The sequence below is a fragment of the Streptomyces sp. NPDC048473 genome (assembly GCF_043200155.1).
In the GTDB taxonomy this organism is placed as follows: Bacteria; Actinomycetota; Actinomycetes; order Streptomycetales; family Streptomycetaceae; genus Streptomyces.
The window spans coordinates 370,326-427,996 of record NZ_JBICXE010000003.1; the positions used below are offsets into that span (position 1 = coordinate 370,326).

39 protein-coding genes and 1 other RNA gene (2 of these 40 cut by a window edge) are annotated in these 57,671 nt (G+C 70.8%); 14 read left to right on the forward strand and 26 right to left on the reverse strand.

Translation table 11 applies throughout. The features are described 5' to 3' along the window. The 7 genes from ACGFU7_RS08125 to ACGFU7_RS08155 all read right to left on the reverse strand — a co-directional run. Window positions 1-372, reverse strand: the 5' portion of a protein-coding gene (locus ACGFU7_RS08125) for a GNAT family N-acetyltransferase (RefSeq protein WP_393693461.1). 195 nt of this gene lie to the left of the window's left edge; only the first 372 of its 567 coding nucleotides appear in the window; the start codon lies at window positions 370-372; the stop codon falls past the left edge of the window. A 19-nt stretch (window positions 373-391) separates the two neighbouring features. Continuing rightward, the gene (locus tag ACGFU7_RS08130) at window positions 392-769 is read right to left on the reverse strand and encodes a DUF4259 domain-containing protein (protein ID WP_393693463.1); all 378 of its coding nucleotides are present in this window, start codon (window positions 767-769) and stop codon (window positions 392-394) included. A 39-nt stretch (window positions 770-808) separates the two neighbouring features. Beyond that, window positions 809-1,957, reverse strand: coding sequence for a uroporphyrinogen-III synthase (locus ACGFU7_RS08135; protein WP_393693465.1), 1,149 nt, complete (start codon window positions 1,955-1,957; stop codon window positions 809-811). Window positions 1,958-2,170: 213 nt separating this feature from the next. After that, a complete protein-coding gene (locus tag ACGFU7_RS08140) occupies window positions 2,171-3,412 on the reverse strand; it encodes an acyltransferase (RefSeq protein ID WP_393693467.1) in 1,242 nt (413 codons plus the stop codon). Next, a complete protein-coding gene (locus ACGFU7_RS08145) occupies window positions 3,409-5,535 on the reverse strand; it encodes a bifunctional polysaccharide deacetylase/glycosyltransferase family 2 protein (RefSeq protein ID WP_393693584.1) in 2,127 nt (708 codons plus the stop codon). Before ACGFU7_RS08145 ends, ACGFU7_RS08140 begins: the two co-directional genes overlap by 4 nt. Before the next feature lie 66 nt (window positions 5,536-5,601). Next, window positions 5,602-6,285, reverse strand: coding sequence for a hypothetical protein (locus ACGFU7_RS08150; RefSeq protein WP_393693469.1), 684 nt, complete (start codon window positions 6,283-6,285; stop codon window positions 5,602-5,604). Between the two features lie 138 nt (window positions 6,286-6,423). Further along, the gene (locus ACGFU7_RS08155) at window positions 6,424-7,425 is read right to left on the reverse strand and encodes a LysR family transcriptional regulator (protein WP_393693471.1); all 1,002 of its coding nucleotides are present in this window, start codon (window positions 7,423-7,425) and stop codon (window positions 6,424-6,426) included. A gap of 84 nt (window positions 7,426-7,509) precedes the next feature. On the opposite strand from ACGFU7_RS08155, the gene ACGFU7_RS08160 reads away from it, so the two are divergent. Then, window positions 7,510-8,769 carry an MFS transporter gene (locus tag ACGFU7_RS08160; protein ID WP_393693473.1) on the forward strand — a complete coding sequence of 420 codons (1,260 nt, stop codon included), beginning with the start codon at window positions 7,510-7,512 and terminating at the stop codon, window positions 8,767-8,769. Between the two features lie 81 nt (window positions 8,770-8,850). Here the strand turns inward: ACGFU7_RS08160 and ssrA are convergent. The 5 genes from ssrA to ftsE all read right to left on the reverse strand — a co-directional run bounded on the left by ssrA (window position 8,851) and on the right by ftsE (window position 12,769). Further along, window positions 8,851-9,238: a transfer-messenger RNA gene (gene ssrA, locus ACGFU7_RS08165) on the reverse strand. Between the two features lie 131 nt (window positions 9,239-9,369). Next, entirely contained in the window at window positions 9,370-9,858 is a 489-nt protein-coding gene (gene smpB, locus ACGFU7_RS08170) for an SsrA-binding protein SmpB (protein ID WP_393693475.1), read from the reverse strand. 18 nt (window positions 9,859-9,876) lie between these two features. Continuing rightward, the gene (locus ACGFU7_RS08175) at window positions 9,877-11,064 is read right to left on the reverse strand and encodes a S41 family peptidase (RefSeq protein ID WP_393693477.1); all 1,188 of its coding nucleotides are present in this window, start codon (window positions 11,062-11,064) and stop codon (window positions 9,877-9,879) included. Between the two features lie 67 nt (window positions 11,065-11,131). Then, complete coding sequence (ftsX, locus tag ACGFU7_RS08180; RefSeq protein ID WP_393693479.1) at window positions 11,132-12,049, reverse strand: permease-like cell division protein FtsX; 918 nt, start codon at window positions 12,047-12,049, stop codon at window positions 11,132-11,134. Between the two features lie 30 nt (window positions 12,050-12,079). Next, entirely contained in the window at window positions 12,080-12,769 is a 690-nt protein-coding gene (gene ftsE, locus ACGFU7_RS08185) for a cell division ATP-binding protein FtsE (protein WP_024489199.1), read from the reverse strand. A 269-nt stretch (window positions 12,770-13,038) separates the two neighbouring features. Between ftsE and ACGFU7_RS08190 the strand changes: the two genes are divergently transcribed. Next, a complete protein-coding gene (locus ACGFU7_RS08190; RefSeq protein WP_266361154.1) occupies window positions 13,039-13,239 on the forward strand; it encodes a hypothetical protein in 201 nt (66 codons plus the stop codon). Between the two features lie 122 nt (window positions 13,240-13,361). Here ACGFU7_RS08190 and ACGFU7_RS08195 read toward each other — a convergent pair whose 3' ends face one another. The 4 genes from ACGFU7_RS08195 to ACGFU7_RS08210 form a co-directional block, all read right to left on the reverse strand. Continuing rightward, window positions 13,362-14,243 (reverse strand): hypothetical protein, encoded by an 882-nt coding sequence (locus tag ACGFU7_RS08195; RefSeq protein ID WP_393693481.1) that lies wholly within the window; start codon window positions 14,241-14,243, stop codon window positions 13,362-13,364. A 404-nt stretch (window positions 14,244-14,647) separates the two neighbouring features. After that, complete coding sequence (gene prfB / locus ACGFU7_RS08200; protein ID WP_393693483.1) at window positions 14,648-15,754, reverse strand: peptide chain release factor 2; 1,107 nt, start codon at window positions 15,752-15,754, stop codon at window positions 14,648-14,650. 172 nt (window positions 15,755-15,926) lie between these two features. Continuing rightward, a complete protein-coding gene (locus ACGFU7_RS08205; protein WP_393693485.1) occupies window positions 15,927-17,165 on the reverse strand; it encodes a serine/threonine-protein kinase in 1,239 nt (412 codons plus the stop codon). 181 nt (window positions 17,166-17,346) lie between these two features. Continuing rightward, a complete protein-coding gene (locus ACGFU7_RS08210) occupies window positions 17,347-18,993 on the reverse strand; it encodes a serine/threonine-protein kinase (protein ID WP_393693487.1) in 1,647 nt (548 codons plus the stop codon). A 522-nt stretch (window positions 18,994-19,515) separates the two neighbouring features. Here ACGFU7_RS08210 and ACGFU7_RS08215 point away from each other — a divergent pair. The 6 genes from ACGFU7_RS08215 to ACGFU7_RS08240 all read left to right on the forward strand — a co-directional run bounded on the left by ACGFU7_RS08215 (window position 19,516) and on the right by ACGFU7_RS08240 (window position 31,813). Then, complete coding sequence (locus ACGFU7_RS08215) at window positions 19,516-23,148, forward strand: FtsK/SpoIIIE domain-containing protein (protein WP_393693489.1); 3,633 nt, start codon at window positions 19,516-19,518, stop codon at window positions 23,146-23,148. A 141-nt stretch (window positions 23,149-23,289) separates the two neighbouring features. Continuing rightward, window positions 23,290-24,654 carry an ABC transporter substrate-binding protein gene (locus ACGFU7_RS08220; protein WP_393693491.1) on the forward strand — a complete coding sequence of 455 codons (1,365 nt, stop codon included), beginning with the start codon at window positions 23,290-23,292 and terminating at the stop codon, window positions 24,652-24,654. A 4-nt stretch (window positions 24,655-24,658) separates the two neighbouring features. Continuing rightward, on the forward strand, window positions 24,659-26,077 hold the full coding sequence (locus ACGFU7_RS08225) for a carbohydrate ABC transporter permease (protein ID WP_393693493.1): 1,419 nt from the start codon (window positions 24,659-24,661) through the stop codon (window positions 26,075-26,077). A 100-nt stretch (window positions 26,078-26,177) separates the two neighbouring features. Then, the gene (locus tag ACGFU7_RS08230; protein ID WP_393693495.1) at window positions 26,178-27,089 is read left to right on the forward strand and encodes a carbohydrate ABC transporter permease; all 912 of its coding nucleotides are present in this window, start codon (window positions 26,178-26,180) and stop codon (window positions 27,087-27,089) included. A gap of 163 nt (window positions 27,090-27,252) precedes the next feature. Further along, window positions 27,253-29,565 carry a CDP-glycerol glycerophosphotransferase family protein gene (locus ACGFU7_RS08235; protein ID WP_393693497.1) on the forward strand — a complete coding sequence of 771 codons (2,313 nt, stop codon included), beginning with the start codon at window positions 27,253-27,255 and terminating at the stop codon, window positions 29,563-29,565. Between the two features lie 43 nt (window positions 29,566-29,608). Further along, window positions 29,609-31,813, forward strand: coding sequence for a CDP-glycerol glycerophosphotransferase family protein (locus ACGFU7_RS08240; RefSeq protein WP_393693499.1), 2,205 nt, complete (start codon window positions 29,609-29,611; stop codon window positions 31,811-31,813). A gap of 6 nt (window positions 31,814-31,819) precedes the next feature. Here ACGFU7_RS08240 and ACGFU7_RS08245 read toward each other — a convergent pair whose 3' ends face one another. The 5 genes from ACGFU7_RS08245 to ACGFU7_RS08265 form a co-directional block, all read right to left on the reverse strand. After that, the gene (locus ACGFU7_RS08245; RefSeq protein WP_351202160.1) at window positions 31,820-32,194 is read right to left on the reverse strand and encodes a hypothetical protein; all 375 of its coding nucleotides are present in this window, start codon (window positions 32,192-32,194) and stop codon (window positions 31,820-31,822) included. 70 nt (window positions 32,195-32,264) lie between these two features. Beyond that, a complete protein-coding gene (locus ACGFU7_RS08250; RefSeq protein WP_393693501.1) occupies window positions 32,265-33,779 on the reverse strand; it encodes a methyltransferase domain-containing protein in 1,515 nt (504 codons plus the stop codon). 47 nt (window positions 33,780-33,826) lie between these two features. Continuing rightward, entirely contained in the window at window positions 33,827-35,017 is a 1,191-nt protein-coding gene (locus ACGFU7_RS08255; RefSeq protein ID WP_393693503.1) for a hypothetical protein, read from the reverse strand. A 263-nt stretch (window positions 35,018-35,280) separates the two neighbouring features. Then, the gene (locus ACGFU7_RS08260; RefSeq protein ID WP_393693505.1) at window positions 35,281-38,856 is read right to left on the reverse strand and encodes a CDP-glycerol glycerophosphotransferase family protein; all 3,576 of its coding nucleotides are present in this window, start codon (window positions 38,854-38,856) and stop codon (window positions 35,281-35,283) included. Between the two features lie 114 nt (window positions 38,857-38,970). Beyond that, complete coding sequence (locus tag ACGFU7_RS08265) at window positions 38,971-41,397, reverse strand: CDP-glycerol glycerophosphotransferase family protein (protein ID WP_393693507.1); 2,427 nt, start codon at window positions 41,395-41,397, stop codon at window positions 38,971-38,973. A gap of 101 nt (window positions 41,398-41,498) precedes the next feature. On the opposite strand from ACGFU7_RS08265, the gene ACGFU7_RS08270 reads away from it, so the two are divergent. After that, window positions 41,499-45,047: a CDP-glycerol glycerophosphotransferase family protein gene (locus ACGFU7_RS08270; protein ID WP_393693509.1), complete on the forward strand. Its 3,549-nt coding sequence runs from the start codon at window positions 41,499-41,501 to the stop codon at window positions 45,045-45,047. 8 nt (window positions 45,048-45,055) lie between these two features. On the opposite strand, the gene ACGFU7_RS08275 is transcribed toward ACGFU7_RS08270, so the two are convergent. Continuing rightward, complete coding sequence (locus tag ACGFU7_RS08275) at window positions 45,056-45,661, reverse strand: TetR/AcrR family transcriptional regulator (protein WP_393693511.1); 606 nt, start codon at window positions 45,659-45,661, stop codon at window positions 45,056-45,058. A gap of 128 nt (window positions 45,662-45,789) precedes the next feature. On the opposite strand from ACGFU7_RS08275, the gene ACGFU7_RS08280 reads away from it, so the two are divergent. The 3 genes from ACGFU7_RS08280 (at window position 45,790) to ACGFU7_RS08290 (ending at window position 48,142) form a co-directional block, all read left to right on the forward strand. Beyond that, window positions 45,790-46,731 (forward strand): ABC transporter permease, encoded by a 942-nt coding sequence (locus tag ACGFU7_RS08280; protein ID WP_393693513.1) that lies wholly within the window; start codon window positions 45,790-45,792, stop codon window positions 46,729-46,731. Continuing rightward, entirely contained in the window at window positions 46,724-47,512 is a 789-nt protein-coding gene (locus ACGFU7_RS08285) for an ABC transporter ATP-binding protein (RefSeq protein ID WP_393693515.1), read from the forward strand. The genes ACGFU7_RS08280 and ACGFU7_RS08285 overlap by 8 nt, the downstream gene beginning before the upstream one ends. A gap of 369 nt (window positions 47,513-47,881) precedes the next feature. Beyond that, the gene (locus tag ACGFU7_RS08290) at window positions 47,882-48,142 is read left to right on the forward strand and encodes a hypothetical protein (protein ID WP_393693517.1); all 261 of its coding nucleotides are present in this window, start codon (window positions 47,882-47,884) and stop codon (window positions 48,140-48,142) included. A gap of 181 nt (window positions 48,143-48,323) precedes the next feature. Here the strand turns inward: ACGFU7_RS08290 and ACGFU7_RS08295 are convergent, their stop codons facing one another. Further along, window positions 48,324-53,351, reverse strand: coding sequence for an NAD-glutamate dehydrogenase (locus ACGFU7_RS08295; protein ID WP_393693519.1), 5,028 nt, complete (start codon window positions 53,349-53,351; stop codon window positions 48,324-48,326). Between the two features lie 390 nt (window positions 53,352-53,741). Here ACGFU7_RS08295 and ACGFU7_RS08300 point away from each other — a divergent pair, with 390 nt between their 5' ends. Beyond that, window positions 53,742-54,311, forward strand: coding sequence for a DJ-1/PfpI family protein (locus ACGFU7_RS08300; protein ID WP_393693521.1), 570 nt, complete (start codon window positions 53,742-53,744; stop codon window positions 54,309-54,311). Window positions 54,312-54,373: 62 nt separating this feature from the next. On the opposite strand, the gene ACGFU7_RS08305 is transcribed toward ACGFU7_RS08300, so the two are convergent. Together ACGFU7_RS08305 and ACGFU7_RS08310 are read right to left on the reverse strand one after the other, a co-directional pair. Next, window positions 54,374-55,045 carry an HAD family hydrolase gene (locus ACGFU7_RS08305; RefSeq protein ID WP_393693523.1) on the reverse strand — a complete coding sequence of 224 codons (672 nt, stop codon included), beginning with the start codon at window positions 55,043-55,045 and terminating at the stop codon, window positions 54,374-54,376. 99 nt (window positions 55,046-55,144) lie between these two features. Next, window positions 55,145-55,651: a DUF6912 family protein gene (locus ACGFU7_RS08310; RefSeq protein ID WP_093893997.1), complete on the reverse strand. Its 507-nt coding sequence runs from the start codon at window positions 55,649-55,651 to the stop codon at window positions 55,145-55,147. Window positions 55,652-55,942: 291 nt separating this feature from the next. Here ACGFU7_RS08310 and ACGFU7_RS08315 point away from each other — a divergent pair, with 291 nt between their 5' ends. Beyond that, complete coding sequence (locus tag ACGFU7_RS08315; RefSeq protein ID WP_393693525.1) at window positions 55,943-56,371, forward strand: Rv3235 family protein; 429 nt, start codon at window positions 55,943-55,945, stop codon at window positions 56,369-56,371. 693 nt (window positions 56,372-57,064) lie between these two features. On the opposite strand, the gene secA is transcribed toward ACGFU7_RS08315, so the two are convergent. Beyond that, a protein-coding gene (gene secA / locus ACGFU7_RS08320) for a preprotein translocase subunit SecA (RefSeq protein ID WP_393693527.1) crosses the window boundary here: on the reverse strand, window positions 57,065-57,671 show its 3' portion. The gene runs 2,213 nt beyond the window's last position; 607 of the gene's 2,820 nt are visible here — the last part of the coding sequence; its start codon lies beyond the right edge, outside the window; it ends in the stop codon at window positions 57,065-57,067.

A 57,671-nucleotide genomic window follows, 5' to 3' on the forward strand; every position in this document is an offset into this window, starting at 1 on the left:
CACCTCGCAGACCCGTTCCACGGCGGCCGTGGCCAGGCCGCGGCCCGCGTACTCGACATCGACCCAGTAACCGAGAACCCCGCTGCGGAACGGCCCGAGCACAATGCCGTTGAGGTTGAACGCGCCCACCACACGATCCTGTTCATCGGCGAGCACCCACGGCATCACCCGCCCCTCGTCGCGGTCCGCGAGCATTCCGGCCAGGCGTTCCTGCTGCCCCTGCTCGGTGTAGAAGGTGTCGGGCCGCACCGGCTCCCAGGGCTGCATGTACGCGCGGCTGCGGGTCAGCGCCACGGCGAGGGAAGCGGCGTCGGCCGGGGTGACGGGACGCAGTCGTACCTCCGCGTCGAGCCGGTGGATGTCGTTGATCATCCCAACACGCTATCCGGCCTCAGTTCGCCGCGCGCTCCCCCGCCAGGCCCGTCAGGCGGTCGAAGGTCCGGGTCAGCTCCGCCCGTCTTTCCTCCTTGTACGCCGGCTCGGGCTCCAGACCGTCGATGGTCCGCTCCCACACGTCCATGAACGTCTTCTTCCAGCCCTCGACCACCACCGCCTCCGGCACGGCCGCACCGACGTAATGCTGCTCCGCGATCAGGCACAGCAGCTCGACGTTGCACGGCACGGCGACGCCCCAGTACTCGTCGGGCTCCAGGCCGACCGGGTCGTCGGCCATCGCCTCCGTGATCTCCGAGACAAGGCGCTCGGTGATGCCCGACAGGTGATCAGCGGCCGTGTCGCTGTCGAAGTTCCCACTGCCCCAGGTACCCATAAAGGCCCCTCCCACTGGTCGTTGCGTACCTGCCCAGTCTTAGCAAGCCGGACTGACATCGGGGCTGTCCGCCGCCGGGTCCAGCGCCAGCCGGTAGCCGCGTTTGACGACCGTCTGGATGAGGCGGGGCGCGCCCAGTGCCGTACGCAGCCTCGCCATGGCCGTCTCCACCGCGTGTTCGTCGGTGCCGCTGCCGGGCAGTGCGCGCAGCAGGTCGGCGCGGGCCACCACCCAGCCCGGCCTGCGGGCCAGGGCGTGCAGCAGGGCCATTCCGGCGGGCGGCACCGGGCGCAGTTCGCCGTCGACGATCACCGCATGACCGCGGATCTCCACCCGGTGCCCGGCGACCGGCAACGCACGGGCCCTGGCGGGGAGTTCGTCGCACAGCAGCTGGACGAGCGGGGCGAGCCGGAAGCGCTCCGGCTGGACGGTGTCGATCCCGCGGGCCTGCAGCGGCAGGGCGGTGACCGGTCCGACGCAGGCCACGAGGACATCGTCCCGCAGGGCGCTCAGGAGCTCCGGGATCAGCCCGCGCTTCTCGGCCCGGCCGAGCAGCGAGGCGGCGGCCGGGGCACTGGTGAAGGTGAGGGCGTCCAGGCCCCGGGCCAGGGTGATGTCGAGCAGCCGGTCGAGCGGGGCGATGTCCTCGGGGTCAACCCAGCGGTAGACGGGTACGGCGACGACCTCGGCGCCCGCGGCGCGGAGCGACTCGATGAAGCCGGAGAGGGGCTCACCATGCAGTTGGAGGGCGATACGGCGGCCCTCCACGCCCTCGCCCAGGAGCCGGTCCAGTGCCTCGGCCATGGACTCGGAGGCGGGTGACCACGCCTCGGTGAGCCCGGCGGCCCGGATGGCGCCCTTGACCTTGGGGCCGCGGGCCAGCAGCTCGGCGCCGCGCAGGGTCTCCAGCAGCCGGTCGCCGAGGCCCCAGCCGTCGGCGGCCTCGATCCAGCCCCGGAAGCCGACGGCGGTGGTGGCGACGACCACGTCGGGGGCGGAGTCGATGATTCCCCGGGTCGCTGCGAGGAGTTCGCTGTCGTCGGCGAGCGGCACGATCCGCAGGGCGGGCGCGTGCAGGACGGCGGCGCCCCGTCGCCCCAGCAGTGCGCCGAACTCCTCCGCGCGCCGTGCGGCGGTGACCCCGACAGTGAAGCCCACGAGGGGCCCGTGCTGTTCGTCCTCGTGCATGTGCCTCTACCCGGCTCTCGTCCCGCTGCTGCCCGATGATGCCGAGGGGCGAGCCTGCCAACGATCCGTGACAGGGCTGGTTCACCCATATTTCCCACCCGTTACGTCACATGACATCGAATGGCCATGGTCACGTCCCGGTACGGCTGAGCTGCGGCTTCACGGGCACGGGCAGGGCGGGGTCCGGTCCGGCGAAGGTATACCGTTCCCCGGTCACCGGGACCGCTGCCGCGCTCCGTTCGGCCAGAGCCTCGGTGCGCGCTTCGCCGCGACATCCTCGACCCAGCCGATCGCCGGGATCGTCAGCGCCAGCAGCGGCCAGACGAGGAGCAGCATCAGCGCCGTGTACGAGGCGTCGATGTACGTACCGAAGCGGTCGCCGAAGTACGGGACGTTCCACAGCTGGTCGATGACCGGCCCGGTGGCCATGATCAGCAGGTTGTGCCAGAGGTAGATCGTCACGGCACGGTTGTTGGCGAGGGTGATCAGCCCGTCCCACCGGGCCGTCCTGCCGGGCAGTTGCCGCCAGGACGGCGCGTAGTGGAGCAGGATCACGCAGAAGCCGAACGACCAGGTCGCCTGGGCGAGCGGGATCTCGTCGAGGTTCCAGCCCTCCTCGGTGAGGTGCCCCGAGGCCCACCACAGCCCGAACGCCATGACGATCGCGGCGAGCGAGACCGTCAGATAGCGCGGGACCTTCTTCAGGAGGCCGTCGTGGTGGGCGAAGCCGAGGATCCAGCAGGAGCCGAACACCGCGAAGTCGACGAGTCCTTCACCGGTCTCGCCGGGAACGGTGACCAGTCCGGTGCCGATCACGGCGGTGAGCCCGATCGGGGCGAGCAGCGTCGGCCAGGGCATCCGGCGGAAGGCCTTCAGCAGGAGCGGCGAGGCGAGCACGAACCACAGGTAGGCGCGGATGTACCAGAGCGGGCCCACGGCCTGGTCGGCCCAGGACCCCTCCAGGAGACCGCTCGGCGACCCGTTCTCCCAGGGGTACGGAGGGGCGCCGACGGGGAGGAGGTAGCAGCCCAGCTTGATGAACCACCAGATGCCCTCCTCCTTCACGGGTTTCCAGCCGAGCAGGAACATCACCGGGACGACGGCCGCGGCGAACGCCCACATCGGCGGCAGCAGCCTGCGGAGCCGGCCGCGGATGACGTCCCGTGCCGGACGGGCCAGCGAGCGCGCCATCAGCGAGCCGGCCAGGGCGAACATGACGCCCATGGAGGGGAACAGAACGGTCAGCCAGGCCCAGCCGAAGACATGGAAGACGACGACGCGTACGAGAGCGACTGCGCGCAGCAGGTCGAGATAGCGGTCCCGGCCGCCCGGCAACGCGCCGGCCGGTGTCGCGGCCTCCGCCACGGGTGGCGGGGACTGCACCGGCAACGGCACCGTCTGCTGGACACCGGCCGGCTGCGAAGGATCCGCGTAGAGGTGGCTCGGGTGACTCATGCGACGGGCCTCCGGTCGTTGCTCTGCCGCCGCCGGCCCGGCGCGGCGCCGGGCGCCTCCACGACGCCGGTACGGCGCAGCTTCTGCCAGCGCAGCCGCCCGCCGGTGAGCGCCGTGATCCAGGACTGGAGCAGCACCACGTACATGAGCTGCCGGTAGAGGATCTGCTGGAGGGGCAGCGAGATCAGATGCGTCATGCGTTCCCGGTCGAGCCGGAAGGCGTACGCGGCGCAGATGCCCTGCACCGCGAGGACACCGAGCCAGGCGAGGACGGTCTTCTGGGTGGGGCCGAACACGAGTCCGTACAGCAGGAAGACGTCGATGAGCGGGGCGAGCAGCGGGGCGACGACCATGAACAGGGCGACGAAGGGCAGTCCGACGCGTCCGAAGCGGCCGGACGGGCCGCGTTCGACGACGGCGCGGCGGTGCTTCCAGATGGCCTGCATGGTGCCGTACGACCACCGGTAGCGCTGCGACCACAGCTGCTGCACGGTCTCCGGGGCCTCGGTCCAGGCGCGGGCGTTCTCCGCGTAGACGACCTGCCAGCCGTCGCGGTGCAGGGCCATGGTGACGTCGGTGTCCTCGGCGAGGGTGTCCTCGCTCATGCCGCCGATCCGGTCCAGTGCTTCCCGGCGGAAGGCGCCGACCGCACCGGGGATGGTGGGCATGCAGCCCAGGATGTCGTACATCCTGCGGTCCAGGTTGAAGCCCATCACGTACTCGATGTGCTGCCAGGCGCCGATCAGCGAGTCGCGGTTGCCGACCTTGGCGTTCCCGGCGACGGCGCCGACGTGCGGGTCGGCGAAGGGCTGGACCAGTTCGCGGACGGTGGCGGGTTCGAAGACGGTGTCGCCGTCCATCATCACGACGATGTCGTGACGGGCGTGCGCGATGCCGTTGTTGAGGGCGGCGGGCTTTCCGGCGTTGCGCTGGCGGATGACGCGCACCTGGGACAGCCGCATGGTCTCGACGATGCCGGCGGTGCCGTCCGTGGAGCCGTCGTCGATGACGATGATCTCGACGGGGTGGTCGCTCGCCACCAGGGAACGCACGGTGTTGGCGATGCATTCGCGTTCGTTGTACGCGGGCACGAGCACCGAGACCGGGCGGGTCAGCGCGGGCCCCCAGCTGAAGTCCCTCCGGCGGACCTTGCGGGCATGCAGGAAGGACAGCAGCAGCATCAGTGCGAAGCGGACGAGGACGAGTACGCCGATCACCGCGAGCCCGGCCACCAGGACGCCGGTGACGTTCTCCGAGAGGTCCACGGCGTAGACGAACGCCTTGCCCTTCCAGAGCGCGAATCCGGTGACCGGGGTGTGCGCGCTGGGGGCGCCGAGGGCGGTGGTGAGGTTGGTGAACTCGTAGCCCCGTTGCTGCATCCGCGGCAGGAACTCACCGAGGGCGGCGACGGTCTGGGACCTGTTCCCGCCGGAGTCGTGCATCAGGATGACCGCGCCCTTGCCGCCCCTGGGAGTGGCGCGCTCGATGATCGCGGGGACGCCGGGGCGCTTCCAGTCCTCGCTGTCGGTGTTGTTGACGACGGTGAGATAGCCGCGGCTGCCGACGTACCGGGTGACGGGCCAGGACTTGTTGTCCATGGCGTCGGCGAACGAGGAGTACGGCGGCCGGAACAGGGACGTACGGATACCGGCCGCGCCCGCCAGCGCCAGCTGGTTCTGGGTGAGTTCCCAGTCGATGCGGGAGTGGGACTGGTAGGAAAGGTCGGGGTGGTCGAAGGTGTGCAGCCCGACCTCGTGCCCCTCGTCGACCATGCGCTGTACGAGTTGTGGGTAGCGCGAGGCCATGGTTCCGGTGACGAAGAAGACGCCGTGCGCGTGGTACTTCTTCAGCTCGTCGAGCACCTTCGGGGTCCACACCGGGTCGGGTCCGTCGTCGAAGGTCAGGACGATGCGGTGGTCGGGGATGCGCAGCGACCTGGCGGGCCCGGTGGTGCTCCGGGCGTCGATGACCGGGCCGCCGTCGAGGATCTCCCCGGGCACCCGGTCGGTGGCCGCCGGGGGCTGGATCCGGTGGTCGGCGAGGATTTCGCTGTGCACATAGCCGCGCAGCATCAACATGGCGAGCAGGGCAACGAGGAGCAGTGACGGCAGCAGGTAGCGCATGGGGAATCTGCGCCGCCCGCTCTGCTTCCTGACGTTGCGCCTGCCCAGCGGGGCAGGGGAGGTCATTTACTCGGTGCCTTCTCGCTCTTGCACAGGAGGTTCCGGGGACTGGGCCGGCGGCGTCGTGCTGTCCGCGGGCGGAGTCGAGGTGTCGGCGGACGGCGTCGTGGTGTCGACGGGCGGTACGGGGGCCGAGGTCGCCGGATCGGGCTTCCTGCCGCCGCCGGTGTCCTCGTGCGCCTTGGCCGGTACGACGGGTGCGGACGCCGGGGCGTCCTTGCCGGGGCGGGCCGAGGCACTGGCGGCTACGCTGCCCGAGGGCGTCGCGGCGCCGCCGGGCGTCGGGCCGGTGGTGGCGCGGCCGGGCGTGCTGCCGGGCGGGAGCACCGCACCGGCGCTGCCCGTCGGCGCGGGCGGCGCCTGGACCACGTCGGCGTTCTTGTGCCCTTCCTCGCCGGAGAGCGGCAGCCAGGGCGCGCTCGAACTGCCGCCGAGCACGGCGACGGCCAGCGTCACCGCATAACAGGCACAGGCCGCGGCCAGGACCCAGCCCAGACGCCTGAACGTCTTGCTGCGCCGGCCGCTCTCGTCGACGAACACGGGGCCGTCCGAGCCTTCCGGTGCGCTCGGCTGCGCGGTCAGCTCGGAGAGCTGCCGGCCCAGGCCGTCGAGCTGGACCGTGACTTCGTTCGGCTCGTGTGTGTGCCCCGAACGGGCACCTTCACGCCAGGTTTCCACAGGTGTACGCACTTCCCCCACTCAAGGATCGGGTGCGCACGACTGTCCGATTATGTGCTTCCGGACCGGGCCCCCACCCTGTCCGCACCCCCACCACATTGCACCCGGGCGATGAATGTAGCGCACGCCAACCGCACTTCTGTCCCCCGATCAGGTGGATTTCAACATGAGCGATGCATCGATCTCGGGCAGCCAGCTTCCACCGGCCCGCGCCATCCAGCCCTCCTCAGAACCCAGTTGAGCTGCGGCTTTGCGCAGCGCGTCGAGGCCGGGGTGGCGCAGCCCCTTGCGCCAGACCAGCAGGAGCGGGGAGAGCGGTACGGGCCGGACCAGCGGACGCACCACGGTGCCCGGCACCGGAGGGAAGTCGACGATGCACAGAACCGGGTACCGCGACTTCGCCATGACCCGCTGAAATTCGGCCACACCGATCGCAAGGGGAACGGGTGGCGCCAGCTCGATGCCCCACTCCGCGAAGAGCAGCCGGGCGAGGTCCGTCCACTCCTCGGTGCGCGGATTCCCGGCGCCCGCGTAGACGGTCTCACCGGTCAGGTCGTCCAGTGCGACGACCTCGTGCGCGGCGAGGGGGTGATCGGCGGGGAGCAGAACGGCCATCGGCTCGTACCGCACCGGCTGTACACCGAGCCGTGCCCGCACCGTGGGGTCGAGTCCGGCGGCGCGGCCGAAGGAGACATCGAGCCGCCCGGCGAGGATCTCGCCCGCGGCCCAGGTGAGTCCGCTCTCGAAGCGCGCCATCAGCTCGCACGCCGGAGCCAGTTCCCGCGCGCGGGCAAGTACGCGGGAGGCCGTCATGCCGTCGGTGTTGAGGTCGACGAAGAGCGGCCGGGCCGCGGGGTCGGCGAAGGCTGCGGCAAGATCGGCGTGCGCCTCCAGCACCCGCCGGGCGTACGGGAGGAGCCGTTCACCGTCGGCGGTGAGGGTGACCTGCCGGGTGGTGCGTACGAACAGTTCCGCACCCAGCTCGCGCTCCAGCCGGCGGATGTCCCGGCTCAGTGCCTGCTGGGCGATGTAGAGCCGGGCGGCGGCGCGGGTGAAGTGCAGCTCCTCGGCGACGGCGACGAAGGCGCGGAGCAGCCGGGGGTCGGTATGGGTATGCGTCTGGGTGCCCGTATCGGCAGCGGAGGAGGCCACACCCGGGAATTTACAACACAGATGCGTTAATCGGTACGGAGAAGGTGTTGGACCCCATGGGCCGTGCGCCGCGAGGGTTGATCCATGCCGTACGAAAGAACCCCGCCCACCGGCCCCATGCTTGCCGTCTCCGGGGACTTGCTGGTCATCGCGCCGCGCACCGCCGCACCCACCCGTCCGACGCCCACCAACCCGTACCGCCGGCTGCTCGCCACCCCGGGCGCCCGCGCCTTCACCGCGGGCAATCTCCTCGCCCGGCTCCCGATGGGCATGTTCAGCGTCAGCGCGGTGATCATGATCGCGGGGTCGCGCGGCTCGTACGCCCTGGCCGGTGCCGTCACCGCGACCGGCCTCGCCGCCACGGCGGTGGTCGCACCCTGGACGGCCCGGCTCGTCGACCGGTACGGACAGGCCAGGGTCGCCGTGCCCGCCACCGCGATCGCCGCACTCGGATCGCTCGCGCTGCTGCTCTGTGTGCACTACGGCGCCCCGGCCTGGACGCTCTTCGCCTCCTACGCCGCAACCGCCACCACCCCCAACACCGGCGGGATGTCCCGGGCCCGCTGGGCCCATCTGCTCCGGGGCGATCCGGCCGCCCTGCACACCGCGAACTCCTTCGAACAGGCCGCCGACGAACTCTGCTTCATGCTCGGCCCGGCCCTCGCCGCCCTGTTGTGCGCGGCGCTCTTCCCGGAGGCCGGAACACTCGTCGGGGCGATCCTGCTGATGACCGGCGTGCTGATCTTCGCCGCCCAGCGCGCCACCGAACCGCCGGTGGCGCCCCGCACCCACGTGGGCTCCCCGCTCCGCGCAGCGGGCATGCCGGCCCTGCTCGTCGCCTTCCTCGCCACCGGCGCGGTCTTCGGCGCGATGGAGGTCGTCACGATCGCCCATGCCGGGGGCGCGATCCTGGCCCTGCAGGCGGCCGGATCGTGTGCGGCGGGGCTGCTGTACGGATCGCTGCGCCCGGCCACGGACATCCGGCGCCGGCTGCTGGGCTGCCTGGCGGGAATGACGGCGCTGATGTCCCTGCCGCTGCTCGCCGCCTCCGCGACCGGTTCGCTGCTCGCCCTCGCGGGCGCACTGTTGCTGGCCGGTGCGGCGACGGCCCCGACCATGGTCACCGGCATGACACTGGTGCAACGCCTCACCCCCGAGGGCAAGTTGAACGAAGGCATGACCCTGGCCGTGACCGCGCTGCTGGGCGGGATCGCCGCGGGTTCGGCGACCGGCGGCTGGATGGTGGAGCACCTGGGGCAGGTGACGGGCTATGCCGTACCGGTGTGCGCGGCCGGGCTGGCGCTGGTCGTCGCGGCGGCCGGGGTCCGGGCCCCCCGGAGCTGATGTCCGGCACCGGACGAGGGTCCGGCACAAAAACGAGGACCCCGTTGCCGGTGGGCAACGGGGTCCTCGTTCACATGGGAATTGTGGAGATGGCGGGAATCGAACCCGCGTCCAACGGTGCAGAATCAGGGCTTCTCCGAGTGCAGTCCGCTGCGCTTTTCTCGGCCCCGGCAGTCACGCGGACAAGCTGCCGACGGGCCCAGCCACTGTTTGATTTCCTTCTGGGCCCCGTGGCCGGGTCCAGAAGTTTAGATCCCTTGATGATGTCAGGATCCGGGTCGGGATCAACCCCGGGCTGACACTCCGCAGAGTCTTCGCTTAGCTGCTAATTAGGCAGCGAGGGCGAAGGCGGAGGAATCGCGCTTGGAATTGGCGATTATTGGTTGCGACATATGGTTTACGAGATCATTGCCGCTTCCTCGACTCGCTTCCCCTGCTTCGACATCCGCTGTCGAAACCGATCATCCCCATGTTGTTTTTTCAAAATACGCACCCGCTGTGAGGTGCAGTGCCATCGTACGTGACCAACGCACGACGATGCCAGCCTATTCCTGTCGGCCCGCCCGTACGCTTCGCGGTCCCGCCCGTGCGCTCCCCCGGCTACGCGCTGCGCTGACGCCGGCGCACTGCCGAGATCGCGCGGTTGGTCTCCCGCAGGTCCTGCTTCTCACGCAGGGTCTGCCGCTTGTCGTACTCCTTCTTGCCCTTGGCGAGGGCGATCTCGACCTTGACCCGGCTGTCCTTGAAGTACAGCGCGAGCGGCACGATCGTGTGGCCCGTCTCGCCCGCCTTCGACTCCAGCTTGTCGATCTCCGCCCGGTGCATCAGCAGCTTGCGCTTGCGCTTGGCCGAGTGGTTGGTCCAGGTCCCCTGCACGTACTCGGGGATGTGGATGTTGTGCAGCCACGCCTCGCCCCCGTCGATCTGGACGAAGCCGTCCACCAGGGAGGCCCTGCCCAGCCGCAGCGACTTGACCTCGGTACCCATGAGTACGACACCGCACTCGTAGGTGTCGAGGATGTGGTAGTCGTGCCGCGCCTTCTTGTTCTGCGCGATGAGCTTGCGCCCTGTGTCCTTTTCCTTAGCCATAGTGCAGCCATTTTCGCACTACGACCCACCCCCGAGGCCACTCAATACCGTCTCGGCCCGCTGCTCGGCCCCGGAGCTGACCGCGAGGTCCGGGGTGATGCCATGGCCGTCGACGCCGCGGCCCGCCGGAGTGCGGTAGTGGCCGACGGTCAGTTCGGCCACCGAGCCGCCCGGGAGCTTGCTGGGCATCTGGACCGACCCCTTGCCGAAGGTGCGCGATCCGACGGTGACGGCGCGGCCCCGGTCCTGGAGCGCGCCGGTGAGGAGCTCGGCGGCACTCATCGTGCCGCCGTCGACGAGGACGACGAGGGGGCGGACGGTGTCGCCGCCCGGCTGCGCGTAGAGGGCACGCTGCTCGCCGTGCACGTCGTACGTGGCGACCAGGCCGCCGTCCAGGAAGGCGGAGGCGGCGGTGACGGCCTCGGTGACCAGGCCGCCGGAGTTGCCGCGGAGATCGAGGAGCACCCCGGCGCCCGCCGGTGCGTCCCGGACCGCGTCGCGGACCTCGGCGCCCGAACCCTTGGTGAACGAGTCGACCTCGATCAGTACAGCTGCGGAGGAATCGGAACGGTCCCGTCCGATTCGCCGCACGGTGACGGCCTCGGTGGTGAGCCTGGCCCGGCGCAGCGTCTCGGTCCGCAGGGCGGCGCCGCGCTGGACCCCCAGCACGAGCGTGGTGCCCGCGGCCGCCTCCGTACGGTCTCCGCGCAGCAGGGCGACGACCTCGGCGACGGGGCGCTTGTCGATCCGGTGGCCGTCGATCGTACGGAGCAGATCACCCGGCTCGATGCCGGCCCGGTCGGCGGGGCCGCCGGGCTGCACCCGGGCCACCTCGACCAGCCCGTCGGCGGAGCGTTTCGCGGCGATCCCGACGCCGGTGTACGAGCCGTCGAGTGCCTGCTCGAACTCCTCGTACTGCCGCTCGTCGTACACCGCGCCCCAGCGGTCGCCGCTGCGGCTGACGACCTCCTCGGCCGCCTCCTTACCGGACTTGCCGTCGGCCACGGCCCGGGCGGCGGCGTCGGCCACCTCGTCGCCGTCGACGGTGGAGGCGACGGAACGGGTCGCTATGTCCGAGGACTTCGCATCGCCGTGCGGCAGTGAGCCGGTGGCCGCCGCGGTGGCCAGCACGGTCGCGAAGACCAATGTCAGGGCCGCCCCGCGGCGCACGCCGCGGGGCCCGAAACATTGCGTGGGGCCCGACATGGCGTCGAGTCTAGGACAACGCCCCTGTGGCGCACGGCCGGTTGACCGCGCGCCACAGGGGCGCTTGTCACACCTTCAGGTACTTGCGGAGCGCGAAGAGAGCGGCAACGGCGGGCATCAGCAGACCGATTGCCAGGACCAGGGGCAGCTTGGTGAAGACCGCGTCCCAGCCGATGAAGTCGATCAGATTCAGCTTGCTCTGCAGCGCCAGACCGCCGTCGATCAGGAAGTACCGGCCGGCCAGCAGCATCACGCAGGCGAGCACACCACCGATGAGACCGGCGAACGCGGCCTCCATGATGAACGGCATCTGGATGTAGAAGCCGGAGGCTCCGACGAGCCGCATGATGCCGGTCTCGCGCCGTCGGCTGAACGCGGACACCCGGACGGTGTTCACGATCAGCATCAGCGCAATGACCAGCATCAGCGCCATCACGAAGAGGGCGGCCACATTCATGCCGTTCATCAGCTGGAAGAGGTTGTCCAGGATGGATCTCTGGTCCTGGACGGACTGCACCCCGTCACGGCCGGCGAAGGCGGTGGCGACGACCTTGTACTTCTTCGGGTCGTGGAGCTTGACCCGGAACGACTCCTGCATCTGGTCCGGCGTGATGTTGCTCGCCATGGGCGAGTCGCCGAACTGCTGCTGGTAGTGCTTGTACGCCTGGTCGGCCGACTCGTACGTGACCGTCTGGACGGCGTCCATCTTCTTGAGGTCGCCCTCGATCTCCTTCTTCTGCTGCGCGGTGACAGCGCCCTTGGCGCACTTGGGCGTCGAGGTCACATCACTCTTGCTGCACAGGAAGATCGAGACGTTGACCTTGTCGTACCAGTAGTCCTTCATCGTGCTGACCTGCTCGCGCATGAGCAGCGCGCCGCCGAACAGGGCGAGCGAGAGGGCGACGGAGACGACGACGGCGAAGGTCATCGTGAGGTTGCGACGGAGGCCGACGCCGATCTCCGACAGGACGAACTGGGCGCGCATGGCGTCCTTTCAGTGCTCGGTGCTCAGTGCTCAGTGCTGGTAGCCGTAGACGCCGCGGGCCTGGTCGCGTACGAGACGGCCCTGCTCCAGCTCGATGACGCGCTTGCGCATCTGGTCGACGATGTTCTGGTCGTGGGTCGCCATGATCACGGTGGTGCCGGTCCGGTTGATCCGGTCCAGCAGCTTCATGATGCCGACGGAGGTCTGCGGGTCGAGGTTGCCGGTCGGCTCGTCCGCGATCAGCAGCATCGGACGGTTCACGAACGCCCGCGCGATCGCCACGCGCTGCTGCTCACCACCGGAGAGCTCGCCGGGCATCCGGTCCTCCTTGCCGCCGAGGCCGACCAGGTCGAGAACCTGGGGCACCGCCTTGCGGATCTCACCGCGCGGCTTGCCGATGACCTCCTGCGCGAACGCCACGTTCTCCGCAACGGTCTTGTTGGGGAGAAGGCGGAAGTCCTGGAACACCGTGCCCAACTGGCGGCGCATGTGCGGCACCTTCCAGTTGGACATGCGCGCGAGGTCCTTGCCCAGGACGTGAACCATGCCCTGACTGGCGCGCTCTTCGCGGAGGATGAGTCGCATGAAGGTGGACTTGCCGGAGCCGGAGGAGCCCACCAGGAAGACGAACTCGCCCTTCTCGATATCGAGAGACACATCCCGTAGAGCGGGACGGCTCTGCTTCGGGTAGGTCTTGGAGACGTTGTCGAATCGGATCACGGATGCACCACGGTCGGCCGGGAGTAGGTGTGCGTGACCATACGCGAACCGGGCTGACGCGTGCAGGCGAGCGTCCGACGATGGGCGATTTATGACGGAACGGAACTGGCCAGAAGCGTGCCCGAAGCGCTACGGAACGGGTGATGTCCGGCGGGCCGCGCCGAAATCCGCGCGAGCTGGCACAGTGGTAGGGGGAACGGTTGCGTTTCCATGAGCGTTGTGCGGAGTGAAGGCGTATGCGGCTCCGCCGCGCGGGAGGAGGAAAGCGCATGACCTATGACCGACTGGTGTGCGCAAACTGCGCGGCGCCCGTGAACGAGGGCCGCTGCCCCGTATGCCGGGCAAGCCGCGCGCGGCTGCAGCAGGAACAGGAGCAGGGAATGTTCGCGGGGCTGAGCCCTGTGACGCTGGTGGCCCTGCTGGTGGTGCTGCTGGGCGCGCTGGCGCTGCTGGCGCACCAGACCGTCTAGCACCGGACCGTAGCCGCGGGCCGTCCGTCCGCCCGCAGGAGCCTGTACGCGTACGCAGAGGGGCCCGGGATGCCGACTGGCGTCCCGGGCCCCTCCGTGCGTGCCTGTACCGCGAGCGGCCCTTAGGCGACCGTACGGCCGTTCATCAGGCGCGGCAGGATCCGGAAGCCGATGCCTCCGGCAATCATCGTCGCGGCGCCGACCAGCAGGAACGTGGTCTCGGCGGCACCGGTCTCGGCGAGCTCGTCCTTGCCCTTGCCCTGCTCGACCGGCTGGTTGCCGGCGGAGTCGGGGGTGGTGTTGTCCGCGCACTTCGCGCCGTCGAGGTCGACGGTGCAGGTGTCGTCGCCACCGGTTGCGGAGCCGGAGGAGGCGTTACCGCCGGTCTGCTGACCGCCGGAGCCGCTGCCCGAGGACGTACCGGCATGGGTGCCGCCGTCGGTACCGGCGTTCGTACCCGCGTCGGTACCGGCGTTCGTACCCGCGTCGGTCCCAGCGTTCGTACCGGCGTCGGTGCCCGCGTCGGTCCCGGCGTTCGTACCGGCGTCGGTGCCCGCGTCGGTCCCAGCGTCCGTACCGGCGTCCGTACCGGCATCGGTACCCGCGTCCGTACCGGCATCGGTACCCGCGTCGGTGCCCGCGTCCGTACCGGCATCGGTACCCGCGTCGGTGCCCGCGTCCGTACCGGCATCGGTACCCGCGTCGGTCCCGGCGTCCGTACCAGCATCCGTACCGGCATCGGTGCCCGCGTCGGTCCCGGCGTCCGTACCAGCATCGGTACCGGCGTCCGTGCCCGCGTCGACGCCGCCGATCAGGCCTCCGTCGTCGCCGTCACCGTCGTTTACGTTCACACCGGCGTGAACGCCGTTGTCGCCGGCGTCCACGCCGATCCCGATGCCGATACCGGCGGCCTGCGCCACACCGGCAGCGGTGAGCGAGGCGCCCGCGGCGATCACCGCACCCGCGGCTATCCGCGCGACGCGTACTCGCGTCTTCTTGGTCATCTGCTGCTACCCCCAGTAGCTGTTCTCGTCAGTGGAGCAGCCATATGCGGGCCCCGGCTCTGCGGGGTTTGCTCCGAACGGCGCCACATAGAGCTGTGGTCATGCCGCCCGCCCCCGTTCACACCCGTCCCAGACATACGCATGCTGCCCTAGCACCCTGTCCACAGTTAAGGACTACGTCAAGGCCGTTCCGTTCAATGTGCACCGGTTTGGTGGCAGTTGACCCTCATTCAGAATCACGACTGTGACGCACTCACCACGGCGCCTGCGTAACTCGGAACCCCAACTCCCTTTCGCGGACCGCCTCGTACCCGTCCCCGACGAAAACGGCGGTGCCGGAACCCCCGTGGGGATTCCGGCACCGCCGTAAAAAATCAGGAGCAGGAACAGCCTGTTGGGGCCGCCTACTTCTCCCGCTGCTTGCGCCAGCGGATGCCCGCTTCCAGGAAGCCGTCGATCTCGCCGTTGAAGACCGCTTCCGGGTTGCCCATCTCGAACTCCGTACGCAGGTCCTTGACCATCTGGTACGGGTGCAGGACGTACGACCGCATCTGGTTGCCCCAGGAGTTGCCGCCGTCGCCCTTGAGGGCGTTCATCTTGGCCTGCTCCTCCTGGCGGCGGCGCTCAAGGAGCTTCGCCTGGAGGACGTTCATCGCGGATGCCTTGTTCTGGATCTGCGAGCGCTCGTTCTGGCAGGAGACGACGATGCCGGTCGGGAGGTGGGTCAGGCGCACCGCGGAGTCCGTGGTGTTGACGCCCTGGCCACCGGGGCCCGACGAGCGGTACACGTCGACGCGCAGCTCGGACTCGTCGATCTCGATGTGATCGGTCGTCTCGACCACCGGCAGCACCTCGACACCCGCGAAGGACGTCTGGCGGCGGCCCTGGTTGTCGAAGGGCGAGATCCGGACGAGCCGGTGGGTGCCCTGCTCGACGGAGAGCGTGCCGTAGGCGTACGGGATCTGCACGGCGAAGGTGGTCGACTTGATGCCGGCCTCTTCCGCGTACGACGTCTCGTAGACCTCGGTCTTGTAGCCGTGCCGCTCGGCCCAGCGGATGTACATGCGCTGGAGCTTCTCGGCGAAGTCGGCGGCGTCCACGCCACCGGCCTCGGCCCGGATGTTGACCAGGGCCTCGCGGGAGTCGTACTCGCCGGAGAGGAGCGTACGGACCTCCATCTCGTCCAGCGCCTTCTTGACGGACCCCAGCTCGGCCTCGGCCTCGGCCAGGGCGTCGGCGTCACCCTCGTCCTGGGCGAGCTCGAAGAGGACCTCGAGATCGTCGATCCGGCCGCGGAGGGCCTCGGTCTTGCGGACCTCGGCCTGGAGGTGCGAAAGCTTGCTGGTGATCTTCTGCGCCGCCTCCGGGTCGTCCCAGAGGGCAGGCGCGGCCGCCTGCTCCTCGAGCGCGGCGATGTCCGCCCTCAGCGCATCCAGGTCCAGGACGGCCTCGATCGACCCCATGGTCGAGGAGAGGGACTTCAGCTCTTCGGAAATATCGACGACTGCCACGGGTCCAGCGTAACGGCTGTCGGCACGGACATTCCTCGGACGGCATGATCACGACTCCGCGACGGTGCGGGCGGCGCATCCCCGGGCCGTACGGAGAAGGGATACCCAGGGGGCCCTGCGGCCCGGAAGCCCTCGGGAGCCATCAGGAACCGCCCCGCGGGGCCCCGCGGGGTCAGGGTGTTCCCGGTGCCGAGTGCTTCGTGTCCTGCGCAGGCGCGTCCGTGTCGTCGCCGCCCAGCGCCAGCCAGCCGCCCACGCCCAGTGCCACCACCAGCACCAGCGCCGCGGCGCCCAGCGTCAGGCGGCGCTTGCGGACGGCCGCGGACTTGTTGCGGGCCGAGCCGGGGCGGGGCCGGCCCGGGGAGCGGGGGGCCCTGGCCGTGCCCCGGGGGCCGCCGGAGAGCTCGTCGGGGGCCGGGACACGCATGCTCGTGTGGGTGTCGCGGTTGGAGTCGGTGGACGAGCCGGGGACGAGGGGGACCGCACCACGGCGGCGGGGTTCCTCGGGTGCGGGGGTGTACTGCTGCTCGTCGTACGTCTGGGGTTCCGGTTCGGTGTCCGGCTCGTCCACGTCCAGCGGCGGGATGCCGGCCAGCTGCGGGAGCTGCTCGCGCAGCCGGGCCGCGAGCTCGGAGGCGCGCAGCCGGGAGGCCGGGGCCTTGGCCAGGCACTGGACCAGGAGCTGCCAGAGCTCGTCGGGGATGCCGGGGAGCGGGACGACCGTCTCCGTGACATGGCGGCGCAGGACCGCGCCGGGGTGTCCGCCGCCGAAGGGTGTGAAGCCGGCGAGCAGTTCGTACAGGACCGTCGCGAGGGCGTAGATGTCGACGGCGGCGCGGGGCGGGAGGCCCTCGACTATCTCGGGAGCCAGATAGTCCGGCGTACCGATGATCTTGCTGGCCTTGGTGCGGCGCGGGGTGTCGATCAGCTTGGCCACACCGAAGTCGGTGAGCAGCGCCGGGTGCGAGCCGCCGGGGCCGAGCGGGCCCTCCATGTCGAGCAGGATGTTCTCCGGCTTGACGTCACGGTGGACCACCCCGGCTGCGTGCGCGGCGGCCAGGCCGTCGGCGACGTCCGCGATGATCGCGACGGCGGCCTCGGGCGCGAGACGGCGTTCGCGGTCGAGTCGGGTGCGCAGGTCCGTGCCGCGTACCAGGTTCATGACCAGTGCCAGGTCGTTGCCGTCCACCACGAGGTCGCGTACGGCGACGACATGTGGATGGTCCAGGCCGAGCAGGGCGGTGCGCTCCTGGACGAAGCGGCCCACGAGCTCCTGGTCGGACGCGAGGTCCTCGCGGAGCAGCTTGATGGCCACCGGGCCCTCGGGCCCGTCGCCGAGCCACACCGTGCCGGCGCTGCCGCGCCCCAAGATCTGGTGGGCGGTGTACCGGCTGCCGATATTCCGTGCCAAGACTGCTCCCTCAGCGGCTGGCGATGGACCGTCGCTCATGACCCCCGGTCGACAAAGTTACGCGTCGATCGGGGGGTTGAGTGCCCGGGATGGTGCCAACCTTCACTTCTGCGGGCGAAATGCGGTGGAAACTGGCCCCCAGAAGTCGATATAGCTACAGAGTTGATGATGTTCCGGCCACTCAGGGGCCGCTGCTGCCGCCCAGTTCCGAGACCCAGTCGGTCACGCTGGAGACGGCGTCACTGATCGCCTGCCAGTAGCTCTTGCCCTGGCCGATCCAGTCCTGCAGCGGGGTCAGTTCCCAGATCAGCCAGCTCGCGACGAACAGCAGCACCAGGGTGAACAGACAGCCCTTGAGGCAGCCGAGGCCGGGAATCTTCATCGGGTTGGCGCTGCGCTGCCTCGGCTCGCGAGGCTGACGCGGGGCCGGCTGCTGGGGCGGCGGCTGCTGCGGGGGCGCGTACTGCTGCCGCTGGTACTGCTGCTGGGGCTGGGGTTGCGGCTGGTACTGCTGCCGGGGCTGGGGGTACTGCTGCGGCTGCTGCTGGTACTGCTGATGCTGCGGCGGCTGCTGCCGTCGCTGAGGCTGCTGCTGGGGCTGGGGCTGGGACCGCTGGGGGCGGCGGCGCAGCGGGTCCTGGCCCGGGTCGAGGTACTGGACCTGCGTCTGCTCATTGCGGTCGCGGGCCGCCTGGAGCTGGGACTGCCAGGGGTGCGGCCCCTCGGGCTGCGGAGGGCCGTCCGGGTGCGGCGGTACGGGCGGCATGACCGAGGTCGGGTCGGCGTGCCCGCCCGCGCCCTGACCGGGGGCGTGCTGCATGACGCTGGTCGCGGCGTTCGGATCGTACGAGCCCGCGTTGCTCGGCAGCACCTGCGTCGGGTCGGCCGCGCCGGGGGTCTGGGGAACGGCCGCGGGCGCCGGGTCGGGTGCGAGCAGGGCGCCCACGCCGTCGGCCGCCGCGATCTGGGCGGAGTTGGCGTGCACACCGATGCCGGCCGCGACGGTGCGCAGCCCGCGGGCCAGGTTCTCGGCGCTGGGCCGCTGGTCCGGGTCCTTGCTCAGGCAGCGCTCTATCACCGTCCACAGCGGCGCCGGGACGGTGGTGGGGCGGCGGGGCTCCTCGCTGAGGTGCCGGTGCAGGACTTCGAGGGCGGTGCCGCCGGAGAACGGCGGGCGGCCGGTGACCAGCTCGTACAGCAGGATGCCCGCGCCGTAGATGTCGACGGCGGAGGTCTGCGGGCGCCCCTCGGCGGACTCGGGCGCCACATAGGCGGGCGTGCCGACGAACTCATGGGTCCGGGTGAGCCCCGGGGAGTCGGCCAGGCGCGCGATGCCGAAGTCGGTGAGCATCGGATGCATCTGGCCGTCGCGCTCGTCGAGCAGGACGTTGGCGGGCTTCAGGTCGCGGTGGACGACGCCGTCGGCGTGGCTGGCGGCGAGCGCGTCCGCGATCTGCGCGGTGAGCAGCGCGGCGGCGACCGGGGTGAGCGGGCCGTTCTCACGGAGGTAGCGGTGCAGGTCGGGGCCGTCGACCAGGTCCATGACGAGGGCGAGGAGGTCCCCCTCGACGACCAGGTCGCGGGTGCGCACGATGTTCTCGTGGGTGAGCCGGAGCAGCACGGAACGCTCGCGCAGGAACCGCATCACGACATCCGCGTCGTTGGCGAGCTCCTCCTTCAGGACCTTGATCGCCACGGTCTCGCCCGGCTGGCCGGCAACGGCCGCCTCGGCGCCTGCGGTCTCCCGCTGGCGGGCGCGCCAGACGGTGCCCGTGGCGCCGCGTCCCAGCGGCTCCTCGAGCAGGTACTTGCTGCCTACCGGCCGCACGTCATGCGCTCCCTGCTGATCGTGGTGCTTGCGGTGCTCCCGGGTCCGCCCGGGAGTTCCGGCCCACTCTAGTGGGGTGACCGGCGAGGTCGGGCTGGTCCGCCCGGTTGCCGTCGCCGCCCTCGTCCGCCGGGCCCGATCACCTCCTGGAGGAGGTACCGGCCGGTTGCGGAACAAGACGCTCACACCGGGCGGATGGTTGCCGTACACACGTGCGATGACCCGTTCCGGGCGCTCTCCCGGAACGGTTGCGCCACTGCGGAGAACGTTCCAAGCAGGCACTGAAGAACGTTGCAAGCAGGCACTTATGGGCGCACAGCCGACCTTTCAAGATCACTTAGCGGTGACCCCCGGGCGTGTTGTCAGTGGCAGGTGCGAGGATGCCTTCAGCACGGACTGTGGGGTAGGGAACCCTGCGGTACGTGACGAACCTGTACCGGACGACGCGTCCGTGTCGGGTGGGGGGAATCACAGGGCGTTTCCCCTGCCCGGCGCCCCGCGCAGAAGGGACCGCTGACGGCGATGCAGATCCGGCTGACCGTCCTCGCGCCGCGCAGCGGCCAGACCCCGGCGCGCGCCTGCGACGTGCTGGTCACCGCCCCGCCGGGAACGGCGCTGGCCACGGTGGCGTCCAATCTGGCCGCGGCCGTCTCCGGGCCCGACGGCTCGCTCGGCAGTGGTGCGGTGGTGCTGTTCGCCGGGCGTGAGCGGCTCGACGCGCAGCGGTGCGCGCTGGGTGAGCCCCCGCTGGTCGACGGAGCGGTGCTCTCGCTCCAGGTCCCGGGCGAGGACGAGGCGGCGGACGACGCCGTTCCGGCGCAGCTGCACGTGGTCGCGGGGCCCGACGCGGGCGGGGTCCATCTGCTGCACGGCGGGCAGATCCGGATCGGCCGCTCCGCCGACGCGGACGTCCCGCTCGACGACCCCGATGTGTCCCGGCTGCACTGCGCGGTGACGGTCTCCGCGGACGGCCTGGTCTCGGTGGCGGACCTGGGCTCCACCAACGGCACCTTGCTCGACGGTACGGAGGTCCGCGGCCGCCCGGTCCGCCTGAAGCCCGGCGCGCTGCTGCGGCTCGGCGAATCGACGCTCCGGCTGACCTCCGGCGCGCGTACGCCGACGCTGGCGACCGCCCCGGACGGTGAGGGACATCTGCGGGTGTCCGGTACCGCGGGCGCGGCCGCTGCCGACGGCGGCTCCGCCGAGGAGTACGGCTCCGGCCACGGGTACGCCCCGGCCGCCGCCCCCGGCTCCGGCCCCGCCACGCGCGTTGGGCCCGGCGACCGTCACACGTACGAGAGCGGCGAGGCCGGGTGGGCCGGCACCCGCCGTCAGTCCCCCTCCGAGCACTCCCCCCGCTTCCCGGACGACGGGACACCCCGACGGGGCGGGATAGGCGCCTGGGCGCGCAGACTCGCGGGCAACAAGGGCGAGCCGGTGCACGAGGCGACGCCCGACGAGACAGGCGCGGCCGAGCTGCCGTTCCCGGCCGCCGCCTCCCCCGCAGCGCCATCGGGATCCGCCGCGGAGAGCATCTGGCCCGACCCCGCGGCCGTGCTGCTGACCGCGCTCGGCCCCGGCCCCCGGCTGTGGGAGCGCGACACCGCGCACCCGGAGGCGCTCGTGGTGCGCCTGGGTACGACGGACCGGGCCGAGCTGCCCGCCGTGCCGGTGACCGTGGGGCTGCGGGAGGCCGGTTCCCTCGGGCTCGCCGGGCCGCGCACCCGGCTGGCCGGACTCGCCCGTTCGACGGTGGCGCAGCTCGCCGCGCTGCACTCCCCCGCCGATCTGGAGATCGTGCTGATCAGCACGGACCGCGCCCGCAGCGCGGACGAGCGCAGGCGCGAATGGGCCTGGCTCGGCTGGCTGCCCCATCTGCGCCCGATGCACGGCCAGGACTGCCGGCTGCTCCTCGCGTACGACCGCGAGCAGGCCCTCGCCCGTACGACGGAGCTGGTGCGCCGGCTGGACGACGGGCCGCTGGGGCCCGGCTGGGCAAGCCTGGACCGGAGCACAGTCGCCGAGGCCGCCGGGCAGCACTCGGGTCCGTACACCGTGGTGATCGTCGACGGTGACCCCGGCTCGGCGGTGCTGCGTGAGAACACCGCCCGGCTGGCCGCCGCGGGTGCCGCTGCCGGAATCCATCTGATCTGTCTGGCCGAGACCCCGGCCGCCACGCCCACCTCACCGGTCGCGGCGACGTACGAGGCCGCCTGCCACGCCTCGATCGCGTTCCGCGAGTGCGGGGCGGTGGCGATGCTGAGCGGCGATGTGGCGACGGCACTGCGGCTGCTGCGTACGGCGGACGGCCGGGCCGCGGGCCGGGGCACGGTCGCCTCGGTGGACGCGGTGTCGGCGCACTGGGCCGAGCGGTTCGGCCGGGCGCTGGCCCCGCTGCGTACGGAGGGATCGGCGGCGGCCCACGGCCGGTCCGCGTCGGCCGCGCTCCCGCCGACCGCCCGCCTGCTGGACGAACTGGGCCTGGCGCGTGCCACCCCGGCCTCCCTGATGGCCCGCTGGGCCTCCACTGCCGACGACCAGCCCGGCGCCACGGTCCGCGGTTCGGGCCGCTGGACGGGCGGGCCGGCGGGCGCCGGTGGCGGCAGGGATGCGGCCGACGCGGATGCCCGCGGTTCGGGCCGTACGGAGTACCCGGGCAGCGCGGGCCCCCGCGTCGGCGCCCAGCGCACAGGCGGCGCACCGGGGCCGGACCGCGCGGGCGGGTACGCCCCCGGCTCGGGGCGCACCCCGTACCCCGGCAGCGAGACCACCACCCACGTCGGCACCGCGGGCCACGGCCTCGCGCGCGACGACGGCCACGACAGCCGCGGCTCCGGACGCACCCCGTACCCCGGCACCTCCGCCCCCCGTGTCAGCGGCGGGCTCTACGGCAGTTCGCCCGAGGCCACCCCGGGCTCCCGCACCGTTCCCGGGTCCGGTACCTGGGGCGGTGGTGATGTCCAGGGGGCCGACGGTCTCCGTTCCGCCGGATCCGGGCGGACCTCGAACCGGGTCAGCGGACCGCGCGGCGGCGACACACCCCAGGTCGCGGCGCGAAGCGCCGTGGACACAAGCGCGGGCACTGGCGCGCCCGCAGCCGCCTCCGCCGAAGGCACCGCCGCCGGGCGGCCCGTCGTGGTGCTCGGGGCCGGGCCCCGGGGCGCGGTCAGTGTGGATCTGGCGGAGGAGGGCCCCCATCTCCTCATCGAGGGGCCGGCCGGCAGCGGACGTACGGAGCTGCTGCGGGCCGTCGCCGCCTCGCTGGCCGCGGCCGCCCGGCCCGACCGGCTGGGCATACTCCTGGTCGACGGCGCCGGCGGCGAGCGCGGCGAGAGCCTGCGCCCGTGTACCGAACTCCCGCACGCGTTCACGCACCTGGTGGCCTCGGATCCGGTACGGATGCGCGAGTTCGCGCAGGCCCTGGGCGGAGAACTGAAGCGGCGCGCCGAGCTGCTCGGCCAGTACGACTTCACCGAGTGGCACCACCGGCACGAGGTGGCGCGGCGGATGGTCGGCCAGCGCCCGCCGAGCGCCGCGGAACAGCGCGGAGACGTGGACTCCACGATGAGCGGGACGCTCCGGCTGCGGCCCGCCGCCGCGCGGTCCACGGACCTCGGCCCCTCCCCACTGCCCCGGCTCGTCGTCCTGGTCGATGACTTCGACGCGCTGGTCGCCCCGGCGCTCGGCAGCCCCGGCCGCCCCGCCGCGGGTTCGGTCGTACGGGCCCTGGAGGCCGTGGCCAGGGACGGCGGCCGGCTCGGCGTCCACCTGGTCGCGACGTCCGCCCGCCCCGACCGTACGGAGGACACGGACCTGGCCCATGGGGCCCGGCTGCGGATCGTGCTCGACGCGCCGGTCGTCCCGCCGTCGCCGGAGGATCCGGCGCCCGGACGTGGCCGGCTGGGGCATCCGGACGGGCGCGTGACACCGTTCCAGGGCGGCAGGGTGACGGGGCGCATTCCGCGTACGGCGACGCTGCGCCCCACCGTCGTCCCGCTGGAGTGGGAGCGGATGGGCGACCCGCCGACCCGGCGCCCGGTCCGCGAGCTGGGCAACGGTCCGACGGACCTGGCGCTGCTGGCCAGTGCGCTGGAGCGGGCGGCCCGGTCGGTGAACGCCGAGCCGATAGCCCCGTTCGGGCCCGTCCATTCCTGAGGGGCGCCGGGTCCGGACATCCACTGACATCACGTCACGAGCCCATTACGATCAAGGAGTTGACACGAGAAGCGGTATTGCGGCACCCGTACACCGGGCGTAGGACTGTGCGCACACAACGATGTGAGAGACGGGGAAGCAATGCGCACAACCCTTCGGATCAGCAGGGCCGCCGCGGTGTTCACCGCCATCGGCGCACTGGCCCTCACCGGTTGCAGTGACGACGGCAGCGGAAAAGACAAGTCGGACAAGAGCTCCGAGGGCGGCAAGGGGAGCTCGTCGAGCGTCGTACTGCCGAAACTGGACGGCGAGAAGCTCTCGGTCGCGGCGGTCTGGACCGGCGTCGAGCAGGCCAACTTCGTCAAGGTCCTCAAGGAGTTCGAGAAGCGCACGGGGGCGTCCGTCACCTTCGTCCCGGCGCAGGACCCGATCGTCAACTTCCTCGGTACGAAGATCGCGGGAGGTCAGCCGCCGGACGTCGCGATGATCCCGCAGGTGGGCGCGATCCAGCAGGCCGCCCAGAAGAAGTGGGCCAAGCCGGTCGGTGCCGAGGCCAAGGCCCAGCTGGCCAAGAACTACTCGAAGGTCTGGCAGGACCTCGGTGCGGTGGGCGGCACCCAGTACGGCGTCTACTTCAAGGCCGCCAACAAGTCCCTGATCTGGTACAACACCAAGGCGTTCGAGAACGCGGGCGCGGCTGAGCCGAAGACCTGGAAGGACTTCCTGGCGACGGCCGAGACGGTCTCCGCCTCGGGTGTCACCCCGGTCTCGGTCGGCGGCGCGGACGGCTGGACCCTCACCGACTGGTTCGAGAACATCTATCTCTCCCAGGCGGGCCCGGAGAAGTACGACCAGCTGGCCCAGCACAAGATCAAGTGGACGGACCCGTCCGTCAAGGACGCCCTGACCACGCTCGCGCAGCTCTTCGGCAAGCCGTCGCTGATCGCGGGCGGCGCCGACGGTGCGCTGCAGACGGAGTTCCCTGCCTCGGTCACCCAGACCTTCACCGGCGGTGACCAGCCCAAGGCCGCGATGGTCTACGAGGGCGACTTCGTGGCCGTCAACATCGCGCAGACGAAGGCGAAGATCGGGACCGACGCCAAGGTGTTCCCGTTCCCGGCGGTCGGCGCCGAATCCCCCGTCGTGACGGGTGGCGACGCGGCGGTGGCACTGAAGGACGGCAAGGGCGCCCAGGCCCTGCTGACCTGGCTGGCCTCGACCGACGCGGCGAAGATCATGGCTGAGCAGGGCGGGTTCATCTCGCCGAACAAGGCCCTGGACGCCGCCGCGTACCCGAACGAGGTGCAGCGCACGATGGCGAAGGCGCTGGTCGCGGCTGGTGACGCCGTCCGGTTCGACATGTCCGACCAGGCCCCGCAGTCGTTCGGCGGGACGCCCGGGAAGGGTGAGTGGAAGACCCTCCAGGACTTCCTGAAGAACCCGAAGGACATCGCGGGGACTCAAGCGAAGCTGGAGTCCGACGCGGCCAAGGCGTACAAGAGCTGACGGGATGACGACAGCCGCAGCGGGGGGCGCCGACGCGGCGCCCCCCGCCGACAAGCATCCGTCCGGACAGCCGTCGCTGCCCGCACCCAGGAAGCCGTCCGATGCCTCGGCCGGCGGCCCGGGACGCAGTCGCAGGAGTGTGACCGGCACCCGCCGGATCATCGCGACGCTGTTCCTGGCGCCCGCGCTGGTGCTGCTGGGCGCGCTCGTGGTCTATCCGATCGTGTACTCCGTCTACCGGTCGTTCTTCGACCAGGCGGGTACGGGCTTCGCCGGACTCGACAACTACAAGGCGCTGTTCACGGACGACACCATCCGTACGGCGGTCAAGAACAACGCGATCTGGGTCGTGTTCGCGCCGACGGTCTCCACGGTCCTCGGGCTGATCTTCGCGGTGCTGACGGAGCGGATCCGCTGGGGCACGGCGTTCAAGCTGGTCGTCTTCATGCCGATGGCGATCTCCATGCTCGCCGCGGGCATCATCTTCCGGCTGGTGTACGACGCGGCCCCGGAGCGCGGGGTCGCCAACGCCGTATGGGTGGGTGTGCACGACACGTTCGCCGAGTCGGCGGGCTACCCGAAGGCGCATCCGCTGCCCGTCCACCCGCTCAAAGCGGGCGGCGGCGGCTCGTTCGTCACCAAGGTGCCGGTACGGGCCGGGCAGCCGGTGCAACTACCGCTGGTCGGTGTGGCACCGGCGAAGATGCCGACGGACGCGAAGCCCGCGAAGCCCGCCGCGGCGGGGGCCGGGAAGATCACCGGTACCGCGTGGCTGGACTTCACCAGGGGCGGCGGCGGCAGGCCCAATGTCATCGACGCCAAGGAGCTGGGGCTCAAGGGTCTCAAGGTCGAGGCGGTCAAGGACGGCAAGGTGGTCGCCTCGGCGACGGCGGGCGCGGACGGTACGTTCACCCTGCCCGCGTCGGCGGACGGCGCCGAACTCCGTCTCCCCGCCTCCAACTTCAAGGAGCCGTACAACGGAGTCGAGTGGCTCGGCCCGACCCTCGTCACACCGGGGATCATCGGCTCCTACGTGTGGATGTGGGCCGGGTTCGCGATGGTGCTGATCGCTGCGGGCCTGGCGGGCCTGCCGCGTGAACTCCTCGAAGCGGCCCGGGTGGACGGCGCGAACGAGTGGCAGGTGTTCCGCAGGATCACGGTGCCGATGCTCGCGCCTGTTCTCGCGGTGGTGCTGGTCACGTTGATGATCAACGTCCTGAAGATCTTCGACCTGGTCTTCATCATCGCGCCGGGCTCCTCGCAGGACGACGCGAACGTGCTGGCGCTCCAGCTCTACCGCTCCTCGTTCGGCACGGACGCGGACCTGGGGATCGGCAGCGCCATCGCCGTACTCCTGCTGCTGCTGGTACTCCCGGTGATGTTCTTCAATGTCCGCCGGATCCGGAAGGAGGGGCGGCGATGACGAGAGCATCGAACACGACCGCCATCCCCTGCCGGGGGTCCGGGGGTTGCCCCCCGGGACAGCACAGCAATGTCCGCCGGATCCGGAAGGAGGGGCGCCGATGACGACAGCGTCGAACACGGCCACGAGCACGACAGCCGCAACCGCACCGGTGAAGGCCGAGCAGTCCCTCGGTGCACGCATCGCCGCCCGCGCCGGCGGCGGTGTGATGCGGGTCTTCCTCATCCTGGTGGGCCTGTTCTGGCTGATGCCGACCATCGGGCTGCTGCTGTCCTCGCTGCGCGGCGCGGACGACATCGCGTCGACCGGCTGGTGGAAGATCTTCACGGCCCCGTCCCAGCTCACCTTCGACAACTACTCCAGGCTGCTGGACAATTCGACCATCACCCACTCCCTCCTCAGCACGGTCATGATCACCGTCCCGGCCACCGTCCTGGTCGTCGTGATCGGCTCACTGGCCGGATACGCCTTCGCCTGGATGGAGTTCCCCGGCCGCGACTGGTGGTTCCTGGTGGTCGTGGGGCTGTTGGTGGTGCCGGTGCAGGTCGCCCTGGTCCCGGTTTCCAAGCTCTTCGGCGCGGTCGGGATCTTCGAGACGACCTTCGGCGTGATCATCTTCCACACGGCCTTCGGTCTGCCCTTCGCGATCTTCCTGCTGCGGAACTTCTTCGCGGAGATCCCGAGGGAGCTGCTGGAGGCGGCCCGGCTCGACGGGGCGGGCGAGATCCGGCTCTTCACCCGGGTCGTGATGCCGCTGGGCGGTCCGGCGATCGCCTCGCTCGGGATCTTCCAGTTCCTCTGGGTGTGGAACGACATGCTGGTCGCACTGATCTTCGCGGACTCCGGCTCCCCGCCGATCACGGTGGCCCTGCAGCAGCAGGTACGGCAGTTCGGCAACAACATCGATGTGCTGGCGCCCGGCGCCTTCGTGTCGATGGTGATTCCGCTCGCGGTCTTCTTCGCCTTCCAGCGTCAGTTCGTCTCCGGCGTGATGGCGGGCGCGGTGAAGTAGGCAGTACGCACAGCTGTACGTCAATGTGGGGCGGCCCTGTTCACCACAACAGGACCGCCCCACCTGCCACTTCGTGGATTTGCCACGTTTTGGCGTAACCCTGTCACTCCATCGGACGTTTGCGGACCACCCGCCCGCGCTGCGAACGACCCATGGATGTGTTGTGCCCCGGTTCAGTGTCATCGTGCCCGCGTACCGGGTTCAGGCGTATCTGCACGAGAGCCTGGACTCGGTGCTGACACAGTCCTTCGAGGACTTCGAACTCATCGCGGTCGACGACTGCTCACCCGATGCCTGCGGTGCCGTCATCGACGAGTTCGCCGCCCGGGACCACCGGGTGCGGGCCCTGCATCTACCGGAGAACGTGGGCCTGGGCCGGGCCCGTAACGCCGGGATCGCGCAGGCCACCGGCGACTATCTGATCTTCCTGGACAGCGACGACACGCTCGCCCCCGGCGCCCTGAGGGCCGTCGCCGACCGGATCGAGGAGACCGGGGAACCGGACGTCCTGGTCTACGACTACGCCCGTACGTACTGGACGGGCGAGAGCGTACGCAACACCTTCGCCGAGCACCTCGCCGAGACCGGCCCCGCCACCTTCACGCTCGTCGGCCGGCCCGGGCTGCTGAAGGTCCTGATGGTCGTCTGGAACAAGGCGTACCGCCGAGCGTTCGTCGAGGCCGAGGGGTTCGCCTTCCCGCCCGGCTACTACGAGGACACCCCTTGGACGTACCCGGTGCTGCTGGCCGCGCGTTCGATCGCGGTCCTCGACCGGGTGTGCGTCGGCTACCGGCAGCGGCGCCAGGGCAACATCCTGGCCACCACCAGCCGCAAGCACTTCGACATCTTCGAACAGTACGACCGGGTCTTCGCGTTCATCGACGCACGCCCCGAACTCGCGCCCTGGCGGCCGGTGATCTACCGCAGGATGCTCGACCACTTCTGCACGCTGTTCACCACCCCGGGCCGGCTGCCGCGCGGCAGCCGCGCCGAGTTCTTCCGCCGCGCCCGCGCCCACTGCGTCCGCTACCGCGCCCCGGGCGCCCCCGCCCCGCGCCGTGCCCGGCTGCGCCACGGCCTGATCCGGCTGGGCGCGCACCGCACGTACCGTGCGCTGTGGACCGCGCAGTTGCTGCACGGCAGGCTGCGGAGGGTCACCGCGGCCGCCCGCCGGGTGCTGCGGTCAGCCGCGCTCCAGGCGTACTACCGCATCCAGTTGCGGCTGCCCGTCCAGGCGGACCGGGCGGTGTTCGCGGCGTACTGGCACCGTGGCTACGCCTGCAATCCGGCGGCGATCGAGGCGAAGGCCCGCGAACTGGTACCCGGCCTGCGGACGGCCTGGATCTGCCGCCCCGAGGACGCGCACACCGTGCCCACCGCAACGCAGCGGCTGACAGCCGGGACGTACGGCTACTGGCGGGCGCTGGCCCGCTCCAGGTATCTGGTGAACAACGTCAACTTCGACCGGCGGCTGGTCAAACGGCGCGGCCAGGTGCTGCTCCAGACCCACCACGGCACACCGCTCAAGACGATGGGCCTGGACCTTCAGGACCGGCCGGCGGCGGCCCGCGGGATGGACTTCGGCCGGCTGCTCGCCAGTGTCGACAAGTGGGATTACTCCCTCTCCGCGAACCAGCACTCCACCCTTGTCTGGGAGAAGGCCTATCCGTCGGCCTCCGCGAACTGCGCGACGCTGGAGTACGGCTATCCGCGCAATGACATCTACCAGCGGGCCAGCGCCGACGACGTGGCGCGGCTGCGCAAGTCGGCCGGTATCCCCGAGGGCACCCTGGCCCTGCTGTACGCGCCCACGCACCGCGACTACCGGCGCGAGCAGCACCTCGCGCTCGACCTGGCACGCTTGCTGCGGGTCCTCGGTCCGGGCTTTGTGATCCTGAGCCGCGCCCACTACTCGTACGGGACTCCGTCGGTCCACGAACCGCACCCGCGGATCATCGATGTCAGCGGCCACCCCTCCGTCGAGGCGCTCGCGCTCGCCTCGGACGCGCTGATCACGGACTACTCGTCGCTGATGTTCGACTACGCCAATCTGGACCGGCCCGTCGTCATCCACTGCGGCGACCGCGAGGCGTACGAAGCGGCCCGCGGCACCTACTTCGACCTGCACTCCTGCCCGCCCGGTGCGATCGCGCACAGCGAGGACGAACTGCTCGACATCTTCGCGACCGGCCACTGGTGCGGCGCCCGCTCCGCCCAGCTGCGGCAGGCATTCCGCGAGCGGTTCTGTCCGTACGACGACGGGCACGCGGCGGAGCGGGTGGTGCGCCGGGTCTTCCTGGGCGACACGTCCGCGCAGCCGCCCGCGATTCCTCCGGCACAGCGGCGTCCTGCACCGGCGGCGGTCAACCCGGCGCAGGTCCCGGTCCTGGCACCGGCCACCGCCGTGATCCTGGCGGGCCGGCAGGCGCCCTCGGACCTCGGCCTCGCCGGGGCCCGGCCCACCAACCACCCCTGACCGCACCCCTCCCCCGTAGACCCGAGTCCGAGAAAGAGCCTGTATGCCCCGGCTGAGTGTCATCATCCCCGTCCGCCGCGCCCGAGGGCAGCTGCGCGAGTGCCTGGAGTCGGTGCTCACACAGTCGTTCACGGACATCGAGGTGATCGGGGTCGACGACGGTGCGCCGGACGGTTCGGGGCTGTTGTTCGACGAGTTCGCCGCACGGGACGACCGGGTGCAGGCCATCCATCTGCCGCCGGGGGCCGGTCCCGACGGGCGGCGCAACGCCGGGGCCGAGCGGGCCGTCGGGGACTATCTCCTCTTCCTGGAGGGCAACTTCGTCCACCTGCCGGGTGCCCTGCAGGCCGTCGCCGACCGGCTGGACGCCGCCGGCGACCCCGAACTGCTGCTGTTCGGCCATTACCGGCGCCCGTTCCGGGGCCGCCCCCGGCCGACCCGGTCGCTGGAGCTGCTCGGCGAACTGCCCGAGGGCCGGCTCACCCTGCTCGAACACCCCGTACTCCTGGACATCGCACCGGTCCCCTGGAACCGCGCCGTGCGCCGCACCCTCCATGAGGGCGAGAAGCTGGCCTTCGGACCGGGTCGGCACGGGGAGCGGATGTACGCACTCCAGACCCTCGCCGCGGCCGAATCCGTCGCCGTGCTCCCCACCGCCTGCGTCGAGCACCGCAGCCGGCGACACCTGCCCGTTCCGGCCGACGCGAGGGAACCGGCGGACGGCACGACGCCGCACCAGCTCGTCGACGCGTACGCCGGTCTGATGGAGTTCGTACGGGACCGGCCGCTCCTGCATCCCGTGCGGACCCTGCTGTTCGAGCGGGCGGCCTGGGAACTCCTTTCCGGGTACCCGTCGGTGACCCGGCGGCGCAGGCGCTACGTACGGTCCGTGGCGGCGTTCCACCGTGCGCACCGGCCCGAGGGGCACCGTTTCCCGGGTGGCGCCAAGGGGCTGCGGCCACGGCTGATGGGCGGTGGCCGGTACGTCGTGCTCGGCGCCCTCGACACGGTCCTGGCCCTGCGCCGGACTCTGCGGGCGGCGCCCGGCGCGGTACGGGCGCGGGCCAGGCGCACCCTGTCCGCGCGCTACTACTGGTGGCAGCGCAGGCTTCCGCTGGACCCCGGGCTCGCCGTCTACGCCGCGTACTGGAACCGCGGGGTGAGCTGCAATCCGGAGGCTGTCTTCCGCAAGTCCCAGGAGCTGGCACCGCAGGTGCGCGGGGTGTGGGTGGTGTCGAAGAACCAGGTGGGCACGGTGCCCGAGGACATCGACCACATGGTGCCGGGAACCCGCCGCTACTGGCAGGTGCTGGCCCGGGCCACGTACTTCTTCAACAACGTCAACTTCCCCGACCATCTGGTCAAGCGCCCCGGCCAGATCCATGTGATGACCCATCACGGCACTCCGCTGAAGATCATGGGGCTCGACCAGCAGGACTATCCGGCGGCGGCCCAGGGGCTGAACTTCGACCGGCTGCTCCAGCGCGTCGACCGGTGGGACTGGAGCGTCTCCGCCAATCCGCACTCCACCGAGGTGTGGGCCCGCGCCTATCCGGGTGCCGCACGGTCCCTCGAATCGGGCTATCCCCGCAATGACGTCTTCGCGACGGCGACGGACGAGCGGATCGCGGAGATCCGCGAGGGTCTCGGCATCCGGCCCGGCCGGCGCGCCATCCTGTACGCGCCGACGCACCGCGACTACGAGGCGGCGTTCACCAGCCGGCTCGATCTGGTCCGGCTCTGCGAGGCGCTCGGCCCGGACACCGTGGTGATGGTCCGCGCCCACTACTTCTACGAGGGTGCCGGGCTGCCGGAGCACCCTTCGCTCGTCGATGTCTGCGACCATCCGCGGATCGAGGAGCTGTGCCTGGCGGCGGACGCGCTGGTGACGGACTATTCGTCGGTGATGTTCGACTACGCCCATCTGGACCGCCCGATCGTGGTGCACGCCCCCGACTGGGAGACGTACCGCACGGTCCGGGGAGTCTGCTTCGATCTGCTCTCCGGGAAGCCCGGCGACACCCCGGGGGCGGTCTCCACCGATACGGAGGACCTGGCCCGGATCTTCCTCGACGGCAGCTGGCACAGCCCGGCGAACGAGGCGCTGCGGGCCGCGTTCCGGGCCCGGTTCTGTCCGTACGACGACGGGCGGGCCGCGGAGCGGGTGGTGCGGCAGGTACTGCTGGGGGAGCGTGCGATGCCGGGCCCGTCCGGCGGCGGCGTGTCCTCAATCGCCGGACGGGCTTGAATCCTCTCAGCGTTGCTGGCCCGCCATCACCGTGAAGAGGCCGACGACCACGAGCAGCGAGCCGCCCCAGGTCCACATCGAGGTCCGCTCGTGCAGCACGGTCGCCCCGGCCAGCACGATCAGCAGGTACCCGAGGGCGTTGAACGGGTAGGCGATGGACAGCGGCACCTTGGCCAGGGTGGTCATCCAGGCGAGGGCGGAGACCGCGAAGACCACCAGGCCGAGGACGACCCAGGGGCTGGTCGCGGCGCGCAGGGCGACGGACCCGCCGCCCTGCGCGGCGGCCGCCGCGGCGCCCTTCATCCCGTGCTTGAGCATGATCTGGCCGCCCGCCGACGAGAACACGGCGAACAGCAGCAGCATCAGACTGGGGAGGGTCAAGGTCTTGCTCCTGACTGCGGCGACCGGGGTTTCGGGCGTCGGGGCGGGAATGGGACGGGGGACGGCGGCCTCAGACGCCGACCCGGTCGGCAAGGGCGTACTGCCGGTTGAGGATGTCCTGTACATCGACGTGCTCTCCAGCGATGATCGTCTCGGCCGCATGCGGGGTGAGCAGTGCGACGTGCTGATAGCCGAACAGCGTCGGCCGGATCCGGGTGAGCAGCTTCGACACCCCGCCGAGGACCGCCGGAAGCGGTCCACCGCCGAGCAGCGCCCAGAACGGGGCCCCGGTGGAGGCGATGTGGAGGACGTCGTAGCCCGCGTTCCTGACCGTGCGGCGCAGGCTGGCCCGGGTGAAGAAACGCAGATGCGTTTCGTCGAGGATGCCGCGCCGGTCGTAGTCGAAGACTCCGAGCGCGACCCGCATCCGTGAGTACCAGTGGCTGAAGTTCGGTACGGAGAGCAGCACCTGGCCGCCGGGCCGCAGCACGGTGGCGACCTCGGCGAGCACATGCTCGGGGCGGGAGAGGTGCTCGATGACATCGCCGGCGACGACGTAGTCGTAGTCGGCGCCGATCTCCACGGGCAGCCCCTCCTCCAGGTTGGCGAGGTGGAAGTGGGTGCATTTCTCGCGTACGCCGGGGACCTCGACGTAGTCCACGCCCGTCACTTCGTGGCCGAGTGCTTCGAGGCGCTGTGCGAACAGGCCGCCGGAGCAGCCGAGATCGAGGACCCGGCCGGGCGGGAGGCTGCGCATCTTCTCCAGGATGACGGCGTGCGAGGAACCGTCGCCCTCCTTGAACGCGTACTCGACGGGCTTGGGGATCCAGGCGCAGGTGCCGAACCCCTTGACGGCGAGCCGGTATTCGAGGACGTCCTTGACGACGTCCTTCGCGTACTTCATGCCGTTGACGTAGCAGATCTCGTCGCCGTAGTAGGTGGGGACGGGGATCTCCTTGATCCGCATTCCTTCGTTGAGCAGCTGGACGATGATCTGGGTGTCGAAGTCGAACGCATCGGTGTTCCGGTGGATCGGCAGCTTCTTGAGTGCCGCGACACTGTAGGCGCGGTACCCGGAGTGGAATTCGGTGAGCTGCGAGCCGAGAAGGGTGTTCTCCACGCGGGTGAGAATGCGGTTGCCGAGCCATTTGTACATCGGCATGCCACCCTTGAGGGCGGACCCGGATTTCATCATCCGCGATCCGAACACGGCCTCGCATTCGCCGCGTTCGATCGGTGCGACCATGTCGGGCAGGAATTCGGGGGCGTACTGTCCGTCGCCGTGCAGCAGCACAATGATGTCGAGTCCGTGCTCGGCAGCCAGCGCGTATCCGGCCTTCTGGTTTCCGCCGTATCCGAGATTCTTGGTGTGCCGCATCACCACGGTCCGCGGCATTCCCTCCGTCTGTGACCAGCGGCAGCCTGCGGTGAAGGTCGCGTCATGGCTCGCGTCGTCGAGAATGAGGACCTCGGCGACCTTGGACCGGAAGTCCTCCGGAATACGGTCGAGGGTCCTCTCCAGCGTCGTCTCGGCGTTGTACGCGACCACCAGGATGCCGATCCTGGGACTCGGGCTTTCCTTCACGGGGCGTTCTCCAGTTGTGCTCGGTGCTCGGTGCTTGGGAGGGACGGTCAGTTGACGGCGGAACCGGTGGGCTGCGAGGTGCAGGACGCCGGGACCGAGGTCCGCGCGGCGGAGGATTGCGGGGGGACGGCCGGCGGCGCGGCGAGGATCTTGCGGATTCCGCTGACGAGACCTGCGGCAAGGACGAACCAGCCGGCCTCGCCGAGGTGCAGCACCGTTTCGCTCCAGTGCACGGCGGAGCGCCCCTGGTAGCCGAGGACCGCCGTCAGGCCGAGCAGACAGCTGTACGCGGCGCCTTCCCAGAACCCGATGACGAACAGCCCGGCGGCCGCCCAGGTCAGGTACTGCAGGGCGGACGCGGTGGAGAGCAGCAGCAGGAGGCCCATCGTGACGGCGACGACACCGGGCAGTTGCGCGGGCCGCAGCCAGGCGAGCCAGACCCCGGCCGTCGCGCAGACCAGCACGAAAAGGAAGTGGCCATCGCCCTGGATGAAGGTGATGAAGGACTGCGGCAGGCCGAGCACATCGGCGAACCGGACGAGGCCCCAGAGCCGGTAGCTGCCGCCCGCGTACTCCAGGACGTTCTCCATGAGGTTCTGCGGCACGGTCACCAGGACCGGTGTCCAGATGAGGGCGACCAGGGCGGCGAATCCGGCGGTGAAGCGGATGAGTACCGGCCGGCCCGCCCGCAGCGCGACGACGAACAGCGCCGGGATCGCCACCACCGGGATGAACTTGACGCTGATCGAGAGCGCGGTGCTCACCCCGGCGGCCAGCGGGGACTTCCGGTCCACGAGCAGATGGGCGGCGGCCAGGGCGAACGTGATGGCGACCGCGTCGGTGTTGCCGTGATAGCCGGAGGTGGCGATCAGTACGGGGCTGACGGCCACGCCCACCCCGCAGGCGACCGCCGTGCCGACGGAGCCGCGCCGGCGCACGATTTCGAACACGAGGAGTGCACAGAAGAAGTCGGCGATCGAGGCAGGTGATCTGATCAGCGTTCCGAACGGAATTCCGAGCTCGGAGAGTTCATTCAGACCGAGGAGCATCCAGCCGGCCAGGGGCGGATGGTTGTAGACGGGCAGCCCCGGCAGCGACTGTTCGTAAATCCGAATGGGTCCGTAACGTACGACGGCCTTTGCGAAACCTTGGAAGATTCGCACGTCGGCCGGGCCCGGCATGTTCGCCGCGATCAGCATTCGGGTGAGGAGACCGGCGGCCGCAGCAATGAGCACCACCGCTCTCGCCCGTCGCACATCCCAGGTTTCGCATCGCATTCGGATACCCATGAATACAGAACGTAGCAACCCGATGACGTTGAGCAGCGCACCGATGACCACACTTATATGGATCGCGACTTCAATGCCCTGCGTATCTGCGCAAACGTCCGAATCCCTGAATCACTCGAACGGTTCAGCTGGAACGTGGTGGCCCCGGAACCCCTGCCCGGCCGGTACCGGTGCCGGGACCGGCCGGGCTGCGCGGAGCGGGGGCCGGCCGGTCAGGAACGGTCAAGGCTGGACGAGGCTTGGAGCATCCGGTCGACCACCCCCGCCGCCGCGTGTCCGTCGTCCAGGTCGCAGAAGTCCCGGAGAAATGCCTCGTACGCCTGCGCGTGTCCCCTGGTGGCCCGCTCCGGGTCGCGCAGCGCCTCGACGAGTCCGGCGGAGCCGGGGATCAGGGGGCCGGGGGCGCGGGCCTCGAAGTCGAAGCTGAAGCCGCGCAGGGTGTCGCGGTAGTGCGCCAGGTCGTAGGTGTGGAAGAGCATCGGGCGGCCGGTCTGGGCGAAGTCGAACATCAGAGAGGAGTAGTCGGTGACCAGTACGTCGCTGATCAGCATCAGCTCGCCGACGTCCCCGTAGCGCGAGACGTCACGGACGAAGCCGCTGCCGCTGTCCGGGAGGCGGTCGGTGACCAGATAGTGGCGGCGCACCAACAGGACGGTGTCCGCGCCGAGTTCGTGTTCTGCGGCGGCCAGGTCGAGCTGCAGGTCGAGGGCGTAGCGGCCGCCGCCCTGTGGCCGGTCCTCGCGCCAGGTCGGCGCGTACAGCACGACCCGCTTGCCCTCGGGGATGCCGAGCCGCTCCCGTACCGCCGCGGTGACCTTGGTCCGGTCCGAGGCGTGGAACAGGTCGTTGCGGGGATAGCCGCACTCAAGGACCTCGCCCCGGTAGCCGAACGAGCGCCGCAGGACGGGGGTGGAGAAGCGGTTCGGGGAGACCAGGACGCTCCACTGGCGGGCGCGCTGCTCGATGGTGGCGATATAGGCGGCGTTGGCCCGGTCGGTGCCCGCGAGGTCGAGGCCGATGCGCTTGAGCGGGGTGCCGTGCCAGGTCTGGACGACGCACTGGCCCTCGCGCCGCTCGAACCACTCCGGCAGCTGGGTGTTGGTGACGATATGACGGCTGCGGGCCAGCGCCTCGTGCCAGGCGGCACAGCCGTGCTCGACGGCCGTGGCGCCCGCCGGGATACGGGCCTGCTGGTCGCGCACCACCCACAGATGCTCCAACTCGGCGCCCCGCCTGGCCACTTCCTCATGGATCGCGCGCGGCGAGTCGGAGTACTGGCGGCCGTCGAAGCTGCTGTACAGCACGGTGTCGCGCAGGGGCGCCATGCGCAGGCCCCGGTACGCCTCGCGCAGCAGCCGCTTGCCGCGTGCACCGCGTTCCGCGGCGGTGAGCACCGATGCGCAGTTGATCAGCAGCTGGTCGTGGAAGCGCCGTTCGATGAGGTATTTCCGGCCTGCGAGGGTGCGGGCGGCGGGCAGGGTGCGGTGGGCGGCGGCCGGGATGCGCAGCGGGGCGTCGTGCGCGTCGTCCCTCGCACCCTTCTCGCGGAGGAAGAGGTACCAGTGCCCCTGGCCCAGCGGCAGTTTCCCGCCGGGCCCCTCGACGGCGTCCGGCCGGAGTACGGCCCTGAACCGCCGCGCCCCGGAGGCCCCGGAGGAGGTGAGGGGGAAGACGGCCTCCTCGCCGTGCCCACTGTGCCGGGCCACCAGCTCGACGGGCCGTTCCGGGTCGTCGGGGAAGGCGCCTTGCAGGAGGAGCTGTCCGTCCTCCGTCCAGGTCGCCAGGTCGACGGCGGGCTGTACGGTGCGGTCGCTGATCAGCAGATTGCCCCGCGCGCTTGCGGTGAGACCGAGTTCGCGCCGCTCGTCGCCGTCCCCGCCCAGCGGGTAGCGGCCCGGCAGTACGGGCCCCGGCACATCGATCGGTGTCCTGCGCCCGTCCGGGCCGACGAGATGCAGGCTGTACGGCAGCTGCGCGGGCGCCGCCCCCATCCCCGCTCCCTGCCGGGCGTCGGCGAAGGCGCCGAGCGGGACATCGGCGGTGAAGCGCCGCCATCCCGCCGCCGAGGGCACGGCCCCTTCGTGCACGGTCACCGGGCAGTCGAAGGAGGTGCCGGAGGCCCGGTGGGTGAGTGCGAGGCGCAGCGGTCCCCTGCCGAAGCGGTCGCGGATCATGCCGTCGATCACCACGGTGCCGGCGCCGTCGCCCGTGTCGCCCGCGCGGTGCGTCTCGAAGCGGGCGTCGATCCGCTCGGCGTGCAGCACGAGCCTGCCGCTCTCGAAGGCGGGCACGATCCGGTGGTCGCCGTCGGGCCGGTGCACGGGCGGCGGTGCCGCCGCCTCGTCCGTCGAGAGGTCGGAGCGGCGCAGCATGCCGTGCCCGGCGATGCCGATCTCCAGGCGCCAGGTGAGCCGTTCGAGGCTGCCGCCCGCGTGGATGCGCAGCCTGGCCGGGTCGATGACGGTCTCGAAGCCGGACCGGCCGTAGTCGTGCAGGCTCTGCCGGGACCGGGCGGTGGCCTCGGGTTCGGCGACCGTACGCAGCCGGAGCGGCACCACATGCCGTCGCCCCGCCCGCAGCCAGCCGGCCCGGAACTCGCTGCCGCGCGTGGCGGCGGGCAGGTTCCGGATGTACGCGTACCCCTTGAGGTGCAGCTTGCCGCCCTGCCAGTGGGCATCCCGCAGCCGGGCGGTGAGCGGCAGGTCCCGGTCGGTGACCCGCAGCACCGGGCGCGGCACCGGCCGGGTGAGCGCCGGGAAGGAGGCGCTGCGGCGGCGCACGCCCCGTACCGCGAACGCTCCCGGCTCGGCCTTGTCGAAGGCGAGCAGGGCCAGCAGTTCGTCGGTCCGCCGTTCGCGTACGAGGTGCCACATCAGGCGCAGCCGCAGCGGGAGCGCGTCGAGGACGGCCGGGTCGACCTGGTCGGTGAACTCGTTGGCGTACGTGAGGAAGGCGCGCCGGTACTCCTCGTCGCCGTCGGGCAGCGCCTCCATGAAGTACCAGAGGTCGTTGGCGAGGACGTGCGCTTCGTACTGCCGTTTGTCGGCGGCGCCGCGGTGCTCGTCGAGGAAGGTGGAGACGCCCAGCACGTGCGAGGCCCTGTCCTGTACGCCGCGGACGACGGCGCGACGGGTGGTGATCGAACCGGCCCGGTCGCGCCAGTGGTAGACGGCGTCCTTCAGTACGTCGACGGAGCGGGCCAGGAAGTGGGCGGGCAGGACGACGGGGATGTCCTCGTAGAGGGCGCCGACCGGGAAGGCGAAGGCGTGCTCGTCCCAGAAGGTCCGGCGGAAGACCTTGTTGCAGGCGATCCGGTCGGCTGCGAGGTCCCAGTCACGGGAGATGTGCGTGCGCAGCCGGGTCGTCGCCATGGGCTTGCGGAAGTTGGGGGACTGCTGGAGCTTTCCGGAGGCCCGCAGCCGCAGCACATTGCCGGACGCGATGTCCGAGCCGGTCTCGTCCAGGGCACCGACGAGGAGTTCGTACGCGCGGGGCGGGAGCACGTCGTCGCTGTCGACGAAGGCGAGATGGCGGGCGCCCGGGTCGCAGTTGCGGACCCCGGTGTTGCGGGCGTGCCCGAGTCCGCCGTTCTCCTGGCTCACCAGCCGGAACCGGCCGTCCTGTGCGGCGAACTCGGCGGCCAGGGCCGCGCTGTTGTCAGTGGACCCGTCGTCGACCATCACCACCTCCAGGTCGGTCATGGTCTGCTCCGCGAGGGACTTCAGGCAGTCCGTCAGATAGAGCTCCACGTTGTGGACGGGTACGACGACACTGAGCCGTGGCGGCATGTTGAGCACGTCCGTTCATCGGGGGCCTGGTTGTCCGTATGGCTCAACCCCGTGAAGGGCCGGGGGTCACCGGTTGCGGTCTCTCCCGAACGGGTGACATCGGCTGCGCCGCGCTTACTCTCCGTCGCTCAGGAACAGCCGTCGCACCACGCGCTCGGCCGCGTGCCCGTCGTCGTACGGGCAGAAGCGCTCCCGGAACGCCGTCCGCAGCTCCGCTGTCCGCGCCGAGCGCCAATCGCCCGTCCTGAACAGTTCCAGCAGTTCATCCTCTGTGGTGGCGACGGCGCCCGGGGTGTCGCCGGGGAGTCCGGAGAGCAGATCGAAGTAGGTGCCGCGCGAGGCCCGGTAGGCGGCCCAGTCCGGGGCGTGGCTGATGATCGGGCGGTCCAGGCAGGCGTAGTCGAACATCAGCGACGAGTAGTCGGTGATCAACGCGTCGGAGACCAGACAGAGTTCCTCGACGGACGGATACCCCGTCACGTCCACCACCTGGGCACTGTCCAGCTGCGCCGAGCGGCCGTAGAAGTAGTGCGCGCGGACCAGCACCACGTAATCCGGCCCGAGTTCGTGGGCCAGTCGTTCCAGGTCGAGGTGGGGGACGAAGCCCTTGCGGTAGTCGCGGTGGGTGGGCGCGTACAGCAGCACCGTCCGGTCCGGGGAGAGGGAGAGACGCTGCCGGATCCCGGCGGTCTGCTCGGGGGTGGCGGTGAAGAAGATGTCGTTGCGCGGGTAGCCGAGGTTCAGATGCTCGTATCCGGACGGGTAGACCCGGTCCCAGATCTCGGTGGTGTGCGGGTTGGCGGAGAGGGAGAAGTCCCACTGGTCGGCGTGGGCGACGATCTTCTCGAAGCTGATGCCGTTGGTGAGGGCCGGGTAGGCGCGCTGGTCCAGGCCCATGGTCTTCAGCGGGGTGCCGTGGTGGGTCTGGAGATAGCGCTGGCCGGGGCGTTTGGTGAAGCCGCCGGGGAAGCTGGAGTTGTTGATCAGGTACGTGGCGGTGGCCATCGCCCGCCAGTAGGCGCGGGAGCCCTCGATGACGTACGGGATTCCGGGCGGCATGAGGTCGCGGTGACGGGAGGAGACGGCCCAGACGCCCCGGATGTGCGGGGCGAGTTCGAGGGCCTTGGCATGGATCGCGGCCGGGTTGCAGGCGACGCCCCGGTTCCAATAGGAGCCGTACACCGCGAGGTTCGGGTCCAGGGGGCGGTGCAGGTCGGTGCGGTAGGCGGCGCGCATGACGCGGGCCCGGAGCGTCTTCTTGCGGCGGCGCAGGGCGGCCCGGGTGCGGGTGCGGCCGGCGCGGGCGGCTTCCTGGGCGCGGTGGACGGCGTAGCTGCCGGGGAGGGCGGCGGCGCGGTGGAAGGCGGCGCGGTCCTCGGGGGCGGTCCGGCCGGGGTCGGCGAGGACGGCGCGCAGGTGGCGGGTGCGCGCCGCCTGAATCCGTGGGTCGTTGTCGGTCTCGGCGAGCAGCCGTTCGTATGCGTCGAGGATCGCGAAGTGGTGGCGTCCCGGGGTGGTGGCGAAGGTGCCGGAGCGGCGGATTCGGCGGCGGACACAGATCCGGTCGAGGGTGTCGAGCGTGCCGGCGTCGGTGGCGAGGAGGGTGGCGCGGTGGACGGGGAGGACGTCCTCGTACGGGCCGTCGGTGAAGTGGAGGCCGTACGCGGTCCAGAAGGCGCGGCGGAAGAGGCGCGGGGTGGCGGTGGAGAAGCCGTCGGCGACGGAGGCGGCGGGAACAGGGCCCGGGGGGCCGGAGGCCGGGGCCAGGGGCCTGGGCTCCGGGGCCGAGAGCCCAGGCTCCGGGGCCCAGGGACCGGAGGCCGAGGCCGGAGCCGAGGGCTCGGGGACCGGGGCCGGAGCCGAAGGGGCCGAGGCCGGAACCGGGAGGCCCAAGGCCGAGGCCGGAACCGGGAGGCCCAAGGCCGAGGCCGGAACCGGGAGGCCCAAGGCCGAGGCCGGAACCGGGAGGCCCAAGGCCGAGGCCGGAGCCGAGGGCTCTGGGGCCGGGGCCGGGACCTCGGACCTCGTGTCCGGGATCGCCGGATCCGGGGCCGGGAACACGGGCTCCGGGTCCGGGAACACGGACGCCGGGACCGGGATCACGGACGCCGGGACCGGGATCACGGGCTCCGGGGCCGAGGTCACGGACGCCGGGGCCGAGACGTCGCCCCACCAGTCGATGCGGTCGTGTCCGAGGAGCAGCACGTCCGGTTCGCTCGCGGCCAGCCGGCCGGTGATCGCTTCCAGGGCGCCCGGTCTCAGCAGATCGTCACCGTCGAGGAAGAGCAGATACCGGCCGCGCGCCTCGGCCACACCGGCGTTGCGGGCCGGACCCGCCCCGCAATGCCCGGGGAGGGTGAGCACCCTGACCCTCGGGTCGCGCGCCGCGAACTCGGCGGCGATCTCGGCGCTGCCGTCCCGCGACCCGTCGTCGACGACGAGAAGCTCCAGTTCACCGGGGCCCTGGCCGAGCACGGACTCCAGGTTCGCCCTGAGATATCCCTGAACGCGGTGGACGGGCACGACAACACTGAGGAGCATGGCAGCCGAGCGTAATCGCGCACCCACCGCGCACCGAATCGCTTGTTCACCCGTTCGGGGCAGTGCCGGTGACCAGGGACGTCCGCCCCGGTTGACCAGGCATGAAGCCGCGCCTCAGTGTCGTCGTCCCGGTCCACAACGTCGAGGACTATCTGGAGGACTGCCTGCGGTCAGTGGCCGAACAGTCGGTCGCCGACATCGAGGTGGTCCTCGTCGACGACGGTTCGACGGACGGCAGCACGGCCGTCGCCAAGGCGTTCGCCGCCCGCGACCGCCGCTTCCGCTATGTCCACCAGCGCAACGCGGGGCTGAGCGCGGCCCGCAACACGGGCGTGCGGCACACCACGGCGGACGTGCCGTATCTGGCGTTCGTCGACAGCGACGACATCGTCGTCCATGACGCCTTTGAGCGGATGCTGGCCTCACTGGAGTCGACCGGCTCCGACCTCGCCACCGGCAATGTGTGGCGACTGAACGAGCAGGGGCGCCAGCAGGCCTGGCAGTACCGCTGGCTGACCGCCACCCGGGCCCGCACCCACATCAGCCGCGATCCGCGGCTGCTCGCCGACCGGGTCGCCTGGAACAAGGTGTTCCGGCGCTCCTTCTGGGACCGGCACGCCTTCGCCTTCCCGGAGGGGAAGCTCTACGAGGACACCCCGGTGATGATCCCGGCGCACTTCCTCGCGGGCTCGGTCGATGTGCTGCACAAGCATGTCTACTACTGGCGGGTGCGGGAGGGGTCGATCACCCGACGGCGTACGGATGTGCAGGGCGTACGGGACCGGATCTCGGCATGCGAGCAGGTCAGCGCGTTCCTGGCGGGCCGGAGCGGGGTGGCGAACGGCGGTGCGCGGCGCCGCTACGACCTCTCGTGCCTGCGCGACGACTTCGTGTACTTCCTGGAGGGGCTCGCGATGGGCGGGCCCGAGTACCGGGACGCGTTCATGGCGGACGCGGGGGCGTTCCTGGACCGGATGGAGCGGATGGACGGGGCGGCCAGGTCGGGCCGGGCCGTGGCCCATGAGCTGCCGGTGGAGCTGCGGATCAAGTGGCAGCTGGTGAAGGAGCGCAGGCTTGCGGAACTGCTGGCCGTACTCGCCTTCGAACGGGCCAACGGCGCCGGAACGTTCACGGTCGGCGGCGTACCGGGGCGGCGGCAGGCCGGTTTCCCCGGCATCCCGGACACCACCCGCCTCGCCCGTACCGATCTCCCGGCCGTGGCACGGCTGTTGGAGGCTCAATGGAGCGACGACGGGAAACTGCTGCTGCGCGGTTACGCGTACATCCGCAATCTGCCGACCGCGGCGCCGCGCCACTCGCTGAAGGTGGGCATGGTGCGCGCGACCCGCGGCCAGCATCTGCGGACGGTGCCGGTACGGAATGTGCCCGCGCCCGATGCGACCATCAACTCCGGTCAGCAGTTGCACAGTTATGACCACTCGGGCTTCGAGCTGACTCTCGACCCGCGTCGGCTGCGGCCCGGCGGCTGGCTGGTGGGCATGATGGTGGCCGCTCATGGCACGGTCCGCCGGGTGGCTGTGCGCGCCGTGGAGGCGGGGGCCGTACAGCCGCTCGTCCATGACCTGGGCGACGGGCGGCGGGCGGTGCTCGACTACCTGGACGGGCGACTGAGGCTGACCCTGGCGCAGTTGCCGGCCCGGTGCGAGGACCGTCGCATCGGCGAGGAGCTGGAGTTGACCGGGCGGCTGTACGGGGGCGCCCGGCCGAAGGCCCTGGTGCTGACCTGCGAAGGGGTGGCGGACCAGGAGTTCGGCCACCCGGTCGAGTGCCGGGCGGACGACCGTTTCACGGTACGGATTCCGCTCGCCGACCTCGCCGGGATGGCGGCCGCACCACAGGCACCGCACCGGGCGCCCCGCGAGGTCGAGCCGGAGCCGGGCGGGCGGTGGCGGGCGCGGCTGGTGCTGGCGGACGGGTCGAGGGTGCCGCTGGCCGCGGCCCCGGAGGCGGCGCCGCCGGTCGTGGCCGATGCGGCGGGCGAGCTGGTGCTGGACCTGAGCGGGCAGCCGTTCGTGGACGGGGCGGCGTGGACATCGGACGGCGCGCTGCGGGTGGAAGGGGTGACCGGCGCCGGGACGGGCGTACGGCAGGACGAAGGCCCGGCCCACCTCGTACTGCGGCACGAGGCACTGCGCGAGACGGTGACGGTCCCCGTCACACACGAGGAGCCGCGCGCGGCAACGTACGGGGAAGCACACGCAGGGGCGCCCGAAGGGGCTGACGCGGGGGCTTACGAAGGGCGCCGCTTCACCGCGTTCCTCGCACCCTCGGTGGCCGCCGGGCTGCACGAGGGCCGCTGGGACGCGTATCTGGGCGGCCGGCCGGTCCGTGTGCTGACCGCACTCACCGCCCGTCTGCCGCTCCGCCGCGCGGGGGCGGACACCACGGCCCCCGCGCCCGGCCGGGAGTTCGCCCTGGACCGCCGGTCCGGCGACCGGCTGACCGTGCAGGCCGGGCCGGTACTCGCGGTCGACGAGCGGGGCGCGTACCGCCGGGCCGAACTGCGCGGCAGGCACTATCCGTCCCGGCGCGCGCTGCCGCTGCGGGACGCCGTCCTCTACACCGGCGGCGACTCACCGCGCGCCGTCCACGCCGAACTCCTGCGCCGGGGCGTGGAGTCGGAGCACCTCTGGGTCACCGACGGGCTCCACGGGCACGTCCCGACCGCCGCCGTCCCCGTCATCGAACACAGTGCCGCCTGGTACGAGGCGCTGGCGCGGTCCCGTCGGATCGTCACCGCCGACCAGCTGCCCGAGTGGTTCGAGCGGCGCCCCGGCCAGACCGTCATGCAGACCTGGCACGGCACCCCGCTCGGCCGCTTCGGCACGGATCTGGGCGGCACCCTGTACGCCGACCACCACCAACTCGCCTCGCTGCCGCACCGGGCCGCGCAATGGTCCGTCCTGGTCTCCCCCAGCCGCCACTCCACCCCGCTGCTGCGCCACGCACTCGGCTACGGCGGCGAGGTATTGGAGGCGGGTTCCCCGGCCAACGATCTGCTCTTCTCGGCCGACCGGGCCAAGACCGCCGAGCGGGTACGGCGCAGGCTCGGCATCCCGGACGGCCGCCGGGTCGTGCTGTACGCGCCGACCTACCGTGACCAGCTGGCCCACCCGGCCGGCACCGGCGGCGAGCGGCCCCGCTACCGCTGGGATCCGGCGCTCGACCTGGCAGCCCTGGCGCGGTCCCTCGGCGACGGCCACACCGTGCTGGTACGGCGCCATCCGCGGGTGACCGGGAGCGTGCCCGAGGGCCACGGCGTACGCGATGTGTCGGCGCACCCGGACACGGCGGAACTGCTGCTGATCGCCGATGTGCTGGTCACGGACTATGCGGGGCTGATGTTCGACTACGCGCACACGGGCCGCCCGATGCTCTTCCACACCTACGATCTGGAGCACTACCGCGACACGGTGCGCGGTTTCTGTCTGGACTTCGAGACCCGGGCGCCGGGGCCGCTGCTCGTCGGCACGGACGAGATCGCCGGGGTCCTGCGCGATGCCGGCGCCCTGAGCGCGTCGGCGGCCCGGCACGCGGAGACGTACGAGAGTTTCCGCCGGGACTTCTGCGACCTGGACGACGGCGGGGCGGCGGCGCGGGTCGCGGACCGGCTGCTGGCGGAGGGGTAGTACCCGGATCAGTTCTTGAGTGCGGCGACGGCGGATGCCGCCAGGTCGTCGAGGTAGCCCTTGGGCAGCGGGGTGCGGACGACGGCGAGCCGCCAGTAGAGCGGGCCGACGATCAGGTCCAGGGCCCGGTCCGGGTCGCTGTCCCCGGGCAGCTCGCCGCGCGCCACGGCGTCCCGTACGACGACGGCGGCGATGCCCTGATGCGGGTCCAGCAGGGCGGCCTTGATCGGGTCGAAGATCTCCGGACTGCGGGCCGCCTCGACCAGCAGGTCCGGGATGACCTGCGAGGCGACAGGGTGGCGCAGGGCGTAGGAGGCGAGTTCCAGTACGGCGCGGACATCCCCGTACAGCGAACCGGTCGCCGGAGCCGGCATGCCCTGGACGGCGACGGCGGAGACCAGGTCGAGGACCAGGGCCAGCTTGGACTTCCAGCGGCGGTAGACGGCGGTCTTGCCGACGCCCGCGCGCCGGGCGATGCCCTCGATCGACATCCGGGCGAAGCCCACCGCGGCCAGCTCGTCGAAGACGGCGCTGCGAATCGCATCGGTGACGTCCTCGCGCAGCACAGCGGCTCCGGCGGGGACACGGCGGCGGGTTCCCGGGTCGGTGGTCATGGGCGAATCATAGTCCGTAACGACGAAACGGTTGCGTTGCGACGTGGATGCGCCCTACTCTCGGCGTTACGACGATACGGTTCCGTCCCGTCCGTCACCGTGTTCCTGCCCTCCCGTCGAAAGCGATCGTGGTGAGCCAGACAACAACCCCAGCGGCCCCGGCCGACACCCCTGCCGGTACGCCCCTCCCGGTGTACGCACCGGGTGAGCTCGCCGCGCTCGCCGCCCGGCACGGACTGACCATGAGCGGGGCCCGGCCCTCACTGGGCGCGTACATCCGGCAGCTGTGGGGGCGGCGGCACTTCATCACGGCGTTCGCCACCGCCAAGCTGACCGCCCAGTACAGCCAGGCGAAGCTCGGCCAGATCTGGCAGATCATGACCCCGCTGCTGAACGCGACGGTCTACTACTTCATCTTCGGCGTCCTGCTGAACACGAAGCGCAACGTCGAGGACTTCGTTCCGTTCCTCGTCACCGGCGTGTTCATCTGGACCTTCACCAGCAGCTCGATCACCGCGGGCACCCGCGCGATCAGCGGCAACCTCGGCCTCGTCCGCGCCCTGCACTTCCCGCGCGCCTCGCTGCCGATCGCACTGGCCCTGCAGCAGCTCCAGCAGCTGCTGTTCTCGCTGGCCGCGCTGGTGCTGATCCTGGTGGGGTTCGGGCAGTTCCCCAAGCCTTCCTGGCTGCTGGCGATTCCGGCGCTGTTCCTGCAGGCCGTGTTCAACACCGGTGTCTCCATGGTGGTGGCGCGGCTGGCCGCCCGGACGCCGGACATCGCCCAGCTGATGCCATTCATCCTGCGCACCTGGATGTACGCCTCGGGCGTCATGTGGAGCGTGGACACGATGCTCAAGGGGAACCGGGTCCCGCACCTCGTGATGGTGATGCTGGAGTGCAATCCGGCCGCCGTCTTCATCGACCTGATGCGGTTCGCGCTCATCGACAGCTTCGACGCGTCCCATCTGCCGCCGCATGTGTGGGCGATCGCCGCGGGCTGGGCAATCGTGTGCGGCGCGGGCGGATTCGTGTACTTCTGGCAGGCGGAGGAGCGGTACGGACGTGGCTGACAACGTGGCTGACAACAACGAGCGGGTGCCGACCGTCGTCGTGGACGACGTCCACATCACGTACAAGGTCAATGGCGCCCGTACCGGAAAGGGCAGCGCCACCTCGGCGCTCAGCCGGATCGTCTCGCGCCGGCAGTCCCCCGGGGTGCGCGAGGTGCACGCCGTGAAGGGGGTGAGCTTCGCCGCGTACAAGGGCGAGGCCATCGGCCTGATCGGTTCCAACGGCTCGGGCAAGTCGACGCTGCTGAAGGCGATCGCCGGTCTGCTGCCCGCGACGAAGGGCCGGGTGCACACCCAGGGCCAGCCCTCGCTGCTCGGGGTGAACGCGGCGCTGATGAGCGATCTGACCGGCGAGCGCAACGTCGTGCTCGGCGGGCTCGCGATGGGCATGACGCGGGCCCAGATCCGCGAGCGCTACCAGGGGATCGTCGACTTCTCCGGCATCAACGAGAAGGGCGACTTCATCACCCTGCCGATGCGGACGTACTCCTCCGGCATGGGCGCGCGGCTGCGCTTCTCGATCGCGGCCGCCAAGAGCCATGACGTCCTCCTGATCGACGAGGCGCTGTCCACCGGCGACGCCAGGTTCCAGCGGCGCAGCAAGGAACGGATCATGGAGCTGCGCGAGGAGGCCGGCACGGTCTTCCTGGTCAGCCACAGCAACAAGTCGATCACCGAGACCTGCGACCGGGCGATCTGGCTGGAGGCGGGAACGCTGCGGATGGACGGTCCGGCGGACGAGGTCGTGGCCGCGTACGAGAAGTTCACCGGCAAGAAGTAACGGCGCGGGCGACGGGTGGCGGGCCGGGCGGAGCGGTTGAGGCGGTCGGGGCGATAAACTCCCGTGCCGCACAACTGGGTTGTCCGGATACCGCTCAGGGGGGCACATTCAGGACGGCGTACCGGGACCGCTGCGAGCGGACCCGTGAGTGCGTCGGCGGCGCCCGGCAGCCGTTGTTCGACGACGGCCCACGCACCGCGACCGTCCAGCTGAAGCTGGTGGAGGGCGAACTCAAGGCCCGGTTCACCCTGGAGGACGGCTCGAAGGTGAAGGTGGGCAGGGCGCCGGGCGAGGGTGGCATCGCCCTGCACGACCTGATCCCGAAACAGCGCACCCGCAGGCCTCAGCCGCGCCCATGTCGTACTACGGGTGACCGGCGGCACCGTCCACGTCCGCGACAGCAGCACTTACGGCACGCAATGGCGCTCGACGGCCGGGAAGTCCGGACCGGGCCCGTGGAAGAAGCTCGGCACGGCCGAGCGGCAGTACCACGGCGGGGACGAACTCCAGCTGGTGGAGGGCGTGATCGGGTCCCGCAGCGGCCGCCGCTTCCCGACCGAACTGGCCCAGGACTGGCAACGCCGCCAACCACCCCCACCGTCCACAGCGGCAGAGACCCGCATGTACTGACGAGCACCCGAGCCAAAACCCGAACCCAAAATCCAGCCCGAGCCCAAAAATCCAGCCCGTCCGGCGCTTGAGGACAAAGCCTGAGCCCCACGGCCCGGGGCTGCCCATTCAAGCCCGTCCGGCGATTGAGGGCGGGGTGGTTGCCGGGCACCCCCGGCGACCACCCCGCCCCCACCACTCCCTACATGTGCGTACGCAGCAACGTCCGCATCGTCCGCATGGCCACCGACAGATTCGCCAGATCGAACGAGTCCGACCCCTGAATCTCCTCAAGCGTGGACCGCGACCGGGTAAGGATCGCCGCGTTCTTCTCCTCCCACGCCTTGAACCGCTCCTCCGGCGTAGAGGTCCCGTTGCCCACGGACAGCACATCCGCGGTGAGCGCGGCGTGCGCGGCGTACAGGTCCTCGCGGATGGAAGCGCGGGCCATGGACTGCCAGCGGTCGGCCCGCGGCAGCTCGATGATCCGGTCCATCAGCTGGGTGATGCCCAGCCGGTCCGCGAGGTCGTAGTACACCTCGGCGACGGAGAGCGGGTCCTTGCCGGTGCGCTCCGCGATCGCCACGATGTCCAGCGCCGGGAAGGCGGAGGAGAATCCGGCGACCCGCTGGGCCAGCTCGCCCGGGACACCCGCCTCGGTGAGCTCGTCCAGGATCGACTGGTACCAGTCCAGGTCGGCGCCCATCAGCATCTTGGGCAGCTCGGCCCAGACCTGCTCGACACCCACCTTGAAGAAGTCGATCGTCCCGGCGATCTCCAGCGGCTGCGGCCGGTTGCCGAGCAGCCAGCGCGAACCGCGTTCGACGAGCCGGCGCGAGTGCAGCCGGATCCGGGTCTGCACATCGGCGGCGACCTTGTTGTCGAGCGCCTCGACGGCGTCCCACACCTGGCCGAGGCCGAAGATCTCACGGGCCGCGAACTGCGCCCGCACGACCTCCTCGATCGAGGCGCCCGTCTCTTCCCGCAGCCGGTGCAGGAAGGTCGAACCACCGCTGTTCACGGTGTCGTTGACCAGGACCGTGGTGATGATCTCGCGACGCAGCGCGTGCCCGTCGACCGCCTCGGGGAACTGCTCGCGCAGCTGCTGCGGGAAGTAGGCGTGCAGCAGCTTCTGCAGGTGCGGGTCGTCCGGCAGGCTGGTCCGGATCAGCTCCCGGGCCGCCGTGATCTTCGTGTACGCGAGCAGCACGGCCAGCTCGGGCTGGCTGAGCCCCTTGCCGGCGTTCAGCAGTTCGCGGATCTGCCGGTCGCTGGGCAGGAACTCCAGCCCGCGGTCGAGATCCCCCTCGCGGACCAGCCGGCGCATGAAGCGCTGGTGGGCGTGGAGCAGGGAGGGCGACTGGGCCGTGGCGTTGGAGAGCGCCACGTTCTGTGCGTAGTTGTTGCGCAGCACCAGACGGCCGATCTCATCGGTCATCTCGGCGAGCAGCTTGTTGCGCTGCTTGACGGTCATGTCGCCGTCCCGGACCAGGCCGTTGAGCAGGATCTTGATGTTCACCTCGTGGTCGGAGGTGTCCACACCGGCGCTGTTGTCGATCGCGTCGGTGTTGATCCGGCCGCCGCCCCGGGCGAACTCGATCCGGCCGAGCTGGGTGGCACCGAGGTTGCCGCCCTCGCCGACGACCTTGGCCCGCAGGTCCTGGCCGTTGACACGGATCGCGTCGTTGGCCTTGTCGCCGACGTCCGGGTTCGATTCGGCGGACGACTTGATGTACGTACCGATGCCGCCGTTCCACAGCAGGTCGACGGGGGCCTTGAGGATGGTCTGCATCAGCTCGGCGGGCGTCATCTTCATGACACCCGACTCGATGCCGAGCGCCTCACGGATGTGCGCGTTGACCGGGATGGACTTGGCGCTGCGCGGATGGATGCCACCGCCCGCGGAGAGCAGTTCCTTGTTGTAGTCGGCCCAGGAGCTGCGCGGCAGGTCGAAGAGACGGCGCCGCTCGGCGTACGAGGTGGCGGCATCCGGGTTCGGGTCGATGAAGATGTGCCGGTGGTCGAAGGCGGCGACGAGCCGGATGTGCTCGGAGAGCAGCATGCCGTTGCCGAACACGTCACCCGACATGTCACCGACACCGACGACGGTGAAGTCCTCGGTCTGGGTGTCGTGGCCGAGCTCGCGGAAGTGCCGTTCGACGGACTCCCAGGCGCCGCGGGCGGTGATGCCCATGCCCTTGTGGTCGTAACCGGCGGAGCCGCCGGAGGCGAACGCGTCGCCGAGCCAGAAGCCGTACGAGACGGCGACCTCGTTGGCGATGTCGGAGAACTTCGCGGTGCCCTTGTCTGCGGCGACGACCAGGTAGGTGTCGTCCTCGTCGTGACGGACGACGTCCCTGGGCGGCACGACCTCGCCGGCCACCATGTTGTCGGTGATGTCGAGCAGCGCCGAGACGAAGGTGCGGTAGGAGGCGATGCCCTCGGCCATCCAGGCGTCACGGTCGGCGGCCGGGTCCGGGAGCTGCTTGGCGACGAAGCCGCCCTTGGCGCCGACCGGCACGATGACGGTGTTCTTCACCATCTGCGCCTTGACCAGGCCGAGGATCTCCGTACGGAAGTCCTCGCGCCGGTCCGACCAGCGCAGACCGCCTCGGGCGACCTTGCCGAAGCGCAGGTGCACGCCCTCGACGCGCGGCGAGTAGACCCAGATCTCGAACGCCGGGCGGGGCGCCGGCAGATCCGGGATGGACTGCGGGTCGAACTTCATCGAGACGTAGCTGTGCGGCGTGCCGCCGTCCGCCATCTGGAAGAAGTTGGTGCGCAGGGTGGCCTTGATGACGGTGAGGAAGGACCGCAGGATCCGGTCCTCGTCGAGCGAGGCGACCTGGTCCAGGGCCCCGTCCAGCTCTTCCAGGAGCCCGTCGGTCAGCTCCGTACCGGCCCGCTGGCGCTCGGGCGACATCCGCGCCTCGAAGAGCGAGACCAGCAGCCGGGTGGTGTGGACGTTGTTGCGGAGAGTGCTCTCCATGTAGTCCTGGCTGAAGGTCGACCCGGCCTGGCGCAGGTACTTCGCGTAGGCGCGCAGCACCATCGCCTGCCGCCAGTTCAGACCGGCGCCCAGCACGAGCGAGTTGAAGCCGTCGTTCTCGGCCGCACCGGTCCACACGGCGGCGAAGGCGTCCTGGAACCGGTCGCGGGCATCGTCGGCGAGGTAGTTGCCGTTGCCGTTGGTCTGCGGCATCCGCAGACCGAAGTCGTAGATCCAGGCGTGTGTACGGTCCGCGCAGCGCAGCTCGTACGGACGCTCGTCGACGACCTCGACACCGAGCCGCTGGAGCGCCGGGAGCACGGCGGAGAGGGAGACCTGCTCGCCGGTCCGGTAGATCTTGAAGCGGCGCTCGCCGGGGCCGGCGCCGACCGGCTCGTACAGGCTGAGGGCGAAGTCCTTCTGGTCCTTCTTGAGGGCTTCGAGGTGAACCAGGTCGGCCACGGCGGCGCGCGGCGTGTGGTCGGCCTTGTAGCCCTCGGGGAACGAGTGGCCGTACTGGCGCAGCAGCTCGGCGGCGCGCTCCTCGCCGCACTCGGCGCCCAGCGCCTCCTGGAAGCCGTCGGCCCAGGAGCGGGCGGCCTCGACGAGCCGGGCCTCGATGCGGTCGGCCTCGGCGTCGGTGAGGTCGGGCAGCTCGGTGCCGGGGGCGACCCGGACGACGAAGTGCAGCCGGGAGAGGATCGACTCGGTGTTCCAGGCGGTGAAGTCGACGCTGGTGCCGCCCAGTTCCTCCTTGAGGATGTCGATCAGGCGGAGCCGTACACCGGTGGTGTAGCGGTCGCGCGGCAGGTAGACGAGCGCGGAGTAGTAGCGCCCGTACTCGTCCTGGCGCAGGTAGAGCCGCAGCCGACGGCGCTCCTGGAGGTACAGCACGGAGGTGACGATGGAGCGCAGCTGGTCGACGGGCGTCTGGAAGAGCTCGTCGCGCGGGTACGTCTCCAGGATCTGGACCAGGTCGCGGCCGTCGTGGCTGTTGGGCGAGAAGCCCGCGCCCTCCAGCACCTCGGCGACCTTGCGGCGGATGACGGGCACCCGGCGCACGGACTCGGTGTAGGCGGCGGACGAGAACAGTCCGAGGAAGCGGCGCTCACCGACGACATTGCCGTCGGCGTCGAACTTCTTCACGCCGACGTAGTCGAGGTAGCTGGGGCGGTGGACGGTCGCCCGGCTGTTGGCCTTGGTGAGGACGAGGAGCTTGTGCTCGCGGGCCTTGGCCCGGGCGTCGGCGGGCAGCCGGTCGAAGGACGGGCTGACGGGGTGCGCCTCGTCGACGCTGTGGTGCGGGTCGGAGCGCAGGACGCCGAGGCCGGTGCCGGGGACGGCGGCCAGCGCGTCGGAGTCCTTCAGCTCGTACTCGCGGTAGCCGAGGAAGGTGAAGTGGTCGGCGGCGAGCCAGCGCAGCAGCTCCCTGGCCTCGTTCACCTCTTCGTCGGCGAGGGCGTCGAGCGGTTCGCCGGGCAGGTCGTCGGCGATGCGCAGCGCGGTGTCGCGCATCTTGTCCCAGTCCTCGACGGTCTCCCGTACGTCGGACAGCACCCGCAGCAGGTCGGTGGCGATCTGCTGGAGGTCGGAGCGGTCGGTCTCGCGGTCGATCTCGACGTGGATCCAGGATTCGACGAGCGCGTCGTGCGGCAGCCCGGTCCCGGCGTCCTTGACACCCTTGGCGTTCTTGCGGCCCTGCGGGCTCGTCGCGATGCCGTTGCCCTCGGCGAGGACCTCGATGAGCTTGCCGGTGACGTCGCGGCGTACGACGACCTGCGGGTGGATCACGACATGGATGCCGCGCCCCTGCCGGGACAGCTCATTGGTGACGGAGTCGACCAGGAACGGCATGTCGTCGGTGACGACCTCGACGACGGAGTGGCTGCACGTCCAGCCGTTCTCCTCGACGGTCGGGGTGTGCACCCGGACGTTCGCCGTGCCCTGCGGACGTGTCTCCGCGAGCCGATAGTGGGAGGAGGCGGCGCCGAAGACGTCGACGGGGTCGCGGCCCGCGAGGTCCTCCGGAGCGGTGTGCAGGTAGTAGCGCTGGAGGTAGGCGAGGAGTACGTCCTGCCCGGGACGCTCCTGGTCGCCACCGGTGCCGTCGGCCCCGGTGGCCGAAACAGGTACCCGGGGGGTACCGCCCGGGCCACCGACACCACCGCCCGGGCTGTTGTCAGCTACCTTGGCGGCCCGTGCGAGCAGCTCGGCCTTGGCTTCGTCCAGCTTGGTCTGCATGTCCTCTGGCTCCTGTCGCGCGCCGTTGCGTGACGTAGGTGTAAAAGACGACGTACCGCCACGACACGGGGTTTCCGGTCTGAGTCGACGCTATGCCGCTATGAGAGATGCCCGGGACCATATTGGCCATTTTTGGCAGTCGGACCGGGCTGTGAGGATCAGTGATGGCCCGGGTGCTGTGGCACTCCGGGCTCAGGCCGGGGGCTTCGCTGCCCCCGAGGCGTATCGCGCTGATCACGGGGTCCAGGCTATCTCGCCCGCCCCCGTAACCGTCACGAGCCGTATGTGTACAAAAGATGGCCCCGAAGTTTGACACTCTGGACAGCGCGCCGACCCGTATTGCCGCACTCTGGTAGACGGAACAGGCCGACGAACCGTGGGAGCCCCGCCATGGCACCGAAGATCCTGATCGTCACCGGCGACGCCGCCGAGTCCCTGGAAGTCCTCTATCCCTACCAGCGGCTGCGCGAGGAGGGCTACGACGTCCATATCGCGGCCCCCGCCCGCAAGACGCTCCGCTTCGTGGTCCACGACTTCGAGCCCGGCTTCGACACGTACACCGAGAAGCCCGGCTACACCTGGCCCGCCGACCTGGCCTTCTCCGAGGTCGACCCCGGAGATTACGTGGCCCTGGTCGTCCCGGGCGGCCGGGCCCCCGAGTATCTGCGCAACGACGCCGAGCTGCGCAAGATCCTCAAGGCGTTCTTCGACTCGGACCGGCCGGTGGCCCAGATCTGCCACGGACCGCTGATGACGGCGGCGGTCGGCGCACTGGTCGGCCGGCACGTCACCGCGTACCCCGCGCTGGAGCTCGACATGCAGGCGGCGGGCGCCACCTTCGAGGACCATGAGGCGGTGGTCGACGGCACCCTGATCTCGTCCCGCGCGTGGCCGGACCACCCGGCGTGGATGCGCGAATTCCTGAAGGTGCTCCGCACAAAGGCCCCGGTAACCACCTGACGGCACTCACGAGGGCCCAAGCCCCCTCGCTTTCGAGGGGTCAAGCCCCCGTCCTTCCCTCCCTATCCAGCCATCTGCTCGGCGAGGTCCGCGGCCTCGGCGAGGCTGTCGACCACCGGCACCCCGGCCGCCTGCAGACTGGCTCTGCTGTGCGATCCGCCGGTGTAGAGCACGGCCTTCGCACCGACATGGGCGGCGGCCACGGCGTCGTCCACCGCATCGCCGATGACCACCGTGTGCTCCGGGGACACCCCGTCCAGCGCCGCGATGTGCCGCTCCATGTGCCGAGCCTTGCTGCCGCCGGAGGGCCCGGTGCGACCGTCGACCCGTACGAAGTGCCGCTCGATGCCGTACCCCCGGACCACGGGGACCAGCTGGTCGTGTCCGTACATGCTCAGGAGGGACTGGCTGCGCCCGGTCAGCTGCCACTGTGCGAGAAGCTCCTCGGCACCTTCGGTGAGCCCGCAGGCGGCCCGCTGCTCGGTGTAGTGCCGGTGAAATATCCCGTCCATCCGCTCCCACTCGGCCTCCGTGGGCAGCCGCCCCATCAGCCGTTCGTAGAAGCGGGGGATCGGGATGCAGTACATCTCGCGGTACTGCTCCAGCGTGATCGGCTCCAGGCCGACCTCACCGAACGCGGCGTTCGTCGCGCCGACGACCGCGGCGTTGTCGTCGAGCAGTGTGCCGTTCCAGTCCCAGACCAGATGCGTGCGGTGCTTCCCATGCGTCCCCATGCATAAGAAAGTACCCGCCGGGTCCGACACCCGTTCGGTCACCCGCTCCGGCAGCGGGGAGGCAGCACCCGCACCGCTTCCCTCCCCCTACATCCGATCTCATCCGATCAGATTCGGAATCTCCTGAATGCCGAACCAGAGCAGCTCGTGGTCCTCGGCGCCGTCGACGGTGAACTGCGCGTCGTCGTCACCGAGATCCGCCGCGCCCAGCGCAGCGGCGGCAGCCGTGACGTCCTTCTCCGCGTCGTCCGCGTCGACATGCACGGCTGCGGCCTCGGTGAGCGCCACGGAGGACGCGATCCGCACCTCGCCGAGCGACGACGAGTCGAGGCTGCGGTCCGGGTCGGCCACGGCCGCGCCGTCCGGTACGTCGACGGCGACGACGACCCGTCGGCGGACCGCGTCGGGGTTCCCGGCGATCAGGCGCAGCGAGGCGGAGGCGGCCCGGTTGAGCGCCGCGTACTCCAGCTCCTCGATGTCGTCGGAGACGTACCACTCGCGCAGTCCGGGGGTCACCGCATAGGCGGTCAGCGGACCGGGACCGATCTCGCCCGCCTTGTGCGCCGCTGCGAGACCGGGGAGCGTCAGGGGGACGTACACGCGCATGGCTGGCCGCTTTCGTAGTCGGAAACGCCCTCAGGATACGTGCGACGTCCCCCTTTGGGGTTACGTGCACCCCTGCCTCCCCGTCCACCCGGCAACCGCCTCTCACCCTCCCCACGCCTTCCTCGCACCCCGCACGACACCGGGTGCATCACCCGGATAGGTGATTCCTCCCAGTCGCGCCCGGCGCCCCATCGGCGCTTGCGGCCGCCTCCGCCGTCCCCGTAGAAGATCCACAGCAGAAGTTACCGCCCGGTATTCGGCCGGGCCTCTGAAGCACGGGGGCGATGAGCGATGAGCACGAACAGGACCCGGCCCACCGGACGACACGACCAGCGCAGGCCCGAAGCCGTACCACCGCAACGCGCCAGGACCCCCCGACGCGTCCGCCCCCACCACTGGTTCGCCGAGCGCCTCCTGGCGGTCCTCAGCGGCCAGCGCCCGGTGCACTGGATGCTCGGACACACCATCGGCGAGGCATACGACCAGCTGGCCGAACTGGCCCCCCGCACCCCCCTCAGGGCCCGCGGCGCCCGCCCGGTCATCCGCATGTGCCACGGCGCCCAGCCGGCCCCGGGCGTAGTGGAGGCCTGCGCGAGCATCGCAGCGGGCGAACAGGTACGGGCCATGGCCTTCCGCCTGGAACAGGGCACAGACCTCCGCTGGCGCTGCGCAGCAGTGGAACTGGGCGACGAACACCTACAGGCATCACCCAGCCGATAAACACCCACCAGGGACCTCCCACGCCCCCGCAGACGCGCGAGCAGCGGGGCTGGGGGAAGCCCCCGCAACCCACCGGACACCCCACCCGCTTCCAACCACCCACCCGCCCCCTACCCACCCCCTCCGGCGCTTGAGACCCGGAGCCCAGGCCGAAGCCCCGGCAACCACCACCTCACCTCACACCCACAGCCACCCCACCTCCACGCCCCGCACTCCCAACCCCTCCGACGCTTGAGACCCGGAGCCCAGGCCGAAGCCCCAGCAACCACCACCTCACCTCACACGCCCACCACCCCGCAGCCAGTCACCCCACCTGACTCCCACCACCCCACAACCAGCCACCCCGCACTCACTCCACTCCCCCACCCGCACCTCACTCCCACCCCACCTCCCCCACACCGCACTGCCACCACCCACCGGCCCCCACCCCACCCACGCCCCGCACTCCCAGCCCCTCCGGCGTTTGAGGAGCGAGGTCCGGGGCGGAGCCCCGGTTTCGGGAAGGGGCGGGGAGGGGACAGCCCCGCGCAGCGGCCCACCCACCCACACCAAGCACACCCACCCACCCCGCGCGCCCCACACTCCCCGCCCCACCCCACGGCCCAAAACAAGCCGGGGCCGGCCACCCACAAAAGGTGTCCGACCCCGGCCAAAACCCAACCACCGCCAACGCCAACAGCGTCGGCGCCACCGCTACTTCTTGCGGCGCCGCCCACCCCCACCATTCTTCTGCGCCTTGCGCCGCTCCGCCCGAGTCAGCCCGTCCGACTCGGACGCGATCCCACCGTCACCGTTGGAGAAGTCGCCCTCGACGACCCCGCCCTCCCCGTCCACCGTGGGAGCGGAGAAGTGCAGCCGGTCCGGACGCTGCGGAGCATCGAGCCCCTTGGCCCGGATCTCCGGACGCGCGGCCGGCACGAGGTCCTCCTTGGCGAGCGAGGTCCGCTCGGCCTCGTCCTGCACCGGAACCTCCTCGACCTGCTGTTCGACCTGGACTTCCAGGTTGAACAGGTAGCCGACGGACTCCTCCTTGATGCCCTCCATCATGGCGTTGAACATGTCGAAGCCCTCGCGCTGGTACTCGACCAGCGGGTCCTTCTGCGCCATGGCACGGAGGCCGATGCCCTCCTGGAGGTAGTCCATCTCGTAGAGGTGCTCACGCCACTTGCGGTCCAGGACGGACAGCACCACACGCCGCTCCAGCTCACGCATGATGTCCGAGCCGAGCTGCTTCTCACGCTCTTCGTACTGCTCGTGGATGTCGTCCTTGATGGACTCACCGATGAACTCGGCGGTGATC

What these genes read in the sequence shown, in the direction of transcription:
- ftsX (WP_393693479.1), bottom strand. Translation starts at nt 12,049, where the DNA reads ATGCGCGCCCAGTTCGTCCTGTCGGAGATCGGCGTCGGCCTCCGTCGC.
- ACGFU7_RS08305 (WP_393693523.1), bottom strand. Translation starts at nt 55,045, where the DNA reads ATGGGGACGCATGGGAAGCACCGCACGCATCTGGTCTGGGACTGGAAC.
- ACGFU7_RS08135 (WP_393693465.1), bottom strand. Translation starts at nt 1,957, where the DNA reads ATGCACGAGGACGAACAGCACGGGCCCCTCGTGGGCTTCACTGTCGGG.
- ACGFU7_RS08270 (WP_393693509.1), top strand. Translation starts at nt 41,499, where the DNA reads ATGAAGCCGCGCCTCAGTGTCGTCGTCCCGGTCCACAACGTCGAGGAC.
- ACGFU7_RS08140 (WP_393693467.1), bottom strand. Translation starts at nt 3,412, where the DNA reads ATGAGTCACCCGAGCCACCTCTACGCGGATCCTTCGCAGCCGGCCGGT.
- ACGFU7_RS08175 (WP_393693477.1), bottom strand. Translation starts at nt 11,064, where the DNA reads ATGTCGGGCCCCACGCAATGTTTCGGGCCCCGCGGCGTGCGCCGCGGG.
- ACGFU7_RS08160 (WP_393693473.1), top strand. Translation starts at nt 7,510, where the DNA reads ATGCCGTACGAAAGAACCCCGCCCACCGGCCCCATGCTTGCCGTCTCC.
- ACGFU7_RS08265 (WP_393693507.1), bottom strand. Translation starts at nt 41,397, where the DNA reads ATGCTCCTCAGTGTTGTCGTGCCCGTCCACCGCGTTCAGGGATATCTC.
- ACGFU7_RS08220 (WP_393693491.1), top strand. Translation starts at nt 23,290, where the DNA reads ATGCGCACAACCCTTCGGATCAGCAGGGCCGCCGCGGTGTTCACCGCC.
- ACGFU7_RS08230 (WP_393693495.1), top strand. Translation starts at nt 26,178, where the DNA reads ATGACGACAGCGTCGAACACGGCCACGAGCACGACAGCCGCAACCGCA.
- ACGFU7_RS08275 (WP_393693511.1), bottom strand. Translation starts at nt 45,661, where the DNA reads ATGACCACCGACCCGGGAACCCGCCGCCGTGTCCCCGCCGGAGCCGCT.
- ACGFU7_RS08130 (WP_393693463.1), bottom strand. Translation starts at nt 769, where the DNA reads ATGGGTACCTGGGGCAGTGGGAACTTCGACAGCGACACGGCCGCTGAT.
- ACGFU7_RS08215 (WP_393693489.1), top strand. Translation starts at nt 19,516, where the DNA reads ATGCAGATCCGGCTGACCGTCCTCGCGCCGCGCAGCGGCCAGACCCCG.
- ACGFU7_RS08145 (WP_393693584.1), bottom strand. Translation starts at nt 5,535, where the DNA reads ATGCGCTACCTGCTGCCGTCACTGCTCCTCGTTGCCCTGCTCGCCATG.
- ACGFU7_RS08310 (WP_093893997.1), bottom strand. Translation starts at nt 55,651, where the DNA reads ATGCGCGTGTACGTCCCCCTGACGCTCCCCGGTCTCGCAGCGGCGCAC.
- ACGFU7_RS08295 (WP_393693519.1), bottom strand. Translation starts at nt 53,351, where the DNA reads ATGCAGACCAAGCTGGACGAAGCCAAGGCCGAGCTGCTCGCACGGGCC.
- ACGFU7_RS08225 (WP_393693493.1), top strand. Translation starts at nt 24,659, where the DNA reads ATGACGACAGCCGCAGCGGGGGGCGCCGACGCGGCGCCCCCCGCCGAC.
- ACGFU7_RS08195 (WP_393693481.1), bottom strand. Translation starts at nt 14,243, where the DNA reads ATGACCAAGAAGACGCGAGTACGCGTCGCGCGGATAGCCGCGGGTGCG.
- ACGFU7_RS08240 (WP_393693499.1), top strand. Translation starts at nt 29,609, where the DNA reads ATGCCCCGGCTGAGTGTCATCATCCCCGTCCGCCGCGCCCGAGGGCAG.
- ACGFU7_RS08260 (WP_393693505.1), bottom strand. Translation starts at nt 38,856, where the DNA reads ATGCCGCCACGGCTCAGTGTCGTCGTACCCGTCCACAACGTGGAGCTC.
- ACGFU7_RS08190 (WP_266361154.1), top strand. Translation starts at nt 13,039, where the DNA reads ATGACCTATGACCGACTGGTGTGCGCAAACTGCGCGGCGCCCGTGAAC.
- smpB (WP_393693475.1), bottom strand. Translation starts at nt 9,858, where the DNA reads ATGGCTAAGGAAAAGGACACAGGGCGCAAGCTCATCGCGCAGAACAAG.
- ACGFU7_RS08315 (WP_393693525.1), top strand. Translation starts at nt 55,943, where the DNA reads ATGAGCACGAACAGGACCCGGCCCACCGGACGACACGACCAGCGCAGG.
- ACGFU7_RS08300 (WP_393693521.1), top strand. Translation starts at nt 53,742, where the DNA reads ATGGCACCGAAGATCCTGATCGTCACCGGCGACGCCGCCGAGTCCCTG.